Raw genomic sequence first — 57,671 nt, 5'->3', positions numbered from 1 at the left:
GTACATTTACTTACTACAATGAAAAGGGAATTGACGAAAACGGAAAAGAAATAAAAGGTAAAGGAACTTCTTTTGACGCTAATACATTAAAAATCGTTGAGAAAAAAGACGAAAAAGGAGTATATGTATTCTATGATGGAAAGACATCTTTAGGTAATCCGTAAATGACAATAAGCACTCGTGCAGGTTCAATTATTTTTGACAATAGTTCTACAATAATTCAAGGAGATAATGTACAAGAGGTAATCGAGAACATTATTGAGAAGATAGAGACTGCTTATGGATCAACAGCATCTTTAAAGGGTGATGGAATCCTAATTAATGGTCAAGAGGAATTAGCAGAGTCAGTGTTAAAAGAAATGCTTTTAACTATAGCTGATGGCGCAGTAACTCCAGAGAAAATTAAAGCAGGAGGTAATAAACAGATTTTAATTACCAATGCAAAAGGAGAAGTAGTCTGGGTAGATGCTACTGATGAGGTAATTAAAGAAGCAGTAAAGAATAATGAGACTGTAACTATATTAGAAGAAAATCACAACGGTACATTTACTTATTATAACGAAAAAGCAATCGATAGTAAAACTGGACTTCCTATAGAAAATAAGGGAGTAACTTTTGACGCTAATACTTTAAGAATAAAAGAGAAGGAGGGAGCTAAAGAAAAAGGTATCTATGTGTTCTATGATGGAATGACTTCTTTTGAAAACCCTTTAATGGAAATAAGCACTCGTGCTAACTCAATTCATTTTGATAATAGTGATAATTCTGTAGTAGAAGGAGATAACGTTCAAGAGGTAATCGAAAATATCATTAAGAAGATAGAGATAGCTCAAGGTAAACCTGCAGATATCAAAGGAGAGGGGATTTTGATTAATGGAGACCCTACATTAGCAGGAGCTGTATTAAAAGAGATGCTTTTAACTATAGGAAATGGTGCAATTACTGAGGAGAAAATAGCTGATGGAGCAGTTACTACTTATAAATTAAGAGACAGATCAGTAACTCCAGTTAAGATTGAACCAGGGGTAAATAAGTACCTCCTTGTTACTAAAAATAATGTGGCTACTTGGGTTCCTGCTTCTGATCAAGTAATTGTAGATGTTGTAAAACAAAACGAAACTGTTACTGTATTAGATACAAATGCTAATGATGGTACGTTTACTTACTATAACGAAAAAGGTATTGATAAAGATGGAAATGTAATCACAGGAAAAGGAGTACATTTTGATGCAAATACATTGACCATTACTGATGATGGTAAAGGAAAATATGTATTCCGTGATGGAAAGACTAAAACAGGAACTGCTTTAGCTGAGATTGATATTTTAGGGACAGTAATTAATAATATTAATGAGATCTTAGAAAATCAAAATGTAAAAGAGCAAATCTTTGAAGTAGTTGCTGCTCAAGGAAAAAAATTAGAGAAAGGTGATAACTCTATTCTTGTTGATGCAGGAGGAGAAAAAGCAGTATTAGTAAATACAAAAATATCTGTAGCTCCTAAGGGAGTTACAGAAGATAAGATAGCTCCAGGAAAAGATAAATACATCTTAGTAACTAAAGGCGATAAGGTAAAATGGGTAGATGCTACTGATGAGGTAATTAAAGAAGCTGTTAAAGCTAATGAAACAGTAACTATTTTAGACACAAGCGCTAATAATGGTACATTTATTTACTACAATGAAAAAGCTATCGATAAAAATGGAAATGTAATTGTAGGAGAAGGAGTTCCTTTTAATGCAAATACCTTAGTAATTACACAGAAAGATCCAGGAAAAGGAGTTTATACTTTTTATGATGGAGTGACTTCTATAGATGCTCCATTGATGAATATAGATGTTGTGACAGATGTAATTAATAATATTGGTGCAATTGTAGAGAATGAAAATGTTATCAATGTTATTTATGATAAAGTTGCTGCAAAAGGTAAGGCAGCAACACCAGGAGATGACTCTATTGTTATTACAGGTGGAGATAAAGCAGTTTTAAGCGAAATGCAGGTTGCTGTAGCTCCAAAAGGAATTACTACTGATAAAATAGCTCCCGGAGAGAAGAAAGGACAACTTTTAGTAACGAATGGAAAAGGAGAAGTTCAGTGGATAGATGCTACGGATGATATTATCAAAGAAATCTTAAACAGCAAACAAGATATTACTTATATAGAAGACTCAGGTAAAGGTACATTTACATACTACAACGAAGCTTGTTTTGATAAAGATGGAAAACGTATAGAAAGTGTTCCTGGAGTTACTTTTGATGCAAATACTTTAAGAATAGAAGAAGAAGTAGTAGATAAAAAAGGAACAGGTGTATTTAAATTCTATGATAAATCACAAGATGATGCTATTGGAACTATTGATGTAAAAGCGAGTGTAATTAATAATATTGATGAGATATTAGGGGATACACACGTACAAAATAGTATTTATACTACAGTAGCTAATAAAGGAAAAGAAATTACTAGTAAGAAAGGATCTTTATCTATAGAAGCAGGGAATAAAGCTGTATTGGAAGAGATTGATATTGATATCAATACAGATGGAGTTAAGAATAATCATATTGAAGCACTTGCAGTAACAGCTGATAAAATTGGTTCAGGGGGTGCAGTGAAAGGATCAATACTTACATCAGATGGATTGGAAGGTACATCATTTAAAACATCAACAGAGGCTATATCGCCAGCAATGCAAGGTGACTTGCAAGGAGAGTCTGGAGTTATTAAAATTATAGGTAAAGATGGTAAAGAAGGAGCTGGTGAGAATGTTTTATTTGGAAACAAAGAAGTAATAGTTACCATTAATGAAGGAGGAGTTACAGGAACCCATATTGGCTATAAAACAATTGATGGTGAAAATGTAAAAGATCAAACTATTAATGCTGTTAAATTAAGTTCTGACGCAGCAAAATTAGGTACTGTGGCAACCTCAAATGGAGATGGTACAGTTAGTTATTTGCCAATTACATCAAGTAGTATTAGTGACAAAGGAAATATTTCAACAGATAATATTGTTTCTGTAGATAATGGAACAGGAAAAGTATTAGCTGATGTAAAACTTGGAATTAACGAAAAGTCAGTTACTGCAACTAAGTTAAGTGCAGAAGGAGCAACTCCAGGAACTGTAGCAACTGCAAACGCAGATGGTACTGTTACTTATCAGAATGTAAATACTTCAAATATTGCAGATAAAGCAGCTTTAACTACTGATGGTATTATTGAGATAACGAATGGAGATGGTACTGCATCAGTTCTAAAAGCTTTAGATTTAAAAATTAAGGATAAAGGTCTTAATACAGCGCAGTTGGCAGATGGTGCAGTGACTAATGATCAAATAGCAGCAGGAGCTGTAACAGTAGATAAGATATCTGCAGCAAATGAGCCTCCTAAGCGAGTGATGGTTATTGACGAGAATGGAGTGGTTAAATGGGGAGAGTTAGACGATATTGTAACAGATGCAGCAGGTAACTTAACTTCATCAGATAATATTATTGCGATTAAAGGAACAAGTGGTCCTGTAGCTGAATACGGACAAAATGCTTTATTCAAAGATGTGGTACTTAGTATTAATGATAATAGTATTACCAATCAAAAGATAAAAGATCAAACAATTGAGATAGGTAAATTAAGTAATATAGGATCTCAACCTGGAATGGTTATGGTTACTAATGCTAATGGAGGATTTACGTATGTTAATAGAGAGAGTATTGTACAAGCAGGAGAAGACTTGACTTTAGGCGCTGGATTAGAATTTACAGGAGGTAATGGTAAGTCATCAGTATTGGCAGATACAGGAATAAAGATTAAAGATAAAGGAATCACTACTACTCAATTAGCAGATGGTGCTGTAAAAGTAGAGCAAATGTCTTCTTTGGTAGGTGTTGTCAATGCAGATGTAAATACAGTATTAACTGCAGATGGGAATGGTAATGTTGAGTACAAAAAGATAAACGATGCTGTTTTTGAAGGTGCAGGTGTAGACCTTAAATCCGACAAATCATTAAAGATACCTGCAAATAATAAAGCAGTTTTAAATGACTTAACAATTGGTATTGCTGAGTCAGGAGTAGAAACGAAGCATATTAATAACGGAGCGGTAATCGCTGCTAAGATTGGTTCAGAAACAAGTGCAAAAGGTACAGTATTAGCTGCTGATGGAGCAGGGAATGCAGTATTCCAAAGTTTAGAAACAATTGCTACTACACAAGGAAAATCTATTATTTCAGAAGAGAAATCTTTAAAAATTGCTGGAAATAAAGCTGCTTTACAAAATTTAAGTATTGATGTTGCTGATAAAGGAATTAAAAGCAAATATATAAATGATCAAGCAGTAACAGTTGATAAGATAGGATCAGAAGATGTAGGAGCTGGTTTAGTATTAACGTCTGATGCAAAAGGTGGAGCAGCGTTTAAATCATTAGGAGATGTATTAGGCGAAGGTGGTAAAACAATCTCAGGAGCAGCTGCTATCTCTGTAGAAGGTGGTGATAAAGCAGCTTTAAAAGATGTTACGATTGATATTACAAATCTTGGTATAACTAAAGAAAAGTTAGCTGACAATTCAGTTGTAACAACTAAGATCATGAATAAAGCTGTTACACTTGGAAAAATAGATCCAGGAAAGAATAATACACTTTTAGGAACAGATAAGGGAGGAATAGTTAGATGGATGGATAGTAATGATGAGACCATCAAAGTTATTTTCAATGCTAACGAAAAGGTTACTCTTTTAAAGGATAATGAGGATGGAACATTTACTTACTACAACGAAAAAGAGGTAAATAGTAAGGGAGAACCTTTAACAGATGCTAAAGGAATAACATTTGATGCGAATACAGTTACTATAAAAAGTTCTACTAAAGGTGTTTATGAGTTTCATGATAAATCAAAAAAATCTTTAATTGGAATAATAGATACACGTGCTACATCAATCGTTTTTGAAGGTGATATTAAGAATGAATATAATAGTGTTGAAGAAGCTATTATTGATTTGATTGCCAAAATAGAGAAAATCGAAAATATAGATATAGAAAAAGCTGCTTTATCAGGAGAAGGTATCTTAGTTAATGGCAATGTAAGCGTAGCAGATGGAGTACTTAAACCAATGACATTGAGTATTGCTGATGAAGCTGTAACTCCACAAAAAATAAAAGGAGGAGCTGCTAAACAATTATTGATTACTAACGAAGGGAATAAAGCGCAGTGGGTAGATGGTTCAAGTGATATCATCAAAGAAATCGTTCAAGGGAATGAAAAAATAACACTTTTAGAGCCTAAAGATAATGGTACGTTTATCTATTACAACGAAAGTGATATTGATAAAGACGGAAATAAAGTAGGTAATGGAGTATTGTTTAATGCTAATACGTTAACTATTGAGAATCCTGTTGATGGGAAGTATGTTTTCTATGATAAGTATAGTACAGATCCTTTAGCAACAATTGATATTAAAGAAACAGTGATTAAGAATATTAAAGAGTTACTCGAAGAGGTTAATGTTCAAGAACAAATCTTTAATATCGTAGCAAATCAAGGTAAAAAAGTATTAGGAGATTCTGCAATTGAAGTAATAGGTGGAGAGAAAGCTGTTTTAGAGAAAATGTCTATTTCTTTAAAGAATGAAGGAGTAACATCAGTTAAAGTAGCTCCTGGAGCGATTACAGAAGATAAATTATTTGCAGGAGCTGATAAAGCAGATTACGTGCCAATTGTACAAGCCGATGGTACAGTAAAATACCAACCTATGACTATGGTAGTTACAGGGCAAATGCTTAGTGTAGATAATTCATTAGAAGTTACTGGTGATGCTTCAAAAGCCTTGTTACAGGAGTTAGGACTACAAGTAAAAGCAGATGGTATTGCAACATCTCATATTCAAAATCTTGCAGTTACAGCAGACAAGATTAATTCTGATGGAGCTAATAAAGGAGCTGTATTAATGGCTGATGGTTCAGGTAATGCTAAGTTCACTGATACTAGTAAAGTTATTAGTTCTGCTATGCAAGGTGATATAGCAAGTGATGATTCACTTATTGTTGTTGGAGGAGAGAATGTTCTTTTTGGAGATAAAGATAAAAAGGTTACTCTTAAGATTAATGAAGGAGGAGTTAAGGGAACACATATTGCAGCAGAAACTATTAAGAATGGCAATATAGCTAATAACACTATTGAAGCAGGTAAATTAACTGCTGGAGTTGGTGTAGCTAATCGTGTGGCTTTAGCTGATGATAACGGTGTGGTAACTTATACGCCACTTTCTACACAGTTATTAGCTAATAAAGGAAAAATTAATGTAACTGATGGAATTACAGTCTCTGATAATGGAGTAGATAAAGTATTAGCAGATGTTACGTTAGGAATTCAAGATATTTCGATTACAGCAACCAAACTACATGGAGGAAATGCACCAGAAGGAGCTGTTGCTACTGTAGGATCTAATGGACAGACGGTAACTTATCAATTGCCAACTTTTGATCACTTTGCTAACAAAGGAACAATAACAACAGATAACATTGTAACTGTAGTAGGAGGTAATGAATCTGTATTGTCTGATGTTACATTAGGTATTAAAGATAAAGGTATTGATACCAAACAATTAGCTGATAACGCAGTTAAGAATGCTCAGATAGATCAATTAGCAGTTACAGCTGATAAAATCTCATCTAAAGATGTCGGAGAAAAAAGAGTAATGATTAGCCAGAAAGATGGTACAGTAAAATGGGGTGAGCTTGGTGATATCGTTACGAATACTGCGGGTAATTTAACAACAGATAATATTATCGAGTTAGTACAAGGTACAGGAGTTAATACATTATTAGCTGATGCTCAGATTGGTATTAAAGACAACAGTATCACAAAAGATAAGTTAAATTCAAAAGGTACAGAGAGAGATTATCTTTTAGTAACTGATGGTAATGGAGGATTTGATTATGTGAAGAAAGAAGCTGTAGAAGCAGGAGGAGAAGATCTTACATTAGGAACAGCTTTAATTTTCGCAGAAGGAGATGGACTAAATACAGTATTAGCTAAGGCTAAAATAGATGTTGCAGATGGAGGTATTAATACAACTAAATTAGCAGATGGAGCTGTTAATACGTCTAAGATGACTTCAAAAGTTGGAACTACTAATGCTGCTAATAATACTATACTTACAGCAAATGGTGATGGAACAGTAGAATATAAGAAAGTAAATGAAGCTGTATTTGAAGGGAAAGCCTCTAATTTAGTAGTAGATAGTTCTATTAAGTTAACGGGTGGTACAGCTGCTGTGTTAAGTGCAACAAGTATAGAAATTGCTGACTCAGGTGTAGATAATAAACACATCAAAGTAAATGCTGTTACTAATGATAAGATTAGTTCTAAAGTAGCAGGAAAAGATGCAGGTGATGGAACATTATTGACTGCGGATGGTAAAGGAAATACTGCCTTTAAAGGATTATCTGATATTGCAAAAACACAAGGTAAGGAAGTAAAGTCGGCTGATGGTTCACTGACTATGACTTCTGGAAATAGAGCTGCATTGCAGGACTTAAGTATTTCTGTGAAAGAATCAGGAATTAAAAACAAGCATATTGCAGCTAGAGAAGTAACAGCAGATAAGATAGGAGCTAATGTTAGTGGTGGTTTAGTTTTAACTGCTAATGGACAAGGTGGAGCTGAGTTTAAAAGTGTAACTGATGCCTTAGCAGGTTCAGGAAAAGACATCGCTGAAGGAGCAGGTATTGCAATTGAAGGAGGAAAAAATGCAACTTTACAAGATGTAACTATTAGTGTAGCCGATAAAGGAATTAATAATGAAAAAATAGCTGATGGAGCTGTTGATGCAAGAGCAATTGCAAGTAAAGCTGTAGGTACAACAGAGATAGCTGATTATGCTGTTACAGCGAAGCAGATTGCTAGTAAAGCAGTTGGAACAGGAGAGTTAGCAGATAATGCTGTAACGAAAGAAAAAATAGGGACTAATGCTGTAGTTGATGGAAAAATAGCAAATGATGCAGTAGGATATAACCAAATTAAAAATAGTGCTATTCATACTAATGTTATTAAAGCAAAAGCTATTACAAAAGATAAAATTGCAGATGAGGCTGTTGATACAGCTCAATTAATGGATTGGGCAGTAACGGAAGAAAAAATATATTCAGGAGAAATAAAAAAAGGCTTAGTACTAACCTCAGATGGAAGTAAAGGAGCCTATTGGGCTGAAGCAGAAAAAGGAAATACTTCTACAGGAAACTTTACAAGTGAAGATACAAGTCTGTTTGATATTAAAAATGGAAATGACGCTCTATTGAAATCGGTTAGTATTAATATTAAAAATAGTGGTATTAAAACGAAACATATTGCAGATAAAGCAGTAGGTACAGCTGAATTAGCAGACACAGCAGTTACAACTGCTAAAATTGATAATGGAGCTGTTACAACAGTAAAAATTGCAGACAAAGCTGTTGGAACAGATGAATTAGCAGATAAAGCTGTTACAGCAGCTAAAATTGACAATCAAGCTGTTGGTACAGGGGAGTTAAAGGATAAAGGAGTTACTCAAGCCAAAATAGCAAATAATGCTGTAGGCACAGAACAATTAAAAGATTGGGCAGTAACGGATGATAAAGTTTACTCAGGAAATATTAAAAAAGGATTAGTATTAACTTCTGATGGAAGTAAAGGAGCTTATTGGTCTGAAGTAGAAAGTGGAAACACTTCTGTAGGAGATATTGATCCAAGTTCAACAATTAAAGCTATTAATGGCAATGGAGCAGTATTAAAAGATGTAAAGTTAGAAGTAATTAATAAATCTATTGATACAGAACATTTGGCTGATAAAGCAGTAGTTGATGGAAAAATAGCGACAAATGCAGTAGGATATGATCAGATAAAGAGAAATTCAGTACATGGTGTTGTTATTCAAGACCAAGGTGTTGATAGTAGTAAAATAGACTCTGATGATGCAGATGAAGGTTATGTACTTACAGCTGATGGTAGAGGTGGAGCTTCGTTCCAACCTGCTAAAGGAGGAGGAGGTAGTGATAAAGCAAGTATGCCAAAATTCTTTTATTTACCTGCTGTATATGTAGAAGTAATATCAGGAACATCAAGTAATCTTAATTTATACAATGTTTATAAAGATCAATTTAGCGAACCAATGGTATCAAGTGCTGGGTCTAATGGAGGTAATCTACCTGTTTTAGATTATGATGAACTATATTATCACGTTACATACTATGATAAAGATGTATTTTCTAATGTAAGTATCAATGTGTATGGTGATATGTTCTATACAATTAAAAAAGATGTTAAACCAACAGGAAGAACATTTTTTAATATTGTTTTAGAGGTTAAAAAATAATTAGAATTCAAAGAAGGCATATTGCCTTCTTTGAGCTTAATAATTAGAGTATGAAGAAATATTATTATTTATTGATAGCTTGTTTAGGTCTATTGACTGTGCAAGCACAGAATACTAAAAGCAATACTTATAATCTTCCTTTGACAGGAACATCAAAACCTCCAGGAATTGTAGAAGAATGGGATAAAGGAGGAAGTGCTCCTACAGGTAGTGAACGTTATACCGAAGAAGGAATTGTATTAAGTCATGATAGGGTAGGATACAGTGGTTTTGCTATTGATGATTTAGAGATTGATTTAAGAGAGGGAGCTGTAGTAGAGTTTGAGTATGCGATGAGTACTATTTATGGAACAGGGTATGCTCCTGGTGGAGGAATGTCTTTTTTTGTATTTGATGCTAAAGAGAAGTTTCAATTAGGATATGGTAGAAGTGCTTTAGGATATGCCTATAATGAGTCAAACTCTACAGCAAGATTAAAAGGATTAGCAGGAGGGTATTTAGGTATTGGTTTTGACCTTAGTGGAGGGTTTAAAGGAACTGGAGCCATGATACAATATGAAATGCGTGCTGGTATCTCAGATGCAAGATATTCAGCCGCAGGCGTTACTCCAAATGTATTTGGAAACTACTATAGTGATCATATTACTTTAAGAGGAGCTATACAAGGAATGCAAGGATTTAATGGTAACCCTGTACTTTATTCTCAATATCAAGGCTATTATAATCCATCTAATGATATAGCAACAGCAACGTTAAACTACAATACAGGTGAGTATGATTTTGAACGCAGACGCAATGGAGCAGGGTTTGATATAACAAATGGCGGATCATCAAAAGCTCCTGTTTTTCAAAAGATTATTGTTGAGTTAATTCCTGATAATGAAGAAGGGATGTACGTAACTGTAAAGGCAAAAGATGGAGGAAATGAAATAATGTTAATTGATAACTTCTATTATAAGCATTCGTTTAATACATATAGAGTAGATGGACGTGACAGTAATGGTGTAATAGAAACATTATATAATTTTAAAACAACTATTCCTCAAAAGGTTAAAATAGGTTTTGTTGGATTGTCTATTGATTTTGCACAGCAAAAAACAATTATTAGAAATGTTAAGGTATATCCACCTGGACAAAATCAACCAGAATTAAATGACGTAGTAGCTGATATGTGTGTGAGTGAAACTGGTAATAGTAGTGGAGGAGTAATTGATGTAGATGTATTACGTAATACAGGTTATGATGTCGGTTGGGGCAGTTTTATGTTTGTAGATGAGGAAGGAGATAAATTAAGCGGTGATGATAGAGTATATGAAAACTCAACAGGTAAATGGGAGTTTTCAAGTCGTAATGAAGAAATAACATTTACCGTAAAAGACGGATGGTTTGAACCAGGTGATGAAGCCGATATTTATTATTCTATTGAATTGGATGGTGTAAGATCTAAACCAGCTTTATTTAGAATAAAAGGAATAGCGTGTGGAGCAGTGGTTAATCCACATATTAGATCAAAAGCTGGAGAAAAATAAATAATAGACATGTACAAATGGATATAGAAAGGAGAGCAATACGCTCTCCTTTTTTTATTGTAAGTGAATTGGTATATAAAGAATATAGGAGTAGTAAACGTGTTTTTAGGAGCAGTTTTTAAGTCTAAAGTATTAAAAGAGGTATAGAAGCAATACCCAATGAAAAACAGTTGGTTTTAGGCGATAAGAAAAATGTGAAAAACACAGAGAATCTCGCAAAAAAAATAACAAGAATTATCTCTGAGAAAGCAGTTTTGAATCATAGAATTATCAAATCTGTAAAAGTGCATTTTAGAGGCCAAATAGCTTAAAAAAGTGTGTTTTGTCGCATTGATTTTTTTGTCTTGTAATTTATATTTGTGTACTTTTTATTTGTTAATGTATGGGTAATTTTGAATTAAATCCATTTTATGAGTTAATAATAGACGATTTAGTAAATCGTAAATACTCAGTTGTAGATTGTTTTTTCTCAGAAGAAGAAATCAATCTTTTAAGAGCAAACTTGCTTTTAAAACAGGATTTACACAGCTTTAAAAAAGCTGCAATAGGACAGGCTGATAACGAGCAAATAGTAGAAGAAATTAGAGGAGATTCTATTCTTTGGCTAGATGAAAAACAACCTGATGAGGTAGAGAGAATGTACTTTAATAAAGTAAATCACTTTTTAGAATACGTAAACAGAACTTGCTACTTAGGAATACAAGAAGGAGAGTTTCACTATGCGTGTTATCCAGAAGGGACATATTACAAGCGTCACTTAGATGTATTTCACACAGATAATAGAAGAACGCTTTCAGTAGTTTTATATTTAAATGATCAAGATTGGACTCCAGCTTATGGAGGAGAGCTAGCTCTTTATCTGAAAGACGAGAATGGCAATGAACGCGAAGAAGTAGTATACGCTTTACCAGGACGTCTAGTAGTGTTTGATAGCAAAAGCATAGAACACGAAGTGAAGATGGTTAATCATACGAGATACAGTATCACAGGATGGTTAAAAACAAGATAATAAAAAAGCCTTTATGGTTTGCATAAAGGCTTTTTTAGATTATTCAGCAGCTGTTTCTATTTCAGCATTTTGTTTCTTTTCATGTTTGTCTCTAACTAACTTCCACGCATATAGCGTTGTGATAGGAACTATAATCCAGAATAAATCGATAATTAGAATATCTGTGTAGTGGTTTGCCCAGCTTACCCAGATCCAGTTACCTGTCATTACTCCATTGAATATCGGAATAGTAATACCTATGATACTACCTATTAATAAACAATCTCTATTGATCTTATAGATATTTCTTCTAAAACATAATAGTACCGTTACTGCTAGCCAAGTCCAGAAATAGAAGGTATATATAAATCCTTGCCCTCCAGAAGGATTAAGTTTTACTGCTATAAATGATAATGCAGTCACAGGGTACATAGATAGACAGATAGCCATATAAATATTAGCTAACCAGAAGTTAAACTTGCGTTTGTGTTCAGGTACATTCTTTTTATCTCTAGCTACTAACCAGATAAGAACTCCAGAGATGATTACCACACATCCAGCTATACCTACTAAGAAATAAACGATACGAGTAGCGTATCCTCCAAAAGAACCAAAGTGTAATAGATAAACTAGATTAGCGAAAGTATATGTATATCCAGGATCTACATTCGGGTTGTTTATTTCTTCTACTTCACCAGTATAGATGTGGTATTTAATTTCTCCACGGCTGTTCAGCTGTTTGCTATTCTCTGCTCTACCGCTGATAGACACTGCCATACTTTCATCACCATAGTTTATGATAGAAACATTTGAGATTACGGGATTGTCCCATCTCTTGACAGTTTGATCTATATAATAGTTTAAATCTATTTTTTGGTCAATAGGTTTGTGTTGATACACAATTTCTTTTGCCCCTTTATCAAGACTAACATCATTATTAAACTTATCAGCATCTCCACCATATCCTAGAGCCATTATCGTAGCACCTATGATACGGTAGTTTAATAAGAAATAAGCACCAGTGATAGCAAAGATTAATTGAAAAGGGAAAGTGATCACTCCTAAAGCAGTGTGAAGGTCTGTCCATACAGTCTTTAGTTTTTCCCAAGGTCTAAATACATAGAAATTAGAAACTATCTTTTGCCAATGTACTAGTAATCCTGTAATCAACGCAAAGATGTAAATAAATGCAACTAATCCAGCTACAAAGTATCCAAATGGAGAGATGTGGATATTTACCAAACCATTTAATTGTGCTAAGAAGTGTAGTCTATATAAGAACTCACCTAATGAGTAAGTCTCTTCATACGTATAGTTCTCTTTAGTGGCAGTATCATATATACCGAAGTTGCGTTCTTTTGCCTTTGGCAATAGAGTATCTTGTGATGTAGACACATTGTAACCGATAATTCTACTGTGGTCGATAAATCGCAATGATACGTTTCTACCTTGTAATCCATATTGAGTATCTATGGAATCTAAAAGTGTATTGTAGTTTACAGAAACAGCAGTAAACTTTTGTTGAGGTCTATTATTTTGCCAGTTGTCTATCTCAGTCTTAAAGAAAGAAAATGAACCTGCAAAGAAGATAATATAAAGTAATACAGTAATAATAATCCCACTTATCGTATGTAAGTGAAAGTACTTATTGTAGTTTTTAATATTCATAATGGTTGTGTGTGTAGTATTAGGTATGTAGTGGAGCTATTAAATAAGGCAAGTAAAACAGGACACTAAGCCCGATATAAGTCAGCCATATTTTATAGCCATTACCTATGACAAAAGCTAGGATAAAAAGGATAGTCCATAATAAATATCCTGTAATATACATTGTCGCATAGATAGGTGGAGAGTCAAAGAAGTACATTAATAACATATGAAATGTTATACTTACAAAAAAACCTCCAACTAATCCTGCAGTGATTTTTAAAAAGCGTTGCCAAACCGAAGTTTCTAAGTGTTTTTTATTTGCGGGCATAATTAAAATATTACAAATTCTAAAATAAACCCTAAGGCTACTACACTGATAACGTGTTTCGCTTTAAATGGAATCATAGGATATAGTGTTAATATCGCAGGACCTATAAACATTAGGTAAATAAAGAAAGTAAAACTTCCCACTCCTAATCCATCATATATACTTTCAGCAATTAGTGTAATAACTAATAGAGAGTATGCAATGATTTTAGAAAGCTTGGTATTGGATCTTATCCAAGTAGTCAATGAACATTTCTTCTCATACTTTACTTTTTGTGAAGTATTATAAAGCATAAAGAATGCGAAAGCAATGATCGAAAATAGTACAGTTTGCATCTTATTTAGATTGAATAAAAACAAAGGTATAATATTTTATTGTTTTCAATAACAAAATTTTAAAAGATTTTTACTACCTGTTATTAAGGATGTGATATTTTGTAATGATATTATTTATCAGATTGTTAAGAATTATTTGAAAACAAAAAATGAGCTAGTATAAAAAATACATAGCTCATTTTTAAGAAAATATTGTGCGAGGTTAACTAGTTTTCATCTAAACTACTTTGTTTTTATAACCCCAGAAGTATATAAATCTAATGTCTGTTGTAATATTTCTAACAGTACTTCTATAGGCAAATCTTCAGTAGCATCTAGAGACAGAGTTTTCATACGTTTACGACTACCCATTTCTAGTAGAGGATGATCTACTAATAGACCTTCGACTATTAGAAGATAAGGAGACTTAGGAGCTTTAGTTAGTGCCAGAAAGCAGAACATACGATTTTTATAGCTAAAACAAGGAGTTCCCCACTTAATAGATTCAGTGATATGCTCATCTAACGATAAGATAATACCTCTCAATGCCTGTAAGCAACTGCGATTAGGCTCTTCTTGTCTTAAATAGTAATGTTCTGTCTCTTTCATAATTGTTATTTTATAGCTACATATATACTTACTTCAGCATCATGTGGATTATTAGCTTTCTCGTCATATACCTCAAAGTCAGCTGTGTATTTTCTGTCCCAATTCTCACTCCAGATTTTTTCCCATTCATTGATGATTAACCCTTGTGTTAGGTCTCCCTTCACTGTTATTTTTTGATACTTGTCTGCCTCAAAAGTCTGCCCTACCATTCCTTTAGGTATCACAGATAAGTCCGCTACTTCACAACCAATAATAGTGGTATATGGCATCGTATGATCCCCCTCATAGTTAGTGTATAAAGAGTAGACAGCCGTACATACCTTATTGGGAATTTGATTAAGAACATCTTCTTTAAAGAATCTATCCCATAGCATAGGAATGTCATTAGCTGCTTGATTCTGCTCATTAGTAGTACGAACGGCAATACCGATTAGGTGAAACTGGTTTACTGTAATTGTAGTCATCTTGATTTGTTTATTGATTATACCACAAAGTTAATTGCACCTTATGACAGAGGTGTGTCAGGGGTAGCCTCATTCGGATAATATTTTTCTCTACACGCCTTTAGATATTGTTCCATAGTTATCTGATGAGGCTCGAATACCTGCATCGTATCTCTTAATTTTTGAATACAGTCTAGACGGAAGGCTCTAAAGTCTTGTCTTAATCGGCAGTAAGCAATCAGTATCCAATTGTCTTGAGTAGTGTAGATAGCGAATGGTTCTATATCGCGTTGACTTTGTTGATTGTCTAAAGAGAGATAGTCAATAGCTAATACCTGATGGTTAACTATAGCAGACTGTATCTGTATCAGATAGTCACTGGTCTGTGTCTTATCAGGATTGTCCCTCACGATAATGCGTTGAGACAGTAGATCAGCCTTGTCTTTTTGTGTATAGCGAAGTACAGCCTTTAGCTTGAGTATAGCATTTTGATATTGCTTGATTAGCGAAGTGTCTTTGTTTTTTAAGATAAGCTGCTCAGCAGTGATCAGAGCATTAGCTTCCTCTTGTGTAAACATCACAGGAGGTAGAGCATAGCCCTCTACTAAGGAGTATCCTTTTCCCTCTTCAGTGAATATAGGAATTCCCGATTGTTCTAAAGTTCTGATATCTCTATATACTGTGCGTATGCTCACATTGTGTTTTTCTGCTATTTCAGTAGCAGTCACGATACGCTTAGATTGTAACTGAGTAACTATAGCAGTTAATCTATTTAGACGTGGCTTACTTTCAGACATATTGATATAGAGGTTAAAGAGAATTATTTGACAAAGATACATTCTTGTCACTTGCTTTGCGTTAATGGAGATAAGTATATTTACAACTTCTAAATATTCGCACTATGGCTCAACCAGTAGGACTTCTATCTAAAATAAAAATAGCAGATACTAATTATAAAGCATTCTTTAAGACTAAAGCTATCACAGTGATTAGTGAAGAAATGTATGACTGTGTTCACTATAATTATCAAGACCATTATTTTTATCAATACAACAAAAAGAAAGAAGAATTACTGTGTTTAGCATTCTATAACCACGGTAATAGAGAAACGCTAACAGATAACTTTTATCAAAGTATAAAAGAGGTAGCCTCATTAGCCATAGACCACAGTTTTATTGCTTTGACCTTAGATGCGTTTAATTGGACTGAGGTAGATACTTACGAAGTTTTAGAAGAAAATGTTTGGAATATCAAGCAAATAACGAAAGAAGAATTAGCTACAGTACAGTCTATTGCACTGAGTTGTTCAGAGCAGTTTGACCAACCTTTTGTAGAGAAATTATTCAACTCTAAAATAGTGGATAGCAATGTAGTGAAGAAAGTTAGTACACTACAAGAGAAACACAGATTAGCCAACCTAACCACCTTCGCTAAAGAGGCTACCCCTCTGCGACCTATTCATCTTTTTGGCAATTATTATTACAATGGTAAAGCCGTGTTTAGTTGTAAGTCAGGCGGGCATATATACACAGATATAGACTTAGCCACTTTTAAGCCTACAGTATATGGAGCAGCAGATGCAGAGCACGTATTGTTTCACGATAAGTGCATCAAGACTAATCCTAAGAAATTTAAACGAGTAGCCAAATATGAGACCGTTTTTTACCTTTCAGCAGAAGGAGTATTAGACAATAAGGGAATATTGATAGCTGGTAGTGATGCTACCACATTTAAACTAAAAGAAGATTTCTTAGCAGAAGATAGTGTCAACCTATATTTCTATGGGCACATTATACCTAAGACCTCATTTAATAGTTATCGCATAGAGCAATACCCGTATCAGACCGAAATATTGATTACAGATACAACAGTTTATTATAATTCTCATAAGTTAGATATAGATGGGCAAACCTTTAGTTATAAAGTGCGATTAGAGAAACTATCTTATGGGTTTTCAGGATTTATAGGGGAAGATAAAGAAGGACTATTTGCTTATTTAATAGAGGAAAACAACGGAAGTATTATCCGCTTAAAAGACTTATCACAAGACGAATTAACGCAATCTATTCATGAGAAATATGGTGATAAGTATAGGAGAATGGATGAGGAGGAACGCATCTATTTACAGAAATCCAGTGCAGCCTATCAAGAAGAGTTTATTAAGAAACAACATACTCCATGGGTATTCTACCAAATACAGGAGATTAGAGATTACGCCAAGATTGTTTGGCAAAAATATCAAGAGAGTAAGGATATAAAGGAGCTTAAACCGTTTTGGAGTTTGTATGAAACTACAGAATCTTACTTTTGGATAGAGGCAGAGGTATATAACTATGTAACTCTATTTTATTGTGCGGAGCAGAAGAAAACAGAAGCCTTAGAAGCCATCCGAAAGGCTATTATTTATGGGGTATTTGATATAGATGAATTCTTTAATCATCCAGGATTAGCTCTGATTAATAAAGAAGAATACTTCTTAGAACTCAGAGAGTATGCACAACAGCACAAACCAGTTGGTTATAAAATACCAATGCAGATAGAGACTTTAGAGAAAATATTAGCGTTGCCACAAGAGATGTACACTACTGGAACATTACTGTGGAAGTATCACTTATATGACAATACAGAAATAAATGAGGCAATAAGACAAGATCCAGAGTTAACCGACTATTGGACACGTTATATAGAGTTGAACCAACAGTTATTTGATCGTTTTTTTAAGCGTAAGAATATTATTGATATGGACTTTAGTCCATATGAAGACTATAGTTTTATGCCAATAGAAGCACCGATACAGATGCTTAATTATTATATGCAAATGGGAGATGTGATGTCAAGTAGCATAGTTTATTCTATTGATCAATTAGTAGCTTCTATGAATAAGATTAGACAGAGAATTAATATCTTAGAAGGAGAACAACATGCATACTATAAGGAGTTATACAACAACAATGTAGTCGTACAAATCACAGAACAGTATTTATAAATAAGAATGACCTATATCCTTAGTAGTGATATAGGTCATTTTTGTTTTTTAAAGAAGCTCGTACTTACCAGCGTTGCTAAGTATTTGTTGTACATCTTCTCTAGAGACGTTAGGAGTCTTAACCTCTATGCTATGCGTGTCTAAAGTTACTGTAGCCTCTATAGCAGGGTGTTTCTTTAGTTCTTCTTCTATTTTACCTACACAGCTTGTGCATCCCATTCCTTTTATTTGATATACTGTTGCCATTGTTTTATCATTTATAATTTGTATTACAAATGTAGGCTAGCAACTCTTTTTAGCTGTTATACGATTTTAAGTAGTTGTTATATAATTTGTTATTTCCATTTTTTCACAGAATTAATACTTATAAAAAAGTAGTATTCATTTTTTTGTTTTTCGCGCCATTACAGGTTATTTGATGGCTAAAAATACACAGTCTTACACCAGTTTTTTCTAAAAAAGAGCTTTTTAGACCTCTTTTGATCATATTTTTAAAAATAGTGAACTACTTTTTTTAAATCCAATATTTTGTAAAACTTTGATTTTTAATCAGTTAACTGTTTTTGTTGTTTTTTTATAAAATTAGAAGGCCTTATAAAGCCACTAAACATAGGCACTCATGCTTGATTGTTGGACAATTCATGGACAATAACTCGAGTTTAGTTGAGTAGAGAGGCTGTTTGTTAAACAATTGACCTTGTATTGATGTATCATTGTCTTTGTATCTAATATCAGATTGCAATTAGAAATCCCTTAAGAAGATATCAAGGGTAGTTTTAGTATTTGGTAGGATAATAAAGAGAGAATTTTACACTTAAGAGAATAGTAGGTAGAGGGATAGATTATTACAAAAAAAAATGAGATACAGTACTGACTAGTCAGATTGTATCTCATAATCTATATCTTCTATGAAGTTATAATAACGTACGGAGTACGGTATATTAATAAAACGTATTACTATAGTAATGCGACTTTAGTAGGGTAATATAATTCAGTATTACTGTATTTTACTAAAAGCGTCTTCACACTGAAGTACCATAGTGTCTATAATAGGAAGGTTGGTATCAAGTGAGTTAAACACTAAAGGCAATTCTGTACAACCTAAGATAACACCATCTACACTGTTGTAGTCTTCCATTAATTGGATGAAGAATGTCTTCATTTCATCTGTTATACTTCCTGTAGCTAATGTAGATTGAAAAGCACCTATTTTGGCTATTTCTTCTTGATTAGGAATAATCACTTCTATACCAGCCTGCTGTAGTGGAGATTTGAAATAATCATCTTCCATCGTAAATGGAGTTCCTAATAGAAGTACTTTCTTCATATTGTTTTTTAGAATATGAGTTTTAGTCAATTCTATACTATGCGACATAGGGATATTAGTTAGAAACTCGTGTTTGATTTGATCATAAGCCTTGTGCAGTGTATTGTTAGCGATAAGAAAGCAGTCAGGCTGTAACATTAATAAGTTCTCTACTTCGTCTTTTAGAATGTTAGGTATTTCATCCCATTGATTAGCATATCTCGATTTGATATGATGGTAATCGATGCTGTATAAGATAATTGGGCAAGAGTGATAACCACCCCATTTCTCATTAGCCATTTTATTTAGTAACGTATAGTATAGCGCAGTCGATGGGTAAGCTGTACCCCCTAATATTCCAATTCTTTTCATGAGTTTAGATAGTTTGTTTTGAAGATCTAAATTTAGGTAAATCTATCTTATGTATTAAAGTAAATTACAGTATATAGACCATATTATTTCGTTATTTTTGTTGTTTATACACCTCTTATTATAAACTCAAAAAGGATATGTTTGACTTTAGACTAAAAGTATTTTATACCGTAGCGAAGCGAGGTAGCTTTACTAAGGCAGCTAAAGAGCTATTAATCTCACAGCCAGCAGTGACTAAACATATCCAAGAGATAGAGTCTACTTATGAGACTAAACTCTTTGTAAGAGATGGGATGAAGATACACCTGACAGAAGCAGGAGAGTTGCTGTACACTTATGCCGAGGAGATATTCTCTATCTACCGTAATTTAGAGTTTGATATACACGCTTTAAATGCTAAGATGGACGGTAGCTTAAGAGTAGGAGCGAGTACAACTATCTCTCAGTATGTGTTACCCCCGTTATTAGCTGAGTTCAAAAAGAAAGTGAGTGATCTACATTTAGACGTGGTATCTGATAACACAAATACTATCGAGAATTTATTGCTTAATAAGACGATAGATGTTGGGCTGGTAGAAGGGTATTCTAAAAATCCTCAGATTAAATATACTGATTTTATCAAGGATGAGATTGTATTGGTGTGTAGTAGTAATAATCCATTAGCCAAAAAAGGAATTGTCAAACCACAAGAGTTAAGAGAATTGTCTTTCTTATTAAGAGAAACAGGTTCAGGTACTCTTGATGTAGTAGATACTACATTAAGAGAGAGTGGTATAACTTTAAGTGATTTGACTAACGAGATGAACTTCTCCAGTACAGAGAGTATTAAGATGTATTTAATGCACTCTAATAGTGTGGCGTTTCTCTCTGTGCACGCGATATTAAAAGAGCTTAGATATAACGAGCTATGCGTAGTAGATATCGAAGGTATAGATATCAGTAGAACCTTCTCTCTAATACAGCGTCAAGGACAAGAAAGTGCGTTAGTAGAGCTATTCATACGATTTGTTAGAACGCATAACTTAAAGTTATAGGTTATAACAATTATGTATTTTCTTTTTGTGTCTGCATAAGAGAAATTTGTATCTGTAAATAATGATACAAATGACAACAGAAAACAATACTCGTGATTCAATAGGTAAAGTACTCTTAGTAGGGTTAGCTTTACTTAGTTTATTCCCTTTTATATCTTCAGCAGTAGCTTTAGTAATAGGGATAGTATATGCACAGATATTCGAAAATCCATATGCAAAGGAAACAAAGAAAGCAACAGGTCTTTTATTAAAGCTTGCAGTTATCGGTCTTGGTTTTGGTATGAATGTCTATAGTGCTATATCAGCAGGTAAGGATGGTTTTATCCTTACTGTATTCTCCATCTTCTTGACGTTAGGATTGGGCTTCTTATTAGGTAAGTTATTAAAGATAGATAAGAAAATTTCATATTTAGTATCTTCAGGTACTGCTATTTGTGGAGGTAGTGCTATAGCAGCAGTGTCTCCTGTGATAAAGGCAGATGAGAAGCAGATATCAGTAGCTTTAGGAATTGTGTTTATTCTGAACTCTTTAGCACTTATTATATTTCCTCCTATCGGGCATGCTTTAGGATTGAGCCAAGTAGATTTTGGGTTGTGGTCAGCTATTGCGATCCATGATACAAGTTCTGTAGTAGGAGCGGCAGCTAAGTATGGAGATCAGGCATTAGAAGTTGCTACTACAGTGAAGTTGGCGCGTGCTTTATGGGTAATACCAGTAGCGTTCTTATCTATGGCTTTCTTTAAAACAAAAGGAGGAAAAGTAAAATTACCATACTTCATCGGTTTATTCGTACTAGCGATGTTAGCTAACTCATATATCCCAGCAGTTCAAACAGTAGGTCCTTACATCGTAGAAGCATCTAAAGCAGCATTGACCTTAACATTATTCTTAATAGGGACATCACTTTCTTATAAAACGGTGAAGTCAGTTGGTTTTAAACCTTTATTAGAAGGAGTAGGACTGTGGATATTCATTTCCATTACATCACTACTATACATTATGTATGTGAATTAAAATAGATAGGAAACAACAATAAACAAGAAAAGGCTTATTATAAATAAGTCTTTTTTTGTATGTGATAATTACTGTGAAGAAAAAAGAAGGTGTTAGTTGGTCTATATAATTCATATTTTTGTAATAGAACTATACATCTCTTAAGAATGAATGACAACGATAATGATATAAAGCGACTATCTCGACTTACAGCTATACTTATTCAACTGCAAACCAAACGACTTTTGACAGCAAGAGCATTAGCGGATAAGTTTGGGATGAGTATCCGTACGATTTACAGAGATATAAAGACATTAGAACAAGCGGGTGTTCCTATCATTACTGAAGAGGGAAAAGGGTATAGACTAATGGAAGGGTATAGGGTACCACCTCTAATGTTTACAGAAGCACAAGCCAATGCGTTAATTACAGCAGAACAATTGGTTCTTAAAAATAAGGACACCTCGTTTATTAGAGATTATTGTGAAGCAATTGACAAGATAAAAGCGGTCTTAAGATATAATGTACAAGATAATGCTAATTTACTTTCAGAGAGAACACGCTTTGATCAAAATAATTACTTGGAAAGAAATAGTAATAGTTTATCTGATATACAGTTTGCGTTGACTAATTTTCGTATTGTAAAGATTGAATATACAAATGAAAAAGATCAAACTACAATCAGAAACATTGAACCCTTTGCGTTGCTAAACACTGAAAACTGGTTATTGGTTGCTTACTGTCAGTTAAGGCAAGAATTTCGTTTCTTCCGCTTAGATAGAATTAAGAAATTAGAAATATTAACTGAAGAGTTTGAACCTCATAAAATGACTTTGCAAGAGTATTTTGAAAGATATCATTAATATTTTTTAACCCTTGCCATAGGGTTGTCGCAAGGTGGGAATAAGTTTGCATCGTTAAGTAATCTTTAAAAGAATCGATATGATAAACGAAATGTATGTAAGTAATTTTCCTCAGCCTATTATTGTGCAAGTCAATGGTGTGGAATTAGAAGTATTTGAAGCAGGTAAACAGAATGTTGGAAACCCTATAGTACTTTGTCATGGTTTTCCAGAACATGCTTTTTCTTGGCGTTATCAGGTTCAGTCTCTTGTAGATGCTGGCTATCATGTTATTATTCCGAATCAGAGAGGATATGGTAACTCATCTCAGCCAACTGAAATAACTCAGTATGATATTATACATTTGACAGGTGATTTAGTAGCTCTACTGGATCATTTTGGATATGAAGATGCTGTATTTGTAGGTCACGATTGGGGAGCAAATGTTGTTTGGCATCTGGCATTATTACATCCTAAAAGGGTAAATAAAATTATAAACTTAGCCTTGCCTTATCAGGAACGTGGTGAAATACCATGGCTTGATTTGATGGAAGCAATTTTTGGAGAAGATTTTTATTTTGTTCACTTCAATCGACAAATAGGAGTTGCAGATGATATAATGAATAAAAATACAACTCGTTTCCTTCATAATATATTTCGTAAGAATGTACCACTTACACCACCAGAACCAGGTATGTTGATGATAAATCTTGCACAAAAAGAAAATTCTTTAGGAGAACCTTTAATGCAAGAAAGTGAATTATCTGTCTTTATTACTGCCTTTGAAGCATCAGGTTTTACAGGAAGTATCAATTGGTATAGAAATATGGATAGAAACTGGCATATAATGGCTGATATTATTCCAATTATTAATCACCCTACTCTTATGATATATGGTTTGAAGGATACAATTCCTGAGAATGAAAATCTGAAGAATATCGCCCCAAATTTGGATGTTATTAGATTAGATTGTGGACATTGGATTCAGCAAGAAAAACCAGAAGAAACTACCCAAGCAATTTTACAATGGTTAAGACAACAGAATGATTAAAGAAGAGGAAACATATTACCCTCAAAGTATAGAGGATTGGAGACAATGGTTAGAAGAGAATCATCAGATTAAACAGTTTGTATGGCTTGTTTATTATACTAAACAGTCAGAAGTTCCTTCTATTAGTTGGCGAGAAGCTGTAGATGAAGCACTTTGTTTTGGTTGGATAGATAGTACTAAGAAAAAGGTTGATGATACTTCATATATACAATATTTTAGTAAACGAAAACCTAATAGTATTTGGTCTAAAGTGAACAAAGAGATAGTACAGATACTCATAGATAATAAGAGAATGACAAAAGCGGGTTTTGAAAGTGTTGAGGTTGCAAAAGAAAATGGTTCTTGGACAATCTTGGATGAAGTAGAGGCATTGATAATACCAGATGATTTAGAAATAGCATTTAGTAAGCACAATGGTACAAAAGATTATTTCTTAAGTTTGAGTAAGTCAGCAAGGAAAATAGTATTGAGTTGGATAGTCCTTGCTAAACGACAAGAAACAAGGCAAAAACGCATCAATGAGGTTGTAGAAAGTGCAAGAAATAAGGAATTACCAAAGCAGATAACATATTAAACCCAGATTCCGCATTAACCCAATACTATGAGTTAATTCTACTTTATATCTCTATCACTTTTTCTAAAACCATACTATAGTATGCTTTTTTCATAAGTTCAGAGCTATTTTGTATAATGAACTCTCGTTAATTGGTCTATTACACAATCTGGGTTAAACCTAGATTCTACATTCGTTCAATACTACAAATTAATTATACATCACTTTCTTATAAAACAGTGAAGTCAGTTGGTTTTAAACCTTTATTGGAAGGTGTAGGACTGTGGATATTCATTTCTATTAGGTCGCTATTGTACATTATATATGTGAATTAATAGGTACTAATATTTAGATTATAAAAAAAGATATATTTGGAATATGTCTTTTTTTGTTTGTTTATTGAATGTTTTTGTATTATTTAATTCTTAAATTTGGTTAAAATATAAAAATAATTACTATGAAAAAGATAATTACATTATTAGGAGTGTGCTTATTCTTAGCTGTAGGCTGTAAGGATAACAAAGAAGTAGGTGCTGAGAATGTCAACAGTATGGAACAAGCAAATATGATAATCGAATACACTAATAGTGTAGTCGATTATATGAATGATGCTAATTCTTTTATTAATTCTCGAGAAAGAGACTTTCAAAAATTAATCGAGCTGGCTGAAAGTAAAAAGATAAGATACTCTTCAGATATTCCTATTGATGCCTTATTTATGAACTTTAGAATAGGTGGTACTAAAGACAAAGATGCAAAAATGACTCAACCACCAACAGTTCTATCTACAGAAGAACAGGAGTTCTTTAAAGAGAAAGTCGCTTTTTATAAAGAGCAAAGAGACTTGTTATCTGGAACGGCAGTTACTTATATCAAGTATTTAAAAAATGAGGACTATAAAGATGATAATTGGGCAAAAGCAAAAGAGTATGCAGAGAAAATAGAGAAGGCGTATAATAATTGTATGGATACTCGTCCATTAATTTCAGCGAAAATAGATGAAGTAACAGAACGTGCAGAAGAGATTATCTTAGCAGATTCGCCTATTAAAGATGCAATTATGACTGTAAAAGCAGATCTAAAAAGTGTACAGAATTTAGTAAATACATTCTATATTCATGATGAAGAAGGAGGAAAAAAAGAGGAGTTGGACAAACTATATACAGAATTAGAAGCTAATTTAGAAAAACACAAAGGGATGTATGTAGATGAGTTAACTAAAGAAAATAGTTTAAATTCTTATGTTAATTTTTATTCTTCAGTAGTAAACAACCTAGGTGATGTTAGAAAGGTATTGAGAAAAGTTAGAGAAGGTAAAAAGTTAAATGATAGTGATTTTAGTTTTTTAACTAGAGTAAATAATAATGCAGTAAGTAGTTATAATAGATTTATCTAGTGATATAAAAAAAACGGGAAGTGATTAGCTTCCCGTTTTTGGTTTTTATTATACTTGAATAACTCCTAAGTTAAATGGTTTTTCGATAGGAGCGTGGTTAGCAGCTTCGATACCCATAGAGATCCACTTACGCGTATCTAATGGATCGATAATAGCATCTGTCCAAAGACGTGCTGCTGCATAATAAGGCGAAACTTGATTGTCGTATTTCGCTTTAATTTTATTGAATAATTCTTCTTCTTGTTGAGGTGTTAGTTCTTCTCCTTTTGCTTTTAGCGAAGAAGCTTCTATTTGTAATAATACTTTAGCTGCCTGAGCACCACCCATTACAGCTAGTTCAGCACTAGGCCAAGCAAAGATAAGACGTGGATCATAAGCTTTACCACACATAGCATAGTTACCAGCTCCATAAGAGTTACCTACTACTACAGTGAATTTAGGCACTACAGAGTTAGATACTGCATTTACCATCTTAGCACCGTCTTTAATAATACCACCGTGCTCAGATTTAGAACCTACCATAAATCCAGTAACGTCTTGTAAGAATACTAATGGTATTTTCTTTTGGTTACAGTTAGCGATAAATCGAGTAGCCTTGTCAGCCGAGTCAGAGTAAATTACTCCACCGAACTGCATTTCACCTTTTTTAGTTTTAACTACTTTTCGGTGATTTGCTACAATACCTACTGCCCATCCATCTATACGTGCATATCCAGTAATGATCGTTTGTCCATAGCCTTCTTTGTATTCTTCAAATTCAGAGTTATCAACTAGACGTTTGATAATCTCCATCATATCGTATTGTTCATTACGTGCTTTAGGAAGGATACCGTAGATATCTTCTTGAGGAAGTGCAGGCTTAACAGCCTTGATACGGTTATATCCTGCCTTGTCAAAGTCACCTATTTTATCAACGATATTCTTGATCGTATCTAAAGCGTCTTTGTCATCTTTAGCTTTATAGTCCGTGACACCTGATATTTCACAGTGTGTAGTAGCACCTCCTAATGTTTCGTTGTCAATACTTTCACCAATAGCTGCCTTTACTAAGTAACTACCAGCAAGGAATATACTTCCTGTCTTGTCTACAATAAGTGCTTCGTCACTCATAATAGGTAAGTAAGCACCACCAGCTACGCAGCTACCCATTACTGCAGCAATCTGTGTAATACCCATACTGCTCATTACAGCATTGTTTCTAAAGATACGTCCGAAGTGTTCTTTATCAGGGAAGATTTCATCTTGTAATGGAAGGTAAACACCAGCGCTGTCTACTAAGTAGATAATAGGTAGTTTATTCTCTATTGCTATTTCTTGCGCTCTTAAGTTCTTTTTTCCTGTGATAGGGAACCATGCACCTGCTTTTACAGTAGCATCATTAGCTACTACGATACATTGTTTTCCTTTGATATAACCAATCTTTACTACTACACCACCAGAAGGACAACCTCCATGTTCTGCATACATATCCTCTCCTGCGAAAGCTCCTATCTCTATACTATTAGTTTTATCATCTAATAAATAGTCGATACGCTCTCTAGCAGTCATTTTGCCTTGTTCGTGTAGTTTAGCGATTCTTTTTTCTCCACCACCTTGTTTTACTTTTACTAATTTCCTCTTTAATTCAGAAAGTAAAAGTTTATTGTGGTCTTCGTTTTTATTGAAGTTTATATCCATAGTTTGTTGGGTTGATTCTCTGTTGTTTTATATCGTTTTCGCTAAAGTACAAAATATAGTTATAATTTTTACTAGTGTTAAAAGACGGTATGCGAATTTTCAGGTATTGATGTTTTAGATCTAATCAATTTGTTATGCAATGAACAAGGTCTCTTTTGGTTAAATAGCTTATTTGTTTTCTGTTATGATAGTAATACTAGAAAGTTTAGTTTACAATAAGAATTATAGTAAAAAGAAAGGGGAAATGAAGCGTAATAGTGTAATCTATAATTTAGCAGTAATTCGTTTATAAATTGTAATTATTGGAGTCAAATATTGTCACATAGTAAGAATATTCAATGTTGCATGTATTTTAATTACATAACATTAAATTAATATAAGGAAATAGGTTTATATTTGTTATTCAATTAGTTATGTTTTTAGTGTGAAGTAATAGTATTAATAAAGGTGTAAAAATTAACGTTAAGGAAACATTGAGATAACTTAAAAGAGTTACTTTTGCCCCCGATTATTATCATTTTTAAGATGTCATTAAACAATATTTTTCAGTTTTTAGTGCCTAAGGATAAAGTGTTTTATCCATTATTTGAAAAGGCAGCAGGTAAGATTAAGAAACTTTCAGAAACTTTAAATGAGGCAGTAAATGCACCAGCTAAAGAAAGAGAAAAGTTATTAAAAGATGTAGAAGTATTAAAACAAGAAATTGAAGCAATCGCTCAAACTACTCGAGTAGAACTTGGTAAAAACTTCATCACTCCTTTTGACCGTGAAGATATTCACAACTTAATCACTGCTGTAGATGATATTGCAGACCATTTATCAGATGCTGCATCTCGTATGAGATTGTATCAAATCGATAAGGTAACTAAACCTTTGCGTAAATTAACTGAAGCTAATTTAGAAGCTTGTAGTGAAGTAGCTAAAGGTCTTTTGATCTTAAAAGACAATAAAAACTTTGCTACATTATCAGAAATCAGCAAAAATATTTCTCGTTTAGAGCGTAAAGCAGATAAAGTATTTGATAAAGCAGTTGCTGATATTTTCGAAAACGAAAGTAACGCAATTGAGATTATTAAATATAAGGAAGTAATGTCTGCATTAGAGACTGCTACAGATAGCTGTAGAGATGTAGCTAACGTATTAGAGACAATTACGGTAAAATACGCTTAATTAACTAGAAACATTATTTATGGATTTTTTCTTAGGAATGTTTACTAATCAAGCTGGTATTATGCTGATGATTATTATCGTCTTAGCATTAGGGTTTGATTACATTAACGGTTTTCACGATGCAGCGAACTCTATCGCGACTATCGTGACTACAAAGGTGTTGACACCATTCCAGGCAGTGTTATGGGCAGCAGCATTTAACTTTGCTGCGTATTTTATCTCTCTGTATATTATTGGAGAGTTTAAAATTGGTAATACCATTGCCAAATCAGTAAATGAGAACTTTATTAGTTTAGAAGTAATCTTTGCTGGATTGGTTGCAGCTATTATTTGGAACTTATTGACTTGGAAGTTAGGTATTCCTTCTTCTTCTTCACATACACTTATCGGAGGATTTATAGGAGCAGCAGTAGCTCACGCAGGTGGATTTGCACCTGGAGGAGTAGATGTTATTGTTTATTCTAAAGTTATTCCTATCTTCTTATTTATCTTCGGAGCACCATTCTTAGGGATGATACTAGCCTACTTTATAACAGTAGGTATTATGTGGATATGTCGTAATTCTAACTCACATAAATGTGATGTTTGGTTTAAGCGTTTACAGTTAGTATCATCGGCATTGTTCTCTTTAGGACATGGAGGTAACGATGCTCAGAAAGTAATGGGTATTATCGGTGCTGCTGTTATCTTCTACCACGTAAATGTTGATATGGACCCTTCTTATTTAGTAGAAGGGGTAGATACATTTAAAGTATTCGTAGAGCACTGGTGGTGGGTACCATTAGCATCATTCATATTCATCGGTTTAGGTACTTTATCTGGAGGATGGAAAATCGTTAAGACAATGGGATCTAAGATTACAAAAGTAACACCATTAGAAGGTGTAGCTGCTGAGACTGCAGGTGCTGTAGCATTATATGTAACAGAGCACTTAGGTATTCCAGTATCTACTACACATACGATTACAGGTTCTATCATCGGGGTAGGGGTTACTAAACGTATCTCTGCTGTAAGATGGGGAGTTACAATTAACCTATTATGGGCTTGGGTATTGACTATTCCAGTATCTGCTATTATAGCGATGGTGGTTTATTACTTAATCCACGCAATATTATAAGAATATTACTTTAATAAAATATATAAGCGGTACAGTGATGTACCGCTTTTTTTGTTTTTATACGAAAGGGTAGATTGTTTGATATTTTCTCAAACCATCTTAATGATTAGTAATGTTTATACGTAGGTCTATTGTTTTGATATATTGATAATAAAACAGAGTAAAAACTGTATATTATCTGTGTTTTTTATTTGATTTTTTCTTGTATTTAGGTTGTATTGGAATAACTAATAACTTAGAAGAAAAAGTTATAAAAAGCGTGTGTTAAATAATGTTAAGCTGAATTGTGAATTCAAATCTAACATTAAATTTGATACCACTTATGAGACGTATTCTATCACATATTATTTCCCTTTTTATCCTACTATCTATAGTGGGTGGGAAAGTATTGGATACAGTTAAGGTAGATTATACTCCAGCTATTTATGCTTCGACTTTAGGTGTTGATTATCCAATACATGGAGAAAATAGAGAAGTACACAAAAAGATTAAAGAGTATAAACACGACAATTCTTTTTCAAGCATTGAAACAGATAATAGCGATGATGTTAGTGTACAAGACTTTGTACTATTAGCTACATTGACTAAGGTATTTGTTTGTGCTATTTTCATTCATTTCGTTCTTTATGCATATAGAAGACGCCGCTCTTTCTATACTGCGTTGATACAATTATTTGATTATAAATATATTGTATATCGTACACTGAGAATTTGATCTTAAACTCTCTTTACCGTTAACTTATAGGTTATTGTCACTTCTTACAGACATATAGCCTGTAATGTTTTGTGCTATAACTTCAATTAGCACACTTTATCGAAATCAATTTAATTAGCAAAAGTTTATTGTATGAAAAGAGTAGCATTTATTGTTTCTCTAAGTACTGTGTTGGCATTAGTTAGCTGTAACTCGCACAAGCAGGAAAAAGAAGAAGTTAAGGATTATCCTATTACTAATCCTGTAACTATGGATACTGTGGTAGCCAAAGATTATGTATCACAAATCAGATCAATCAAGAACATTGAGGTCAGAACACAAGAGAAAGGGTATTTAGATGCTATTCTCGTGGATGAGGGACAGTTTATCTCTCAAGGGCAATTGATGTTTCGCATTAGACCGCAACTTCACAAAGCCGAGCTTGAGAAAGCTAAGGCAGAGGTAACTCAAGCACAAATAGAATTACAAAATGTAGAAACACTGACAAACAGTAATGTGGTTTCTAAAAATGAAAAAGCTGTAGCTGTGGCGCGTTTGCAAAAGGCTAAGGCTGAGATGAAGTTGGCACAGATTCACTTAAATTATACAGAGGTTAGAGCTCCTTTCTCAGGATATGTAGGACGCTTAGATAAGCGTTTAGGAAGTTTGTTAGAAGAGGGAGAATTACTAACTACCTTATCTGATAATAGCAATATGTATGCTTACTTTAATGTATCAGAGGTAGAGTACCTAAATTATGAAAGTAATCCACAGAGTAAAGGAAGTGATGAGGTTGATTTAATTATGGCTAATAATAAGATGTTGCCATATAAAGGAAAAATAGAAACTATAGAAGGAGAGTTTAACAACGAAACAGGTAATATCGCTTTTCGTGCAAAGTTTGCTAATCCAAATAAGTTGCTTAGAAATGGAGAAACGGGTAAGGTACGCATGTCTGTACCTCTTACTAATGCCTTGATTATTCCTCAAAAAGCTACTTACGAATTACAAGATAAGAAATACGTATTTGTTGTAGGGAAAGATGGTGAAATACACGCTAAGCAGATTGTAATTAATTATGAACTGCCTGATGTGTATGTGATAGACCCAGAAAGTATTTCTGCAAAAGATCAAATACTATTAGAAGGAATTCAAAAAGTAAAAGAGGGAGATCATATTAAAGGTGTTTTCAAAGAGCCTAAGAAGGTGTTGAAAGAACTGCATTTGAGTGCGAACTAATTGGTATTAAGTAATTCGTTGAATTGAGATGTTTAAAACATTTATTCGCAGACCCGTTCTGTCGATTGTTATTTCGTTGATTATAGTATTCCTTGGAGTGCTATCTCTTATAAAATTACCTGTAACACAGTATCCTTCTATTTCTCCTCCTAAAGTGAATATTACTGCAGAATACCCTGGAGCGAATGGAGAGTTAATGATTAAGTCTGTTATTATTCCTCTGGAGCGTGCACTAAATGGCGTACCTGGGATGAAGTATATGGAATCTAATGCAGGTAATGATGGTGAGGCTTCTATTCAGGTAATCTTTGAATTGGGAACTGATCCTAACTTAGCTGCTGTAAACGTTCAGAATAGAGTTTCTTCAGCTATTAATAAATTACCTCCTTTAGTGGTGCGTGAGGGAGTTAAGATTACTCGCGAGGAGTCAAATATGTTGATGTACCTAAACTTGTATAGCGATGATGCTCACGCCGATCAGAAGTTCTTATATAACTATGCAGATATCAATATTCTATCAGAACTAAAAAGGGTGCCTGGTGTAGGAGTTGCTACGATACTTGGTAATAGAGAATATGCTATGCGTATTTGGTTAAAACCAGATCGAATGACTGCTTTTCATATTTCTTCGCAAGAAATAATGGAAGCTTTACAAGAGCAAAGTATTGAGGCATCGCCTGGGCGTATAGGAGAGAGCTCTGGTAAGAGAGCAGAAGCATTTGAATACGTATTAAAATATTCGGGAAGATTTAATACAGAGGAGGAGTATGGCAATATTATTTTGCGCTCTTCTGCTGATGGAGAATTACTGAAACTAAAAGATGTCGCTGATATAGAGTTTGGTAGTACAATGTATGATATCTACTCTAACTTAAATGGTAAACCTTCTGCTGCTATTGTGATTAAACAATCTTTTGGTAGTAATGCAAGTGATGTAATTAAGAATGTGAAGAAGTTAATGACAGAACTAAATGAGGACTTTCCTAAAGGAATGCATTATGAGATTAGTTATGACGTGTCTTCATTCTTAGATGCTTCTATGGAAAAGGTTGTACATACATTAGTAGAGGCGTTTATATTGGTAGGTATTGTAGTGTTTATGTTCTTAGGAGATTGGCGTTCTACGTTAATACCAACTTTAGCAGTGCCTGTGTCATTAGTAGGAACATTTGCACTGATGAGTGTGTTTGGGATTACTCTAAACTTAATTTCACTTTTCGCTTTAGTTATGGCTATTGGGGTGGTAGTAGATGATGCTATTGTGGTGATAGAGGCTGTACACGCCAAAATGGAAGAGAAGCATCTCTCCCCGTATAAGGCGACTCAAGAGGCAATGTTAGAAATTAGTGGGGCTATTATTGCGATTACATGTGTAATGGCGGCAGTATTTGTTCCTATTGCATTTATGAGCGGGCCAGTAGGGATCTTTTATCGTCAGTTTTCTATTACAATGGCAACAGCTATTGTATTGTCTGGTGTTGTAGCATTGACTCTTACTCCAGCGCTATGTGCTATGATATTAAAGAACAATCATGCGAAAGAGAAAAAGAAAACACCTATTAATCGCTTTCTGGATGCATTTAACCGATTGTTTACAAGAGGAGCATACCGATATGAAAAGGTGCTGAATAAAACAGTGAGTAGACGTATAGTTACGTTTGGTATGTTGGGAGTGTTCTGCGCTGCTATCTATTTCTTGAATGAGAAATTACCAACAGGGTTTATTCCTAATGAAGATCAAGGAATGTTCTATGCTATCATTCAAACACCTCCTGGTGCTACCTTAGAACGTACAAATCAAATAGCATCAGAGTTGCAAAAAATTGCAGAAGGTATTGATGGAGTAAAATCGGTTTCTTCTTTAGCTGGATATGAGATATTGACAGAAGGGACAAGTGCAAATACAGGGTCGTGTTTGGTCAACTTAAAGAGCTGGGAAGAAAGAGATAAATCTGCTCAAGAAATTATAGAGGAGTTAGAAGAAAAGGCACAAGGCTTAACAGGTGCTAATATTGAGTTCTTTCAACCACCGGCTGTACCAGGATATGGAGCTGCAGGAGGTTTTGAGTTGAGACTTTTAGATAAATCTGGAAGTGGAGATTATAAACAGATGGAGAAAGTGAGTAAGGAGTTTGTAGAGGAACTGAGTAAACGACCAGAGATAAGTTCTGTATTTACATTCTATAGTGCGAGTTTTCCACAGTATTTGTTGAAAATAGACAATGATAAAGCAGAGCAAAAAGGAGTGTCTATATCAACTGCAATGGATAACTTATCTACGCTGATCGGAAGTAATTATGAGACGAGTTTTATCAAATTTGACAGACCATATAAAGTAATGGTACAGTCTTCTCCAGAGTATAGAGCTTTGCCAGAAGATGTGCTAAAGATGTTTGTGAAAAATGATAAAGGAGAGATGGTTCCTTATTCTGCTTTCTTGACTTTAGAGAAGGTATATGGACTGTCTGAATATACGAGATATAATATGTACAATGCTGCTGAAATTAGTGGTGCTCCTGCTCATGGATATAGTAGTGGTGCGGCTATTAAAGCAATACAAGAAGTAGCGAAAAAAACACTGCCTCACGGATATGGAATAGATTGGGCTGGTATTTCTAAAGATGAGGTCTCAAGAGGAAGTGAGGCAGCTGTGATATTTGCGATTTGTTTAGGGTTTGTTTACTTAATCTTGGCTGCTCAATACGAAAGTTTTATTCTTCCATTACCTGTTATTTTATCGTTACCAGCAGGTATTTTTGGAGCTTACTTTTGTTTGAGTATGCTGGGATTAGAAAACAATATCTATGCTCAAGTAGCAATGGTTATGTTGATAGGGCTTCTCGGTAAAAATGCGGTGTTGATAGTTGAGTTCGCCATCTTTAGACATCGAGAGGGACACAGTGTGTTTAAATCAGCGATAGAAGGTGCTGCATTGCGCTTTAGACCTATTCTGATGACTTCGTTTGCTTTTATCGCGGGTTTAATTCCATTGGTATTAGCAAGTGGACCTGGAGCTTTAGGAAATAGAACTATCGGAACAGCTGCAGCAGGAGGAATGCTGATAGGTACAGTTTTCGGATTAATCGTAGTTCCTGGATTGTATTACATCTTTGGTACTATAGCTGAGAAAACTAAGTTAACTCATTATGAAGAGGAATCACCAATTTATGAACACGTAGAGAAAGATGAATAAGCGAATAATATATAGAACAGGTCTTATTGCATTAGTAGGATTGAGCTTGTGGAGTTGTAAAACTCCACAAGCTGCTATAGACTTTGATAGTAAAGCAAAGTTGCCTAATGCTTATAATGAATCAAATGATACAATCAATTCAGGGATGACTCCTTGGCGTCAGTTTTTTACAGATAAAAACTTGACAGTGTTAATCGAGGAGGCGTTAAAGAATAATCAAGAATTATTGATTACTCTTCAAGAGATTGAAGTAGCTAAGAATGAAGTATTGTATAAAAAAGGGAGATTATCTCCTAAAGTAGGAGCGGGAATAGGTGCTGGAGTAGAAAAAGTAGGACGCTATACAAGCCAAGGTGCTGGGGATGCCACTACAGAAATAGAACCAGGAAAAAAGATGCCTGAGCCCTTAGGTGATTTTTCAGCAGGGATAACAGCTTCGTGGGAAATAGATATGTGGGGTAAACTACACAATGCTAAAGAAGCTGCTGTAAAGCGCTATCTGGGAACAGTAGAAGGGAAGAACTTTATACTGTCTAATCTGATAGCAGAGGTAGCAAGTAACTACTATGAACTATTAGCTTTAGATAACCAACTTGATTTAACGCTACAGTATATTGATTTGCAGAAGAAGGCTTTAGAAATTGTCAAAATCCAGAAGCAAGCTGCTCGTGGAACGGAGTTAGGAGTGAAGAAGTTTGAGGCAGAATTATTAAAAGCGCAAGGGTTAGAATTTTCTATAAAACAAGAGATTACAGAAAAGGAAAATCGCATAAATGCACTGTTGGGTAGATATCCTCAACCAATTGTAAGAGATAAAGAGAGCTTTATGGGATTAGTACCAGCTACTGTCAAAACAGGTATTCCTGCACAGTTATTATCTAATCGCCCTGATATTAAACAAGCAGAGTTAGAATTAGAAGCTGCTAAACTAGATGTTAAAGCCGCAAGAGCTGAGTTTTACCCTTCGCTTGATATATCTGCAACATTTGGATTAAATGCCTTTAAACCGTCTTATTTGACCAAATTACCTGAATCAATAATGTATTCGTTAGTTGGGGAATTGGCAGCTCCATTAATTAATAAGAGTGCTATAAAAGCAGAGTTTAATACAGCTAATGCTCATCAAGTACAAGCGCTTTATGAATATGATAAGAGAATTGTGAATGCGTATTTAGATATTGCAAATCAGATGTCTAAAATTCAAAATATGCAAAAGGTATATGAGTACAAGGATAGCGAGGCTAAGACATTGACTGCTTCTGTAGATATATCACAAGAATTGTTTAAAGCATCAAGAGCTGATTATTTAGAAGTGCTTATGACTCAAAGAGAGGCTATGGATGCTAAATTAGAACTTGTGGAGACTAAGTCTAAGCAGCTAAATGCAGTGGTGGATATCTATAAGAGTTTAGGTGGTGGATGGCAATAATGGAGAATGCTGATTTGATTTTGATAAAATCCTATTTGGCCAAAAGAGTTTAGTAAGGTCTCTTTAGTCTATAGGTGAAAAAAGGAGCTATAAGCTCCTTTTTTTTTATTCTTAATTCAGTGATAAATACACTAACGAGAGTTAGCCTATTAGAATTCTCTGAATTTACTCTTCTTCTTGTTGCCCCATCATCATTAGATATGCTTTTAAGAAGTTGTCAATTTCTCCGTTCATTACTGAATCTACATCTGTAGTTTCAAATTGTGTACGGACATCTTTAACTAATTTATAAGGATGCATCACGTAGTTTCTGATTTGCGATCCCCATTCTATTTTCTTCTTATTAGCTTCAATCTCATCTCGCATTGCTTGTTTCTTTTTAAGCTCAATTTCATATAATTGAGACTTTAAAAGTTGCATTGCTTTGGTCTTGTTGTCTAACTGAGAACGAGTTTCAGAGTTCTCAATGATGATTCCTGTAGGGTGGTGACGTAGACGTACAGCAGTTTCTACTTTATTTACGTTTTGCCCACCAGCTCCACTTGAACGCATTGTTTCCCAAGAAATGTCAGCAGGACTAATTTCAATCTCTATCGTATCATCCGCTAACGGGTATACATAGACAGATACAAATGAAGTATGGCGTTTAGCATTACTGTCAAATGGCGAGATACGAACTAGACGGTGTACACCGTTTTCTCCTTTTAAGTATCCAAATGCAAATTCTCCATCAAACTCTAAAGTAACTGTTTTTACTCCAGCAACCTCACCTGCTTGATAGTTTAGTTCTTTTACATTGACACCGTTCTTTTCTCCCCACATGATGTACATACGCATCAGCATAGCTGCCCAGTCACAACTTTCGGTACCACCAGCACCAGCAGTGATTTGAAGTACAGCACTCATGTTATCTCCTTCGTCTGAAAGCATATTTTTAAACTCTAGCTCCTCGATAATTTGCAAAGTTTTTTTATACTGCTCTACGACTTCTTCTTCAGTGTATTCACCTTCTGCATAGAACTCTAATAGAATCTTTAATTCTTCAAGATTAGCCATAGCAGATTCATAACCCTCTACCCATTTCTTTTTGGATTTGAGAGCTTTAACGATAATTTCTGCTTGTTTTGGATTATTCCAAAAATCAGGAGCAAATGTTTTTTCTTCCTCGTTAGTTATTTCGATAAGCTTCTTATCGATGTCAAAGATACCTCCTTAACGCACCAAGGCGATCAATAATATCCTTCTGTTGTTCTGTGGTTACCATAATTTTTAATACTTTTATAGCACAAAAATACTTATTCCTATCAATTTATGGAAATTAATTTAATCAGTGATACAATCACTAAGCCTACACCTGAAATGTTGAATTACATGATGAAAGCTAGGGTAGGGGATGATGTTTACAAGCAAGATGGAAGTACCAATGAATTAGAAATTGCTGTTGCTGAGTTGTTTGGGATGGAAGAAGCCCTTTTTTTTCCTTCTGGAACTATGGCTAATCAAGTAGCAATTAAGCTACATACTCAGCCTGGTGATCACTTAATCTGTGACAGAAGTTCTCATATTAATATGTTTGAAGGTGGAGGAGTTGCAGTTCACAGTGGTGTGAGTTGTGCCTTAATCGATGGAGATAGAGGACGTATAACAGCAGAACAGGTTTTAGAAAATTACAATGATCCTAATAATATTCATTTGCCATTAACGAAGTTAGTATGTATAGAGAATACAACTAACCTAGGAGGTGGTGCTTGTTATGAGTTAAACGAATTAGAACGCATACGTGAGGTGTGTAATGAAAAAGGTCTAAAGATGCACTTAGATGGAGCTAGATTGTGGAATGCTTTAGTGGCAAAATCTCAACACCCTAGTCAGTTTGGAGCGTTGTTTAATACTATATCAGTTTGTTTTTCTAAGGGCTTAGGTGCTCCAGTAGGTTCTGTTTTACTTGGATCTAAAGAAGATATTAAGAAAGCAATACGTCTTCGCAAGTTAATGGGAGGAGGAATGCGCCAAATAGGATACTTAACTTCAGCAGCTTTGTTTGCTCTTAAGAATAATGTTGGGCGTCTACAGAGAGACCACTTTAGAGCTAAACAAATAGAGATGGTTCTAAATAAAAAGATTTGGATAGATGAAGTACTACCTGTTCAAACGAATATTATAGTTTTTAAACTAAGAGATATCGCTCAAAATAGAGTGTTTATTGAGAAATTAAAACAAAAGAATATTTCTATTAGTGATATGGGCGGTGGATGGCTTCGTATGGTTACACATTTAGACTATCGCGAGGTAATGCATGAGTATGTAATGGAGGCTTTATCTAAATTGGAACTATAATTGCTTTGTTATTAGAGGTCTTTTTATTTAAGATATTTTATGTTTTAGATGTCAGAAATTGGATTACCTTTGTTTAGAATTAAATTAAATAATGGAGAAGTTAAAACAGCGTTGGGGACTTAAGTCAAATTTTCAAGTATTTATTATACTTACCGTTTTTGCTATTACTGGTTCAACGGCAGCATATATTGCAAAACCAATTCTTAGTTATTTAGGAATTACAAAAGATGTAATGCATCCTGTTTTCTTTTGGATATTATATGTTTTGATCATATTCCCAATATATAAGGTTATTTTAGTATGTGTTGGAACACTATTTGGACAACGTGAGTTTTTCTGGAACTTTGTGAAGAAGATGATGAAGAATATGGGAATGGGGTTCTTGTTTCCAAAAGAGAAAAAACAAGAGAATAATTAATTACGCATTGAAATAAATATAAAATAGGCTACCCACAGGTAGCCTATTTTTTTATCTAAAATCACAAGGGATGTTATTTTAATATTATAAAGTTTGATGTAATCCTATTCTGTTGCCTTCACTGTCTTTAAATTCTGCTACTGCAAACCCTAATTCTTTATGTATATTTATTGGGAACAAGACCTCGGCTCCTATAGATTGTGCACACTCTAGAGTTTGTTGTATATCAGTAGTGTTTAGATAGAGTAAGATTCCATTTACAGTTGGTTTGTAAATTTCTCCCTTGACTAAAGCTCCCGTAATCCCTCTGTGGGTATTATTAAAGGGAAAATAAGCCATATCTAGGTCGTCGAATACTTCTTGTTCAAAAGAAAAATTAAAGACTGTAGAATAGAATTTAATAGCTCTAACTAAATCAGTAACAGGAATTTCAAAATATACAGCTGGATTACTCATATAAGTGATATTACTTAGTTTTTATGAATGATAAAAATACAAGGTCTTTTGTGTAGATCTTCTTTTGTGTTTTTCCACTGAGCAGCTGGTTTAGTTTGTATAAACTCAGTTTCTAATGTTATATCACAAGCTACACATACTAATGTGTTAGGATTAAGTATCTGTACCATATCTTGTAACAATTGATTGTTTCTGTATGGAGTTTCTATAAATAGTTGAGATTGATTCTTTTCTTGTGATAATCTTTCTAAGGCTTTAAGTGTACTTTTCTTATCACTTTTATCAATAGGTAAGTATCCGTTAAAAGCAAAACTCTGTCCATTCATTCCAGATGCCATAACAGACAGTAGGATAGAAGATGGTCCAACTAATGGAGTTACTTTTATATTTCTTTTATGTGCTAAGTCTACAATAACGGCACCAGGATCCGCTACACCAGGACATCCTGCTTCGCTCATAACACCAACACTTTTACCTTCTAGTAAAGGTTTGATATATTCTTTGTATTCACTAGTTTCCGTGTGTTTATTAAGAGGGAATAAGATAAGTTCAGATTGTTTCTTTTCAGGGCAGATACTTTTGATAAATCTTCTAGCTGTCTTTTCGTTTTCTACGATAAAGATATCTAGCATTTCTATAGCACGCTTTACAGTCTGAGGTAAGACGTCCATAGGATTAGTAGTTTCTCCTAAAGTAATAGGGATAAGGTAAAGTGTACCTGTAGGTATAGCGTTTGTCATTTTATTTAATCTGTGATATAAAAGACAAAGGTAAAAATAAAGACTAGTACAAAAAAGAAAAGGAAGAAAATGACTTTCTTCCTTTTACTTACATATATCTAAGATTTTAAATCTTTGGCTATTACATTACAAACTTCGTCCAGTAATTGGTAAACGTGTTCAAAACCGTCTTCTCCACCAAAATAAGGATCTGGTACTTCTGCATTTTGACCAGGTGTGATTTCGTTTAAGATAAGTTTTACTTTACTTTTAGCTTCATTAGTAGGGGCTAGTTTAATTACATTGTCGTAATTAGATCTATCCATTACATAGATTCGGTCAAAAGTGTCAAAATCTTTTACTTTAAACTGTCTCGCACGTTGAGTAGTTAAATCAATATTGTATTTTTTAGCAACAGCTATTGATCGTTTATCTGGTTGACTACCTATATGCCAATCACCTGTACCCGCAGAGTCAACAAAAAAACTTTCTAATGAAAGCTTTGATTGTAATATTCCTTCTGCTAAAGGCGAACGGCAAATATTGCCTAAACAAACCATCAATACCTTTGTCATTACATACTGAATTTAATATTTATATCATCGTGGAATTTTTTGAATTCCTTATCCGTTTCTAATAAATTATCAACTGTCTTACATGCGTGTAATACTGTAGCGTGATCACGGTCACCTATTTGTGAACCAATCGTTGCTAAAGATGATTTAGTGTATTTTTTAGCAAAGAACATAGCTAGTTGTCTAGCTTGTACAATGTTTCTCTTTCTTGTCTTAGAACGAAGCGTTTCTGTATCCATTTGGAAATAATCAGAAACAATCTTCTGGATATAATCAATAGAGATTTCTCTCTTAACACTCTTCACAAACTTCTCAACAACTTGTCTTGCTAAGTCAATTGTTACTTCACGCTTATTGAATGAAGATTGAGCAATTAATGAAATGATAGCACCTTCTAACTCTCTAATATTAGAGTTAACATTTTTAGCTACATATTCGATTATTTCTTTAGGCATATTTACTCCATCGCGGAATAATATTCCTTCAACAATTTTTACTCTTGTTTCAAAGTCAGGGTGAGATATCTCTGCAGATAATCCCCATTTAAAACGAGATAAAAGACGTTGTTCGATATCTTGGATATCTACTGGTGCTTTATCAGAAGTAAGAATTACTTGTTTACCATTTTGGTGCAGGTGGTTGAAGATATGGAAAAACACATCTTGTGTACCAGACTTACCAGATAAGAATTGAATATCATCGACAATAAGTACATCTATTAATTGATAGAAGTAGATAAAGTCATTACGTGTATTCTTACGAACAGAGTCAATATATTGTTGAGTAAATACTTCAGCAGAAATATACAATACAGTTTTTTCTGGATAAAGTTCTTTAATCTCTACACCGATAGCGTGAGCTAAGTGAGTCTTTCCTAAACCTACACCTCCGAAGATAAGTAATGGGTTAAAAGAAGTTCCACCAGGCTTATTAGCTACAGCCATACCAGCAGAACGCGCCAATCTGTTTGAATCACCTTCTAAGAAGTTATCAAATGAATAATTTGAATTTAATTGTGATTCTATTTTTACGTTTCTGATTCCAGGAATTACAAAAGGGTTTTTTAATTCTGGATTTTTGTTTTGGATAGGTACATCTAACTCTTGAGGTTTTACAGGACCTCTTTGTGTACTTGGTAATTGTTCTGTATAAGGTTGTTTAGCTCCACTGGTTTTTTCCATTTGGATCTTATACAGTAATTTAGCGTCTGGTCCTAACTGTTTAGTTAGGGCAACTTTTAGGATTTTTACATAGTGTTCTTCCAACCACTCGTAAAAAAACTTACTAGGCACCTGAATATAAAGAGCATTCTCTGTAAGCTCAATAGCCTCGATAGGCATGAACCATGTCTTGAATGCTTGTTCTTGGATGTTATCCTTTATGAATTCAAGACAATTATTCCATACAGATTCTGCTGACTTAATTGTATTATCGTGCATTTTAGGTTAGAATTATAAAAACAGTTACTACTTTTGAGGAGATTTTCAAGGGGAGAAAAGCGCCTCTTATTACAGTGGCAAATATGTGAACAATTTTTGGGATAAAAAAACCTTTTTGTCATTGCAAAGTTTAAAATAATTTGTTAAGTATAAGAAAAAAAATAACTCACAAATTTTATTAGAGAGATTATGAAATATTTTGATTACAACGTTCGTGTACGTTACGCGGAGACCGATAAAATGGGGGTTGTGTACCATGGAAACTACGCGCAATACTTTGAAATTGGGCGAGTTGAGTGGCTTAGAAATTTAGGAATTTCGTATAAGAAAATGGAAGATTTAGGAGTGATGCTTCCAGTTGTTTCACTAACAATGAATTACAAAAAATCTGCCTATTATGATGATGATTTAACCATACGTACCATCTTTAAAAAGATGACTTCTGTGAAGATAGAATTTGACTACGAATTGTATAATCAGAATGGAGATTTATTAACAACAGGTAATTCAGTTTTGGTATTTGTGAATATGGAAACAGGTAGACCTATGGCTGCTCCACAATACGTTGTTGATAAAATAGCAACTATTGATTTATAATAAGGAGTTAATTTGGCTACATTATTGATAGTGATAGAAAGTTTATAGTTTCCTAAGTGAATTAAATATTGAGAAAAGAGTTCCGCTTAGGAGAGTATTACTGAAAACAAATAATTATATTTACAAAAAGATTTAATTTATGAAACCGAAATATTGGCTATTAGGTTTAGGAACCTTATTTTCTATTGGAACATTTGCACAGAAGCCACAATTAATCGATGGTAGAGTGCGTCTTTATGATGGAAAAGTGACACCTGTTACAATTAAGAATAAAAGAAGTGGTGAATTAACTAAGGCAGATAACCGTGGATACTTTATGGTAGAGGCTGCTATTGGTGATACTATTCATTTCTCAGATAAGAAACTTGCTTCTGTAAATTATATAATAGGTTCAGAGGATCTGAAGGCTAGTAGATTCAATGTATTAATGACTAAGAAAGGACAAGCTTTAGAAGAGATTGTTATTGTGCGTAAAGACTTTGGAGATGATTTCTTTGAAGGAGTTACTAATAAAGGAATGACTCGTGCTGAACGTAAGTACAAAAAGAATAATACAGTATTTGCTTCTACATCTAATTACGGAATGGGAATTAGTATTGATGCATTAGTAAATATGATTTCGGGACAGAAGAAGAAAGATAAACAAGATATTATCTACGAAAAACTTGACATGAAAGTGCAGAAGTTTTATGAAGATTACACTAGAGAAGAACTGTTACAAGATATGAAAGTACCTGAAGATAGAATAGATGCTTTCTTATACTACCTAGTGGCTCAACCTAGTTATGACAAGATAAAAGTAGAAAGAACAGAAAGCTTTCAATTGTATTTAGCTCAACAATATACAGATTTTGTAGGTTTTGTAGGACTAGATCAATAAGTCAAAATAGCATAAAAAAAGCAGTAACATTAGTTACTGCTTTTTTTATATCTTTTTATTTTGCTGTAGAATGAAATAAGAAATATCAAACAAAGCATCTTTTGTATATGCTTTTCGTCCATGAAATATAAATAACCATTCTTTCCACTGCGGCCATTGTGATTCTAATTGATAGTTAAACAAACTAGACTTTAGTAAACCATGTGTACTCTTTGGATATATCTTTATAACAGACATATTATCCTTTCTATTAGACGTATGCTCTTTATATAGCTGAGCATTAATCTCAGCAGGTACATTTAAATCATCTTCTCCCCATAATGCTAGTAATGGTCCCTGCATATTCTCTAGATCTTTACTTGCATCAGCTTTAAAATTACGGGCTATAAATAAAAATCTGTCTTTCTCTATTTCAGATTGTTGTATTAGGCTATCGTTAAAGTCGCAGAATAATTTGTTGTCCGCCTTATGTATAGAATCTACTTTTATATCTATAAGTTCTTCTGGATATCCCTCGGCTTCTAGACGTTTATGAGTATAATAGGCGCTTTGATCCATCCAATTAACTGCCCCTCCAATAATAACAGAGAAAGCAGGACGAGTAAGAATAGCTGCTTTAGGAATCACCCAACCTCCTTGAGAAAAACCCAAATAACCTATGTAATCAGGTGACACACCTTCGCGTTCCACTAGATAATTAAAAGCGTCTTTAGCCTCTATTGCTCTATCAGATATTGATTGTTTTAGCCAATTACCTTTACTATTATCTATACCCTTTTTATCCCAAGTCATAACAGCTATTCCTTGATTAAGTAGGTGATGTATTATTGGTAGATATCCCGAATTAGATGTTCTGTTTTGTGGACCATCTCCGTGAATAAATATAGCTACAGGAGTACTTTTGAGTATTCCTTTTTTAGGCATAAATAAAGTAGCAGATAACTCATCACCTTGAGAATGAAATAGTACTTCTTTTTGTTTCGTATCGGTTGTATCAAAGTCTTGACTACCTAATAAGAAAAAATAGAAGAATATAATCGTAAAGGTAACCAGGATAACTGCGATTATCTTCCAACGCATAGCTGTATATTTTTGTCAAATATAAATATGCTTTGGTCTAAAAAAGTAATAATCTAACTCAATAGTATTTTTTTTGTACTGAATCAACAGAAGAGTATATTTTTCTGTAATTATTAGTTGCTATAGGTATAGATTAGAGATGTTTATAGATAGTCCTTATCTGTTTCCTGAATAACTTTTACTTCATAGAATGGAACAAAAGCAGCTAGAGCTTGTTCATATTCGTTTTTGCGAATAGAAAGTTCTATCTCACAACTCATTTCCATTTTTTGGTTAAGTATGTTTAGATCTTTTTCTTTGATAACACGCATAACGTTGTTCATATCCTTGTATTCAAAACGAACTTTAAACTTCTTATCAATAGTCTTTTCTATGATGTCAGCTTCTTCCATTGCCATTTGAGCAGCAGCGCGATAAGCTGTGATTAATCCACCTACACCTAGCTTTATACCACCAAAGTAACGAACGACTACTATAAGTATGTCTGTAACGTCATATGATTGTATTTGTCCATAGATAGGAGCTCCAGCTGTATTACTAGGTTCTCCATCATCATTAGCACGATAATACACTTGTTCTGCACCTAGCTGAAAAGCATAACACCAATGGCGAGCATTATAGTGTTCTTTCTTAATGCGGTCTATAATTTCCTTTACTTCATCTTCATGTTGTATAGGAAATGCATAGCCAAAGAATTTACTATTTTTCTCTTTGTATAATACTTCTTCAGTTGGTTGACTTATTGTTTTATATGAATCTAATGCTTCTGCCATTATTTAGGGTATACTATTCTTAATTCGTTGTCTAAAATACGATGTTTTACTGCGTTATCAAATTCGGTTAGAACTGGAGCAGCAATACCATTACCTAGGATTGTTTCACCAGTGAATATTCTTGCCTCATCCCATAACTTAGCATCTATAAAACTCTGCAGTGTTTGAGTCCCTCCTTCAATAACAACAGACATAATATTGTGTTTGTACAATATATCTATAATTTGTTGAAGTAAGTTATCTGTAAAGTCTGCATATTCATAGACTAAGTTCTCTGTAGATACTAAGGATTGATCCGCAGTAATACAGATTGTCTTGACAGTTTCGGCCTTGATACTAAATGTATGATCTATCTTACCACTTCTATCTAAGAAGACGCGAATAGGGCTATCACCATACCAATCTCTGGTAGTCAAAGAGGGATTATCACTAAGCACTGTCTGGGTACCTACTAAAAAAGCCATTTCTTCACTTCTCCATTTGTGAACGAGTTGTTTAGAATAAGTATTTGATATCCAGAAAGGTCTGTGTGTATCTCTTGTAATAGGAGCTATAAAACCATCTTGAGACTCTGCCCATTTTAGAATAATATAGGGACGTTTCTTATTGTGAAAGGTAAAGAAGCGTTTGTTACTCTCTTGACACTCTTTTTCTAATACCTCTACAATTACCTCGACACCTGCATCGCGCATTTTTTGTATTCCTCTGCCACATACTTTAGCGAATGGATCTACTGTACCAATAACTACTTTAGGTATTTGTTTTTCGATAACTAAATCACAACAAGGAGGAGTTTTACCAAAGTGACTACACGGCTCAAGGCTCACATATAGAGTACTTTCTTTGAGCAGTTCTTGATTTTTTACAGAAGCTATAGCATTAGGTTCTGCGTGTGGTCCTCCATAAGGAGATGTAAAACCTTCTCCTATGATACGGCCGTTATGTACTACTACAGCTCCTACAGAAGGATTAGGCATAGCAGCATAAGTTCCTTGTAAGGCTAGTTGAATACAGCGAGAAATATATAATTCGTGTCTTTCCAAAATTGATAATAATGTATCTTTGAACAAAATTACGCTAAAACATTTGTTTTAATATAATAACTATGCAGATAAAGTATTACCAAACTTGTTTTAAAGATATGCTAACTCCTATATATGATAGTATGGAGGCAGAGCAACTTTTCTTAATTGCCCTTGAAGAGATAGAGGCAAAAACAAGAATAGACTTAATGATGAATCCTAACTTAGAAACTACGAAAACAGTGGTTTGGGAATCTGTATTAGATGAATTAGTAAAGGAAAAGCCAATACAGTATATCTTTGGAAATGCTTATTTCTACGGATTGACCTTTACAGTAAATGAACATACACTAATACCTCGTTCAGAAACAGAAGAATTAGTAGAGTGGATTATCAATAGTGTAGATCAATCTAAACCTATCCGTATTCTAGATATAGGAACAGGAAGTGGATGTATAGGAATTACCTTAGCCAATGAATTACCACTGGCTAGAGTTACTTTAATGGATGTGTCTGTCGGAGCATTAGAAACTGCGAAGAATAATGCAATAAAGAATGATGTGTCTGTAGAAACGATACTCCAAGATGTATTAGCATTAGATACCCTTAAAGATAAATATGATATCATAGTATCTAATCCTCCTTATGTCCGCAATCTAGAGAAAGTAGAGATTAAAAATAATGTATTAGACTATGAGCCTCATCTGGCTTTATTTGTAGAAGATAATGACCCTTTAATCTTTTATAGAAAGATAGCACAACTAGCTAATGACAACCTACAAGAAGGAGGGATGCTATTCTATGAAATCAATCAATATCTAGGAGAAGAGACAAAAGCTCTTTTTGAATCACACTCTTTTGTAGATGTAGAATTGCGAAAAGATATGTTAGGTAATGATAGAATGATTAAAGCTATTAAGCATAATTAAGATACAAAGTAAAATATACTCAAATAACAAAAGGCTGTCCGGGGAGACAGCCTTTTAGGTAATTGGTATTAGTGAGAATTTTAGTGAGAATGGCCTCCGCCACCTTCAGTTTTGATTAAATGGCTTTGGATATAATATGCGCCAGATAATACTATTTGACTATCTTTTGGGACTTGTTGTAAGATAGTTACTTGTGTGTATCCTAGTTCTGATACACCTGTTTTTGCTTCTATTCTTTGGAAGTGATATGATTTACCACCTTCTTCTTCGTGTGCATCTTCTAGTATGAAGATAAATTCACGGCCATCTGCTTTAACTATCGCTTCATTAGGTAGAGCATCTACTGTTTTCTCTCCTATGTGAACCAATGCATTTACATATAGGCCAGGAATTAATGTTTCAGGTACTTTATCAATATTAGCGTGAACTAAAACGGTCTTAGTTCCAGGTTCAAAAGATTTGTTGATACTAAAAATAGTAGCAGTTACTTCTGACTTATCAATATTGGTAAATGTGAACGATACTTTTTGACCCACTTTGATATACGGCATATCTTTTTCGTATACTAATAAGTCTAAGTGTATTTGCGAGTTGTCTACTATGGTGAATAAAGATTGCCCTGCCATTATGTTTGTACCTATCTTAACTGGGATAGTTGCTATGTTTCCAGATATAGGAGATACAATACGTAATGATTTAGAAATAGAACTTGGGGAAGAGTTTACTAAACTCAGTCTATTGCTTAGTGATTGATATCTTGCACGCTCTATGTTTAAGTCTGATTTAGTCTTCTGAAATGTCTTTTCAGAGTTTACATTCTCAGCTCTTAGTGTTTGCTGGCGTTTAAATTCTAATTCTAGATACTCTAATGTGTTTTTAGAGATAATGTATTCTTCTTGTAGCTGAATGTATTCAGGACTATCTATAGTCGCTATAGTTTGTCCTTTCTTTACATAGTCACCTAGGTTTACATTAATATTAGTAATCGTACCACTTAAGAAAGAAGACACATCAGCTTGGCTTTGAGCAGGTAATTCAGTTGTACCATTGATACGTACTACATCACTTAAGTTTTTTTGAAGTATTTGACCTAACTGTATTTTAGATGCGCTGTATTGAGCCTCATTAAGCTCTACTTCTTTGACATTAGTGTTAGTCTCTTCTTTAGCATTAGCTTCAGTAGTTACTTTTTCCTCTTTGTTTTCAGTTTCATCCTTCTTACAACTAAACAAAAGAATACTTGTTGCAAGGGATAAAAATATAATTGACTTTTTCATTTGTTTGATATTATTGGTTGACTAGATAATGAAGTGTATTATGGCTTAAGTTATACTGTAGAATAGCATCTAGATAATTCATCTGAATTGTTAGAGCGGTCTCCACAGATTGGATGTATTCCACATAAGATATATCTCCATTATTATATGATTTCTTAGCGTGATCTTTAATAAGCGCAGCATTCTTTAAAGCATTCTCTTGATAGTAATCGATTACTTTTTCTTGAGCTTTAATAATGTCAAACTGTTGTTGTACGTTTTCTTCTAGTTGTTTGTGTAAGTACTCTTTTTGTATGGTTGCTTGCTGTACCTCATACTTCATCGCTTTAATCTTTGCATTCTGACTACCAAAGAAGATAGGAATAGAGATTCCAACAGAATAACTAGGGATACGCAAGTCCTTACCATACGTAACAGGTACGCCATTACTACCTATACTTGTACCAGAGTCAGATCTAATACTATAACCAATAGAAAAGTCAGGTAATAAGTTTGCTTTTTCTAGTTTTCTATTAGCTTCTATAGTTTCAATCTCTTTTTCAGCTAACTGTATAGTATTATTAAGGTTTAGATCAAATGAAGTATCAGCATCGTGTTTATCATATACAATAGATGGGCTAACAGGGACAAAGTCCTCTTCTAAGTTAAGAAGTGCTTTAAGTTTAGAAGTTTCGTTATCTATTAACGTCTTGTTCTGTGTAATTAAAACTCTTAATTCTTGTTCTTTAGCAGAGGCAACATTGCTTTCCATTAATGTACTTTCTCCAGTTTCGTATCTTAGCCTAGCTGACTTAGAGAAATCCTTTAATAAATCAGCTTGTTCTTTAAGCAAGACATCTTTAGATAGACCGTATAATAGGTTTTCCCAAGCTTGTTTTACAGCATAGTCTGTGACTATAACAGTACCTTGTTGTTGTAACACAGCTGTTTCATAAGATTTATTCAATGCAGATTTCTTCTTTCCATAAGTAAAAGGCGAAAAAGACTGTGTAACAGATAGGTTGATATCTGTTTTATCTTTTGAATCTAAATGCCCAAAACCTGTAGATATATCTGTCTTAGCTAGATCTAAGTAAGTACCTGTCATTTGCTTTTGTGCCTTAGTATTATACTCAGCTGCTTTAATACCTTTATTGTTTTCTACACTTAATTGTAGAGCCTCTTCTAAAGTTAGTTTTCTAACATCTTGTGCTTGCACTCCTAAACCAATTAATAATAGTAGAGTAGAAGCTATGATTGTTTTATTCTTTTTACCTATTCCCAATCCTTTTTCTTCATAGTAATAGATAATAGGTAGTACAATCAACGTTAGAATAGTAGCAGATATTAATCCACCTATTACTACCGTAGCTAGTGGTTTTTGTACCTCTGCACCGGCACTAGTACTTAATGCCATAGGTAAGAAACCTAGAGAAGCTACCATCGCTGTCAGTAGTACAGGACGCAGACGTATCTTAGTCCCTTCTATTATTCTTTCATATAAATCCATACCTTCTTTTTTTAGTTGATTAAACTGGCCGATAAGTACAATACCATTTAGTACAGCTACTCCGAAGAGAGCTATAAATCCTACCCCCGCAGAAATACTAAAAGGCATATCTCTTAGCCATAATGCAGCTACTCCACCTATAGCAGATAAAGGAATAGCAGTGAATATCATCAGTGATTGCTTAGTAGATTTAAATGTAAAATACAGCAACACAAATATTAATGCTAAAGCTACTGGTACCGCTACCATTAGACGGTTAGTTGCTTCAACTAAGTTTTCGAACTGTCCTCCATAAGTAATAAAGTATCCATCAGGCATATCTAATTTCTTATCTAGAATAGCTTGTATATCGTTTACTACGCTTTTTACATCTCGTTCGCGTACATTAAATCCAAGCACAATACGTCTTTTTCCATCCTCTCTACTGATTTGTTGAGGACCATCTTCATAATCAATATTTGCTATTTGTCCTAGTGGTATTTGTTGACCATTAGCTAGGGGAATAAACATATTTCTCAAGTTTTCAATGTCTTGTCTAGACCCACTATCTAAGCGGACTACTAGATCAAACCTTTTCTCTCCTTCATATACCACACCTGCAGTCTCTCCTGCAAAACCAGCTCTAACCACTTGACTAATCTCAGAAATAGTTAATCCATAAATAGCTAGTTTATCTTGATCATACTTAATAGATATTTGTGGTAATCCACTAACGCGCTCTAGTTTAGTACTAGCAACACCAGGAACATCATTGATAAGACCATTTATCTCATCACCTATACTAGCTAGGCGATCTAAGTCATCACCAAATACTTTAATTGCAACATCACTTCTCACACCAGTCATTAATTCGTTAAAACGCATCTGAATAGGTTGAGAGAATTCTGTAGTCACACCAGGTATCTCCTCTAGTGCATGTTCCATTTTAGAGATTAGTTCTTCTTTTGTTTTGGCAGAAGTCCACTCTTTTTTCTCTTTAAGAATAATGATCATATCCGCAGCTTCCATTGGCATCGGGTCAGTAGGAATCTCTGCGCTACCGATTTTAGAGATAACCATTTTTACCTCAGGGAAGCGTTCTTTTAATATTTGCTCTGCTTTAGTTGTTGTTTCTATCTCTTGAGATAAAGAACTTCCTGAAGAAATAATTACGTGTGTAGCTAAGTCTCCTTCATCTAGAGTAGGGATAAACTCTCCTCCCATACGCCCAAAAACAACTAGTGCAATAGCAAATAGTCCAAAAGCAATACCAAGTACTATTCTTTTTGCTTTAAAAGCTCCTTCTAATATTGGTTTGTACCAGCTATATAGTTTATCAATAATTTTATCACTAAAGTTTGGTTTCTCTTTTCCTGCCTTCTTAGATAGGAATAAGGAAGAAGCCATAGGTACATAAGTAAGCGATAAGATAAAGGCTCCTAGAATAGCAAATGATACAGTCATAGCCATCGGTCCGAACATTTTACCTTCAATACCTGTTAACGCAAGGATAGGTAAGTATACAATCAAGATAATAATCTCTCCAAAAGAAGCACTTGTTCTTATTTTAGAAGAAGCTGCATATACCTCGTCATTTATCTCATCTTGTGTCAATGTCCTATTCTTTCCTGCGTGGAGTCGATGTACGATGGCTTCTACTATAATTACAGCCCCATCGACAATTAAACCAAAGTCAATAGCTCCTAAGCTCATTAGGTTACCACTAACTCCGAACATTTTCATCATAGAGATAGCAAATAATAAGGCTAACGGAATTACAGAGGCTACGATAAGTCCTGCTCTCCAGTTACCTAATAGTAGCACTAATACGAATACTACGATTAAGGCACCCTCTATAAGGTTAGTTTGAATAGTGCTAACTGTTTTGTCAATTAGTTTTGTTCTATCTATAAATGGTTCGATAGCAACCCCTTCAGGTAAAGACTTTTCTATTTGAGTCATACGCTCCTTTACAGCCTTTACTACTTCTTGAGTATTGGCATCTTTAAGCATCATCACCATTCCGCTTACATCTTCCCCTTTTCCGTCCTTAGTTACAGCACCATATCGGATACTGCTACCGATGCGTACATCAGCTACATCTCGGATTAGTACAGGAGTACCATTATTAGTCTTAACTACAATACGCTGTATATCTTCGATACTTTTAACCATACCTACACTACGGATAAAGTAAGCGTATGGTTTCTTATCAATATAAGCACCTCCAGTATTCTCATTATTGGCTTCTAATGCATCAAATATTTCTAGTATAGAAGTATTCATACTGTTTAGAAGATCTGGTTTTACAGCTATTTCATATTGTTTTAATTGTCCTCCCAAAGTGTTTACTTCAGCTACTCCTTTTACTCCCACTAGTTGTGGCTTGATGATCCAATCTTGTATAGTACGCAGACTCATACTGTTGTATTTATCTTCATATCCCTCTTTTGGATAAACTACATATTGGTATATTTCCCCTAATCCTGTACTCACAGGAGCTAGTTCAGGAGTACCCACACCCTTAGGGATTACTTCTTCTGCTGTTTTTAGTTTTTCTGATATTTGATTACGAGCCCAGTAGATATCAGTATCTTCTGTAAATACTACAGTAATCACACTTAATCCAAATCTACTTATAGAGCGAAGCTCTGTAATATTAGGAATAGGTTTCACTGCCTGTTCTATCGGATAAGTGATAAATTGTTCTACTTCTTGTGTTGCTAATGTAGGCGAAGAAGTAATGATTTGAACTTGATTATTGGTAATATCTGGCTGAGTATCCATCGGTAAGTTCATCAGCGAGTATGTCCCAAGAGTGATTAACCCAAGAACAAATAGTCCAATGATAAACTTATTACGGATACTAAAATGTATGATCTTATCTAACATATAGTATTTGTATTAAAAGTATGTTGAGATATAAAGTAATATTAAGCTTATCTGTATATCTGAAAAGTAGAGATACAACAAGTGCTTATAGGTTATAGTCAACCTTATAAATCAACGGGTATAAATAAATGGTAGCCATTCTTCTAATGAGAATTAGAGAATGTAAATAAAAATAGTCTTATGCAACTATCTTAGGCGGTTGCCAAATAGGGTATTCCATTCTTATCACAGTTTCTTTGTGATAGATTGGTGTTTTTAGAATTACTACTGTAGGAGTAAAATCAATGATAGTAATAACATCAGCAACTGTTAAAGCAACAGCACAACAAGAACAACTACAAAGAGGTGAACATAAATCGTGTTGGTAATCTAAATCAGCTTGTTCAACAGTAGTTAAATGAGTAGATTCTATATTTTGAGAAACAAGCACACCCGCATAACTATCCGCACAAGGATAGAAGCTTATCGCTAAAAAGATTAGCGATAGAAGTAGGTTTAATATGCTTTTGAATTGTTTCATAGGACAAATATAGAATAAAAGGATGAAATGTTAAAGTACAATGTAATGATTGATTACTCTTTGCAATGCTGTTGCATTACCAGAACATCTCTTTTATCATACTAGTTATGGGACAAAGATATTGCTTTAAAGAATATATTCGCAATTTTTGAGTTGTACTATTTAGTTTAGATGTTGTTCTATTTATTCTAAAAAATACTTTTAACAAAAGTTTTCAACTAATTCATTATCAAAACTCTAAATTAGTAATAACTAAAAAAAAAGTAATTATGAGTAATCAAGTAAAGTCAAGTATTAAAACTATAAACCCTACTACAGGGAAAGAAGAAAAAGTGTATCTAGTTATGTCTGCTGAGCAAGTAGATCAAATCTTAACTAAAGCTGATAAAACCTTCAAGACTTGGGGAAAAACAACCATTAAAGAAAGAGCAGCTATTATCCATAAAGTAGCAAATGCATTTAGAACACGTAAAGAAGAGTTAGGTGCTTTAATCACTCGCGAGATGGGAAAATTGCACAAAGAAGGAATAGGAGAAGTGCTATTATGTGCTGATATATTTGACTTCTATGCAGATAATGCGGAGACATTATTAGCAGATGAGAAGATTAAAACTCCACATGGAGAAGCTTTTATTAGCAAGGAACCTATTGGTACTATCTTGAGTGTACAGCCTTGGAACTTCCCGTTCTATCAAATCACACGTTCTGCTGCACCTAATTTAATGGCAGGAAATACGATGGTGTTAAAGCATGCTTCTAATATCCCTCAATGTGCGGAGATTATGGAAGTTATCTTTAAAGAGTGTGGACTACCAGATGGTGTATACACTAATCTTTTCGTGCCAGGGGCGTCTATCGAAGCAATTATCGGTGACCCACGAGTAAAAGCTGTTGCTTTTACAGGTAGTGAACCAGCAGGGTCTAGCGTAGCTGCCGCGGCGGGTAAACATATTAAGAAAACAACCCTTGAACTGGGAGGTAGTGATGCATTTGTAGTATTAGACGATGCAGATATTAATAAAGCAGTTAAAGGTGCTGTAGAGGGTAGACTGTGGAATGCTGGTCAGGTGTGTGTATCTCCTAAGCGATTAATAGTAGATAAGAAATTAGCGAAAGCGTTTATTGATGGAGTAGTAGAGCAAGTGAAGAAAGTAAAAGTAGGTGATCCTATGCAAGACGACACTCAATTAGCTCCTCTAAGTAGTGAGAAGGCGAGAGAAGATGTCTTAAAGCAAGTTAATAAAGCAGTAGAGCAAGGTGCAAAATTGGTTTATGGAGGACATAAATTAGATAGAGATGGATGGTTTATGGAACCTACTATCCTAACAGGTATCAAGAAAGGGATGGATGCATATAGTGAAGAGATATTTGGTCCTGTATTTATGATTTATGAAGTGGAAAATGAAGCAGAAGCTATTGCATTGGCTAATGATACAGAGTACGGATTAGGAGGAAGTGTGTTTACCGAAAATAAAGAAAGAGGTATCAAAGTTGCTCGTCAGATAGCAACAGGTATGGTGTACATTAACCACGTAACAGGTATCTCACCAGAACTTCCATTCGGTGGAACTAAGAAGTCTGGATATGGAAGAGAACAAGCAAAATATGGTATCCATGAATTCGTAAACGAGAAATTAATCAGAGTAACTGATATTGATAAAGCTTATTAGTAGTAATAAGAGTTTTTAATTGTTTAAGTTGAGGATGTTCATTTATTTGGGCATCCTCTTTTTTTTTGTATTTCCATCGTCAATATCCAGTAGACGCAAAGTGTTTTTAGTTTCTTATATGTGTTGTTTAAACCATCAAAGATTACCATATACAACTAAGTAATAAGCGTAATTACATTTATCCTCTAACCATTCTATTAGTTCAGCTTTAAATCTTTCGATTGTGCCATTCATTGTAGGTAGGTTACTGATATTTTGAATTATTCGGTTGATAGCTTCTTTATTGTAATAATTGTGCCCACAGCTATCAAAAGGCTCTTCTTCACACGTATTAGCAAAGATGTTTTTTACGTAGTCAAAATCAGAAGTAGGAATAAAAGCATCATTTCGTTTGACAGTCTTGTAGTATTCTCCATTCTCTTTTTCAGGCCAGAGTATGAAACCTATCTCATTTTTTGGTTTCGGATTATTTCTTGTAGTAATAATTACTTGAAGATTATTGATTTCGTGGATTGCTTTATCTATATCATATTGGTTCTTTTGATAGTATGTCTGGGCTATAGATTTATCACAATCAGTTTGATTTACTATTTCTAAAATATTGGATTGATGAAATTCTTGTATACAAAGATCTATATCTCCATTGTGTTGTTTGAGCAGTTGAATTGCTACTGCTAAAGGAATCGCTATTTTTTCTCTTAGTATTTTTAGATTGTCAAGTGTCATTATTGAATAAATTGAACTACTAATTACAAAAGTATTGAAATCAAGTAAATAAAAAATCCCTACAAATATTTTGTTATTTCAATAACGTATCGTAATATTGCGATGTGTTAATTAAGCAATAATATGGGAATTACAAAGGCAGAGTTATTTAGCGATAAGAAGAATAGACTGGCTAATATGTTTAAGGTACTAGGGCATCCTGCTCGTGTGGCTATATTACAGTATATCATTAATCAGAAAGCCTGTATTTGTAGTGACTTAGTAGAAGAATTAGGGTTGGCTCAAGCTACTATTTCTCAACATTTAAAAGAATTGAAGAACATCGGAATTATAAAAGGTAATGTAGAAGGAAAGTCTGTGTGCTACTGTATAGATGAAGTTGTATGGAATGAGTTTGCACAAGAGTTTGGTATGTTCTTTTCACAAACTATACAAAATAACGAATGCTGTTAAGGCATTTTTTTTAAAACAACGTATCGTAATATTACGATTATTAATAAGTATAAACTGTAACAATATGAAATTATCAGAAGTAAAAAGCGCATTGACAGCTATGCAAGATGTCGTGTTTAAGTTAGAGAATGGAAGTGTAGTGCCTGCTCACTTTCATATCACAGAAGTAGGACAGATTGATAGAAATTTTATCGACTGTGGAGGAACCATTAGAAAAGATCAGAAAGTAAACTTCCAATTATGGATAGCTGATGATTATGATCATCAATTAAAGGCAGAGAAGCTTTTAAACATAATAGAGTTGTCAGAGAGATTATTAGGAATCAAAGATGGTGAAGTAGAGGTAGAGTATCAGCGCGAGACTATCGGTAAGTACAACCTTGCTTTGGACAAAGAGTCGAATGTATTTATCTTAGAGAATACAATGACAGCTTGTTTAGCAGAAGAGGCTTGTGGTTTTCCACAAAAAAGTGAGGAGGTAAATAGTGATAATACTGGTTGTTGTACTCCAGGTTCCGGATGTTGTTAAACCTAAAAAAGTAATTTTTTATGTATCCTACTCTATTTAATACTATAGAACAGTCTATAAATAAGGTATTTATATCAGAAGAACGAAAAGAGTTATTACAACCTTTAATATACTATATACAAGGAAAGGTTACTTCTAAAGAACCTGTACAATTAAACTTTATTTGCACTCATAATTCTCGTAGAAGTCATCTTGCTCAAATTTGGGCAGAAGTAGCTATTAATTACTTTAGTATTCCATCTATAATGTGTTATTCTGGGGGTACAGAAGAAACCGCATTATATCCAACAATTATATTAGTATCTGAAGTTTCGCACCCAAAACTGGGGCTTATAGAAGTGAAAAAATAGCATGTAAACCAAGGTAATCCCTTGGTTTTATTGTATCTTTAAGTTACGACACACAAAGTACAAAACATGCTACAATACGAAGATATTACTAAAGTTCAAGAAATAAAAGGAAAGTTCAAAAAGGTTTGGTTGAGTTCTGAATATTTAAATTCACATTTAAACATATTAGGCTTTAATAAGATAACAAAACAGTTTGATTGGTGTAAAAAATCGGGTTATACATTTAAGGACTTAATTTCCATACTTTTAATACTTCCCATTATCGGTATTAGTTCTGTGTTTTCTTTATCTAAGAATAAAGACGCTGAT

47 protein-coding genes and 1 pseudogene (1 of these 48 running past the window's edge) are annotated in these 57,671 nt (G+C 34.0%); 27 read left to right on the top strand and 21 right to left on the bottom strand.

All coding sequences use genetic code 11. From position 1 onward, the window contains the following. The 4 genes from BMX53_RS19300 to BMX53_RS14915 all read left to right on the top strand — a co-directional run. On the top strand, nucleotides 1-164 hold the end of the coding sequence (locus tag BMX53_RS19300) for a hypothetical protein (protein WP_063175479.1). Its footprint begins 841 nt before the window's first position; only the last 164 of its 1,005 coding nucleotides appear in the window; the start codon falls outside the window, past its left edge; the stop codon is at nucleotides 162-164. Then, a complete protein-coding gene (locus tag BMX53_RS14925; RefSeq protein ID WP_074747286.1) occupies nucleotides 165-9,338 on the top strand; it encodes a hypothetical protein in 9,174 nt (3,057 codons plus the stop codon). 50 nt (nucleotides 9,339-9,388) lie between these two features. Continuing rightward, complete coding sequence (locus BMX53_RS14920) at nucleotides 9,389-10,867, top strand: L-type lectin family protein (protein WP_063175481.1); 1,479 nt, start codon at nucleotides 9,389-9,391, stop codon at nucleotides 10,865-10,867. A gap of 382 nt (nucleotides 10,868-11,249) precedes the next feature. Then, a complete protein-coding gene (locus BMX53_RS14915; protein ID WP_063175482.1) occupies nucleotides 11,250-11,876 on the top strand; it encodes a 2OG-Fe(II) oxygenase in 627 nt (208 codons plus the stop codon). Between the two features lie 39 nt (nucleotides 11,877-11,915). Here BMX53_RS14915 and BMX53_RS14910 read toward each other — a convergent pair whose 3' ends face one another. The 6 genes from BMX53_RS14910 to BMX53_RS14885 form a co-directional block, all read right to left on the bottom strand. Then, nucleotides 11,916-13,523: a PepSY-associated TM helix domain-containing protein gene (locus tag BMX53_RS14910; protein ID WP_074747284.1), complete on the bottom strand. Its 1,608-nt coding sequence runs from the start codon at nucleotides 13,521-13,523 to the stop codon at nucleotides 11,916-11,918. A gap of 19 nt (nucleotides 13,524-13,542) precedes the next feature. Then, a complete protein-coding gene (locus tag BMX53_RS14905; RefSeq protein ID WP_038988418.1) occupies nucleotides 13,543-13,833 on the bottom strand; it encodes a hypothetical protein in 291 nt (96 codons plus the stop codon). Between the two features lie 2 nt (nucleotides 13,834-13,835). Continuing rightward, the gene (locus BMX53_RS14900) at nucleotides 13,836-14,168 is read right to left on the bottom strand and encodes a hypothetical protein (protein ID WP_240485554.1); all 333 of its coding nucleotides are present in this window, start codon (nucleotides 14,166-14,168) and stop codon (nucleotides 13,836-13,838) included. 222 nt (nucleotides 14,169-14,390) lie between these two features. Beyond that, nucleotides 14,391-14,756 carry a DUF1801 domain-containing protein gene (locus tag BMX53_RS14895; protein ID WP_074747282.1) on the bottom strand — a complete coding sequence of 122 codons (366 nt, stop codon included), beginning with the start codon at nucleotides 14,754-14,756 and terminating at the stop codon, nucleotides 14,391-14,393. Between the two features lie 5 nt (nucleotides 14,757-14,761). Continuing rightward, nucleotides 14,762-15,220, bottom strand: a complete 459-nt coding sequence (locus BMX53_RS14890) for a GyrI-like domain-containing protein (RefSeq protein WP_063175485.1) — start codon at nucleotides 15,218-15,220, stop codon at nucleotides 14,762-14,764. A 41-nt stretch (nucleotides 15,221-15,261) separates the two neighbouring features. Then, complete coding sequence (locus BMX53_RS14885; RefSeq protein ID WP_063175486.1) at nucleotides 15,262-15,996, bottom strand: helix-turn-helix transcriptional regulator; 735 nt, start codon at nucleotides 15,994-15,996, stop codon at nucleotides 15,262-15,264. A gap of 104 nt (nucleotides 15,997-16,100) precedes the next feature. Between BMX53_RS14885 and BMX53_RS14880 the strand changes: the two genes are divergently transcribed. Further along, entirely contained in the window at nucleotides 16,101-18,185 is a 2,085-nt protein-coding gene (locus tag BMX53_RS14880) for a hypothetical protein (protein ID WP_063175487.1), read from the top strand. Between the two features lie 48 nt (nucleotides 18,186-18,233). Here the strand turns inward: BMX53_RS14880 and BMX53_RS14875 are convergent, their stop codons facing one another. Next, the gene (locus BMX53_RS14875) at nucleotides 18,234-18,431 is read right to left on the bottom strand and encodes a heavy-metal-associated domain-containing protein (protein ID WP_063175488.1); all 198 of its coding nucleotides are present in this window, start codon (nucleotides 18,429-18,431) and stop codon (nucleotides 18,234-18,236) included. A 751-nt stretch (nucleotides 18,432-19,182) separates the two neighbouring features. Next, a complete protein-coding gene (locus tag BMX53_RS14870) occupies nucleotides 19,183-19,863 on the bottom strand; it encodes an aspartate/glutamate racemase family protein (RefSeq protein WP_074747280.1) in 681 nt (226 codons plus the stop codon). Between the two features lie 137 nt (nucleotides 19,864-20,000). On the opposite strand from BMX53_RS14870, the gene BMX53_RS14865 reads away from it, so the two are divergent. The 6 genes from BMX53_RS14865 (at nucleotide 20,001) to BMX53_RS14840 (ending at nucleotide 25,733) form a co-directional block, all read left to right on the top strand. Further along, entirely contained in the window at nucleotides 20,001-20,897 is an 897-nt protein-coding gene (locus BMX53_RS14865) for a LysR family transcriptional regulator (RefSeq protein WP_074747278.1), read from the top strand. 70 nt (nucleotides 20,898-20,967) lie between these two features. Continuing rightward, complete coding sequence (locus BMX53_RS14860; RefSeq protein ID WP_038988409.1) at nucleotides 20,968-21,912, top strand: YeiH family protein; 945 nt, start codon at nucleotides 20,968-20,970, stop codon at nucleotides 21,910-21,912. Between the two features lie 146 nt (nucleotides 21,913-22,058). Next, nucleotides 22,059-22,754, top strand: a complete 696-nt coding sequence (locus tag BMX53_RS14855; protein ID WP_074747276.1) for a helix-turn-helix transcriptional regulator — start codon at nucleotides 22,059-22,061, stop codon at nucleotides 22,752-22,754. 79 nt (nucleotides 22,755-22,833) lie between these two features. After that, a complete protein-coding gene (locus tag BMX53_RS14850) occupies nucleotides 22,834-23,784 on the top strand; it encodes an alpha/beta fold hydrolase (protein WP_074747274.1) in 951 nt (316 codons plus the stop codon). Next, the gene (locus BMX53_RS14845) at nucleotides 23,777-24,358 is read left to right on the top strand and encodes a YdeI/OmpD-associated family protein (RefSeq protein ID WP_074747273.1); all 582 of its coding nucleotides are present in this window, start codon (nucleotides 23,777-23,779) and stop codon (nucleotides 24,356-24,358) included. The genes BMX53_RS14850 and BMX53_RS14845 overlap by 8 nt, the downstream gene beginning before the upstream one ends. A gap of 436 nt (nucleotides 24,359-24,794) precedes the next feature. Further along, nucleotides 24,795-25,733 (top strand): YiiG family protein, encoded by a 939-nt coding sequence (locus BMX53_RS14840; protein WP_063175494.1) that lies wholly within the window; start codon nucleotides 24,795-24,797, stop codon nucleotides 25,731-25,733. A gap of 48 nt (nucleotides 25,734-25,781) precedes the next feature. Here the strand turns inward: BMX53_RS14840 and BMX53_RS14835 are convergent, their stop codons facing one another. Next, nucleotides 25,782-27,410 carry an acyl-CoA carboxylase subunit beta gene (locus BMX53_RS14835; protein ID WP_063175495.1) on the bottom strand — a complete coding sequence of 543 codons (1,629 nt, stop codon included), beginning with the start codon at nucleotides 27,408-27,410 and terminating at the stop codon, nucleotides 25,782-25,784. Nucleotides 27,411-27,935: 525 nt separating this feature from the next. On the opposite strand from BMX53_RS14835, the gene BMX53_RS14830 reads away from it, so the two are divergent. The 6 genes from BMX53_RS14830 to BMX53_RS14805 all read left to right on the top strand — a co-directional run bounded on the left by BMX53_RS14830 (nucleotide 27,936) and on the right by BMX53_RS14805 (nucleotide 36,252). Further along, the gene (locus BMX53_RS14830; protein ID WP_038988451.1) at nucleotides 27,936-28,580 is read left to right on the top strand and encodes a DUF47 domain-containing protein; all 645 of its coding nucleotides are present in this window, start codon (nucleotides 27,936-27,938) and stop codon (nucleotides 28,578-28,580) included. A 19-nt stretch (nucleotides 28,581-28,599) separates the two neighbouring features. Then, nucleotides 28,600-29,697 (top strand): inorganic phosphate transporter, encoded by a 1,098-nt coding sequence (locus BMX53_RS14825; RefSeq protein ID WP_038988450.1) that lies wholly within the window; start codon nucleotides 28,600-28,602, stop codon nucleotides 29,695-29,697. Nucleotides 29,698-30,019: 322 nt separating this feature from the next. Next, nucleotides 30,020-30,412: a hypothetical protein gene (locus tag BMX53_RS14820; RefSeq protein WP_074747271.1), complete on the top strand. Its 393-nt coding sequence runs from the start codon at nucleotides 30,020-30,022 to the stop codon at nucleotides 30,410-30,412. Between the two features lie 132 nt (nucleotides 30,413-30,544). Further along, nucleotides 30,545-31,630 (top strand): efflux RND transporter periplasmic adaptor subunit, encoded by a 1,086-nt coding sequence (locus tag BMX53_RS14815; RefSeq protein ID WP_063175499.1) that lies wholly within the window; start codon nucleotides 30,545-30,547, stop codon nucleotides 31,628-31,630. A 28-nt stretch (nucleotides 31,631-31,658) separates the two neighbouring features. Next, a complete protein-coding gene (locus BMX53_RS14810; protein WP_063175500.1) occupies nucleotides 31,659-34,823 on the top strand; it encodes an efflux RND transporter permease subunit in 3,165 nt (1,054 codons plus the stop codon). Further along, nucleotides 34,816-36,252 carry a TolC family protein gene (locus tag BMX53_RS14805; protein WP_038988446.1) on the top strand — a complete coding sequence of 479 codons (1,437 nt, stop codon included), beginning with the start codon at nucleotides 34,816-34,818 and terminating at the stop codon, nucleotides 36,250-36,252. The genes BMX53_RS14810 and BMX53_RS14805 overlap by 8 nt, the downstream gene beginning before the upstream one ends. Before the next feature lie 165 nt (nucleotides 36,253-36,417). Here BMX53_RS14805 and prfB read toward each other — a convergent pair. Beyond that, a protein-coding gene (gene prfB, locus BMX53_RS14800) for a peptide chain release factor 2 (RefSeq protein WP_116355039.1) occupies nucleotides 36,418-37,516 on the bottom strand; the annotation gives its coding sequence in 2 pieces (ribosomal slippage) (nucleotides 36,418-37,452 and nucleotides 37,454-37,516; 1,098 coding nt in all). Between the two features lie 47 nt (nucleotides 37,517-37,563). On the opposite strand from prfB, the gene BMX53_RS14795 reads away from it, so the two are divergent. Together BMX53_RS14795 and BMX53_RS14790 are read left to right on the top strand one after the other, a co-directional pair. Then, complete coding sequence (locus BMX53_RS14795; protein WP_074747267.1) at nucleotides 37,564-38,589, top strand: threonine aldolase family protein; 1,026 nt, start codon at nucleotides 37,564-37,566, stop codon at nucleotides 38,587-38,589. Nucleotides 38,590-38,680: 91 nt separating this feature from the next. Beyond that, nucleotides 38,681-39,007, top strand: coding sequence for a DUF6787 family protein (locus tag BMX53_RS14790; protein WP_038988443.1), 327 nt, complete (start codon nucleotides 38,681-38,683; stop codon nucleotides 39,005-39,007). A gap of 84 nt (nucleotides 39,008-39,091) precedes the next feature. Here the strand turns inward: BMX53_RS14790 and BMX53_RS14785 are convergent, their stop codons facing one another. The 4 genes from BMX53_RS14785 to dnaA all read right to left on the bottom strand — a co-directional run bounded on the left by BMX53_RS14785 (nucleotide 39,092) and on the right by dnaA (nucleotide 42,196). Next, the gene (locus BMX53_RS14785; protein ID WP_038988442.1) at nucleotides 39,092-39,463 is read right to left on the bottom strand and encodes a VOC family protein; all 372 of its coding nucleotides are present in this window, start codon (nucleotides 39,461-39,463) and stop codon (nucleotides 39,092-39,094) included. A 14-nt stretch (nucleotides 39,464-39,477) separates the two neighbouring features. Beyond that, nucleotides 39,478-40,203: an SAM-dependent methyltransferase gene (locus BMX53_RS14780; RefSeq protein WP_038988441.1), complete on the bottom strand. Its 726-nt coding sequence runs from the start codon at nucleotides 40,201-40,203 to the stop codon at nucleotides 39,478-39,480. A 98-nt stretch (nucleotides 40,204-40,301) separates the two neighbouring features. Next, entirely contained in the window at nucleotides 40,302-40,757 is a 456-nt protein-coding gene (locus BMX53_RS14775; protein WP_063175503.1) for a low molecular weight protein-tyrosine-phosphatase, read from the bottom strand. After that, the gene (gene dnaA, locus BMX53_RS14770) at nucleotides 40,757-42,196 is read right to left on the bottom strand and encodes a chromosomal replication initiator protein DnaA (RefSeq protein WP_038988439.1); all 1,440 of its coding nucleotides are present in this window, start codon (nucleotides 42,194-42,196) and stop codon (nucleotides 40,757-40,759) included. The genes BMX53_RS14775 and dnaA overlap by 1 nt, the downstream gene beginning before the upstream one ends. 189 nt (nucleotides 42,197-42,385) lie before the next feature. Between dnaA and BMX53_RS14765 the strand changes: the two genes are divergently transcribed. Continuing rightward, nucleotides 42,386-42,793, top strand: coding sequence for an acyl-CoA thioesterase (locus BMX53_RS14765; protein WP_063175504.1), 408 nt, complete (start codon nucleotides 42,386-42,388; stop codon nucleotides 42,791-42,793). 139 nt (nucleotides 42,794-42,932) lie between these two features. After that, nucleotides 42,933-43,673: a hypothetical protein gene (locus tag BMX53_RS14760; protein WP_063175505.1), complete on the top strand. Its 741-nt coding sequence runs from the start codon at nucleotides 42,933-42,935 to the stop codon at nucleotides 43,671-43,673. A 45-nt stretch (nucleotides 43,674-43,718) separates the two neighbouring features. Here BMX53_RS14760 and BMX53_RS14755 read toward each other — a convergent pair whose 3' ends face one another. From BMX53_RS14755 to ribD, 3 genes are all read right to left on the bottom strand, one after another. Then, nucleotides 43,719-44,753 (bottom strand): alpha/beta hydrolase family protein, encoded by a 1,035-nt coding sequence (locus BMX53_RS14755; RefSeq protein WP_063175506.1) that lies wholly within the window; start codon nucleotides 44,751-44,753, stop codon nucleotides 43,719-43,721. Between the two features lie 143 nt (nucleotides 44,754-44,896). Next, nucleotides 44,897-45,526 carry an IMPACT family protein gene (locus BMX53_RS14750; protein ID WP_063175507.1) on the bottom strand — a complete coding sequence of 210 codons (630 nt, stop codon included), beginning with the start codon at nucleotides 45,524-45,526 and terminating at the stop codon, nucleotides 44,897-44,899. Continuing rightward, entirely contained in the window at nucleotides 45,526-46,596 is a 1,071-nt protein-coding gene (gene ribD, locus BMX53_RS14745) for a bifunctional diaminohydroxyphosphoribosylaminopyrimidine deaminase/5-amino-6-(5-phosphoribosylamino)uracil reductase RibD (protein ID WP_063175508.1), read from the bottom strand. The genes BMX53_RS14750 and ribD overlap by 1 nt, the downstream gene beginning before the upstream one ends. Nucleotides 46,597-46,631: 35 nt before the next feature. Between ribD and prmC the strand changes: the two genes are divergently transcribed. Continuing rightward, complete coding sequence (gene prmC / locus BMX53_RS14740; RefSeq protein WP_038987455.1) at nucleotides 46,632-47,477, top strand: peptide chain release factor N(5)-glutamine methyltransferase; 846 nt, start codon at nucleotides 46,632-46,634, stop codon at nucleotides 47,475-47,477. A gap of 80 nt (nucleotides 47,478-47,557) precedes the next feature. Here the strand turns inward: prmC and BMX53_RS14735 are convergent, their stop codons facing one another. From BMX53_RS14735 to BMX53_RS14725, 3 genes are all read right to left on the bottom strand, one after another. Continuing rightward, entirely contained in the window at nucleotides 47,558-48,754 is a 1,197-nt protein-coding gene (locus BMX53_RS14735) for an efflux RND transporter periplasmic adaptor subunit (protein ID WP_063175509.1), read from the bottom strand. Between the two features lie 10 nt (nucleotides 48,755-48,764). After that, a complete protein-coding gene (locus tag BMX53_RS14730) occupies nucleotides 48,765-53,114 on the bottom strand; it encodes a CusA/CzcA family heavy metal efflux RND transporter (protein ID WP_074747265.1) in 4,350 nt (1,449 codons plus the stop codon). A gap of 178 nt (nucleotides 53,115-53,292) precedes the next feature. Further along, nucleotides 53,293-53,634, bottom strand: coding sequence for a DUF6660 family protein (locus BMX53_RS14725; RefSeq protein WP_074747263.1), 342 nt, complete (start codon nucleotides 53,632-53,634; stop codon nucleotides 53,293-53,295). 269 nt (nucleotides 53,635-53,903) lie between these two features. Between BMX53_RS14725 and BMX53_RS14720 the strand changes: the two genes are divergently transcribed. Then, a complete protein-coding gene (locus BMX53_RS14720; protein ID WP_074747261.1) occupies nucleotides 53,904-55,304 on the top strand; it encodes an NAD-dependent succinate-semialdehyde dehydrogenase in 1,401 nt (466 codons plus the stop codon). A gap of 135 nt (nucleotides 55,305-55,439) precedes the next feature. On the opposite strand, the gene BMX53_RS14715 is transcribed toward BMX53_RS14720, so the two are convergent. Beyond that, nucleotides 55,440-56,030: a hypothetical protein gene (locus BMX53_RS14715; protein WP_074747259.1), complete on the bottom strand. Its 591-nt coding sequence runs from the start codon at nucleotides 56,028-56,030 to the stop codon at nucleotides 55,440-55,442. A 123-nt stretch (nucleotides 56,031-56,153) separates the two neighbouring features. On the opposite strand from BMX53_RS14715, the gene BMX53_RS14710 reads away from it, so the two are divergent. From BMX53_RS14710 to BMX53_RS14695, 4 genes and pseudogenes are all read left to right on the top strand, one after another. Next, entirely contained in the window at nucleotides 56,154-56,483 is a 330-nt protein-coding gene (locus BMX53_RS14710; RefSeq protein ID WP_074747257.1) for an ArsR/SmtB family transcription factor, read from the top strand. Nucleotides 56,484-56,547: 64 nt separating this feature from the next. Next, nucleotides 56,548-57,012 carry a DUF6428 family protein gene (locus tag BMX53_RS14705; RefSeq protein ID WP_074747255.1) on the top strand — a complete coding sequence of 155 codons (465 nt, stop codon included), beginning with the start codon at nucleotides 56,548-56,550 and terminating at the stop codon, nucleotides 57,010-57,012. Nucleotides 57,013-57,032: 20 nt separating this feature from the next. Beyond that, nucleotides 57,033-57,362 (top strand): hypothetical protein, encoded by a 330-nt coding sequence (locus BMX53_RS14700; protein WP_074747253.1) that lies wholly within the window; start codon nucleotides 57,033-57,035, stop codon nucleotides 57,360-57,362. A gap of 66 nt (nucleotides 57,363-57,428) precedes the next feature. Beyond that, nucleotides 57,429-57,671, top strand: a pseudogene (locus BMX53_RS14695) (IS4 family transposase); the annotation flags it as partial.

It is taken from the genome of Myroides marinus, assembly GCF_900109075.1.
Classification (GTDB): Bacteria; Bacteroidota; Bacteroidia; order Flavobacteriales; family Flavobacteriaceae; genus Flavobacterium; species Flavobacterium marinum_A.
The sequence above is the reverse complement of the archived record's forward strand: the minus strand, read 5'-3'. Positions and strand labels throughout refer to the sequence as shown.

Excerpts from the sequence above, each read along its gene's own strand:
- BMX53_RS14795 (WP_074747267.1), top strand. The coding sequence starts at position 37,564 with ATGGAAATTAATTTAATCAGTGATACAATCACTAAGCCTACACCTGAA.
- prmC (WP_038987455.1), top strand. The coding sequence starts at position 46,632 with ATGCAGATAAAGTATTACCAAACTTGTTTTAAAGATATGCTAACTCCT.
- BMX53_RS14920 (WP_063175481.1), top strand. The coding sequence starts at position 9,389 with ATGAAGAAATATTATTATTTATTGATAGCTTGTTTAGGTCTATTGACT.
- BMX53_RS14765 (WP_063175504.1), top strand. The coding sequence starts at position 42,386 with ATGAAATATTTTGATTACAACGTTCGTGTACGTTACGCGGAGACCGAT.
- BMX53_RS14910 (WP_074747284.1), bottom strand. The coding sequence starts at position 13,523 with ATGAATATTAAAAACTACAATAAGTACTTTCACTTACATACGATAAGT.
- BMX53_RS14750 (WP_063175507.1), bottom strand. The coding sequence starts at position 45,526 with ATGGCAGAAGCATTAGATTCATATAAAACAATAAGTCAACCAACTGAA.
- BMX53_RS14730 (WP_074747265.1), bottom strand. The coding sequence starts at position 53,114 with ATGTTAGATAAGATCATACATTTTAGTATCCGTAATAAGTTTATCATT.
- BMX53_RS14845 (WP_074747273.1), top strand. The coding sequence starts at position 23,777 with ATGATTAAAGAAGAGGAAACATATTACCCTCAAAGTATAGAGGATTGG.
- BMX53_RS14905 (WP_038988418.1), bottom strand. The coding sequence starts at position 13,833 with ATGCCCGCAAATAAAAAACACTTAGAAACTTCGGTTTGGCAACGCTTT.
- BMX53_RS14880 (WP_063175487.1), top strand. The coding sequence starts at position 16,101 with ATGGCTCAACCAGTAGGACTTCTATCTAAAATAAAAATAGCAGATACT.
- BMX53_RS14885 (WP_063175486.1), bottom strand. The coding sequence starts at position 15,996 with ATGTCTGAAAGTAAGCCACGTCTAAATAGATTAACTGCTATAGTTACT.
- BMX53_RS14780 (WP_038988441.1), bottom strand. The coding sequence starts at position 40,203 with ATGACAAACGCTATACCTACAGGTACACTTTACCTTATCCCTATTACT.
- BMX53_RS14855 (WP_074747276.1), top strand. The coding sequence starts at position 22,059 with ATGAATGACAACGATAATGATATAAAGCGACTATCTCGACTTACAGCT.
- BMX53_RS14865 (WP_074747278.1), top strand. The coding sequence starts at position 20,001 with ATGTTTGACTTTAGACTAAAAGTATTTTATACCGTAGCGAAGCGAGGT.
- BMX53_RS14830 (WP_038988451.1), top strand. The coding sequence starts at position 27,936 with ATGTCATTAAACAATATTTTTCAGTTTTTAGTGCCTAAGGATAAAGTG.
- BMX53_RS14785 (WP_038988442.1), bottom strand. The coding sequence starts at position 39,463 with ATGAGTAATCCAGCTGTATATTTTGAAATTCCTGTTACTGATTTAGTT.
- BMX53_RS14895 (WP_074747282.1), bottom strand. The coding sequence starts at position 14,756 with ATGAAAGAGACAGAACATTACTATTTAAGACAAGAAGAGCCTAATCGC.
- BMX53_RS14825 (WP_038988450.1), top strand. The coding sequence starts at position 28,600 with ATGGATTTTTTCTTAGGAATGTTTACTAATCAAGCTGGTATTATGCTG.
- BMX53_RS14875 (WP_063175488.1), bottom strand. The coding sequence starts at position 18,431 with ATGGCAACAGTATATCAAATAAAAGGAATGGGATGCACAAGCTGTGTA.
- BMX53_RS14710 (WP_074747257.1), top strand. The coding sequence starts at position 56,154 with ATGGGAATTACAAAGGCAGAGTTATTTAGCGATAAGAAGAATAGACTG.
- BMX53_RS14700 (WP_074747253.1), top strand. The coding sequence starts at position 57,033 with ATGTATCCTACTCTATTTAATACTATAGAACAGTCTATAAATAAGGTA.
- BMX53_RS14850 (WP_074747274.1), top strand. The coding sequence starts at position 22,834 with ATGATAAACGAAATGTATGTAAGTAATTTTCCTCAGCCTATTATTGTG.
- BMX53_RS14725 (WP_074747263.1), bottom strand. The coding sequence starts at position 53,634 with ATGAAACAATTCAAAAGCATATTAAACCTACTTCTATCGCTAATCTTT.
- BMX53_RS14870 (WP_074747280.1), bottom strand. The coding sequence starts at position 19,863 with ATGAAAAGAATTGGAATATTAGGGGGTACAGCTTACCCATCGACTGCG.
- BMX53_RS14715 (WP_074747259.1), bottom strand. The coding sequence starts at position 56,030 with ATGACACTTGACAATCTAAAAATACTAAGAGAAAAAATAGCGATTCCT.
- BMX53_RS14720 (WP_074747261.1), top strand. The coding sequence starts at position 53,904 with ATGAGTAATCAAGTAAAGTCAAGTATTAAAACTATAAACCCTACTACA.
- BMX53_RS14775 (WP_063175503.1), bottom strand. The coding sequence starts at position 40,757 with ATGACAAAGGTATTGATGGTTTGTTTAGGCAATATTTGCCGTTCGCCT.
- BMX53_RS14760 (WP_063175505.1), top strand. The coding sequence starts at position 42,933 with ATGAAACCGAAATATTGGCTATTAGGTTTAGGAACCTTATTTTCTATT.
- BMX53_RS14840 (WP_063175494.1), top strand. The coding sequence starts at position 24,795 with ATGAAAAAGATAATTACATTATTAGGAGTGTGCTTATTCTTAGCTGTA.
- BMX53_RS14820 (WP_074747271.1), top strand. The coding sequence starts at position 30,020 with ATGAGACGTATTCTATCACATATTATTTCCCTTTTTATCCTACTATCT.
- BMX53_RS14860 (WP_038988409.1), top strand. The coding sequence starts at position 20,968 with ATGACAACAGAAAACAATACTCGTGATTCAATAGGTAAAGTACTCTTA.
- BMX53_RS14815 (WP_063175499.1), top strand. The coding sequence starts at position 30,545 with ATGAAAAGAGTAGCATTTATTGTTTCTCTAAGTACTGTGTTGGCATTA.
- BMX53_RS14755 (WP_063175506.1), bottom strand. The coding sequence starts at position 44,753 with ATGCGTTGGAAGATAATCGCAGTTATCCTGGTTACCTTTACGATTATA.
- BMX53_RS14925 (WP_074747286.1), top strand. The coding sequence starts at position 165 with ATGACAATAAGCACTCGTGCAGGTTCAATTATTTTTGACAATAGTTCT.
- BMX53_RS14790 (WP_038988443.1), top strand. The coding sequence starts at position 38,681 with ATGGAGAAGTTAAAACAGCGTTGGGGACTTAAGTCAAATTTTCAAGTA.
- BMX53_RS14805 (WP_038988446.1), top strand. The coding sequence starts at position 34,816 with ATGAATAAGCGAATAATATATAGAACAGGTCTTATTGCATTAGTAGGA.
- BMX53_RS14900 (WP_240485554.1), bottom strand. The coding sequence starts at position 14,168 with ATGCAAACTGTACTATTTTCGATCATTGCTTTCGCATTCTTTATGCTT.
- BMX53_RS14835 (WP_063175495.1), bottom strand. The coding sequence starts at position 27,410 with ATGGATATAAACTTCAATAAAAACGAAGACCACAATAAACTTTTACTT.
- BMX53_RS14890 (WP_063175485.1), bottom strand. The coding sequence starts at position 15,220 with ATGACTACAATTACAGTAAACCAGTTTCACCTAATCGGTATTGCCGTT.
- BMX53_RS14810 (WP_063175500.1), top strand. The coding sequence starts at position 31,659 with ATGTTTAAAACATTTATTCGCAGACCCGTTCTGTCGATTGTTATTTCG.
- dnaA (WP_038988439.1), bottom strand. The coding sequence starts at position 42,196 with ATGCACGATAATACAATTAAGTCAGCAGAATCTGTATGGAATAATTGT.
- BMX53_RS14735 (WP_063175509.1), bottom strand. The coding sequence starts at position 48,754 with ATGAAAAAGTCAATTATATTTTTATCCCTTGCAACAAGTATTCTTTTG.
- BMX53_RS14705 (WP_074747255.1), top strand. The coding sequence starts at position 56,548 with ATGAAATTATCAGAAGTAAAAAGCGCATTGACAGCTATGCAAGATGTC.
- BMX53_RS14915 (WP_063175482.1), top strand. The coding sequence starts at position 11,250 with ATGGGTAATTTTGAATTAAATCCATTTTATGAGTTAATAATAGACGAT.